Here is a 56023-nt window from a genome sequence, read left to right as displayed (position 1 = left end):
AACCATGGCCGAGCATGTCGATCGCGTGAACCCGGTAAGACTCGGCGTGCGGTGCAATATTGCGTGCAAATGCCTCGAGGTGTCCGCTGGTGCCGTGCAGGAAGATCACGGCCTCGTCACCGGATCCTGCCTGCAGAGAGCGCGTGGGCACACCGCCGGCGTCGACGGTCGTCAACTCGAAATCGAGCCCGGCAAGTTCGTTCCAGATTGTCATCAGAGAAACTTCCTTTACTGAAGGTGCAGATTATGTTGTTGCGCTGTCTGTTCCAGCTGGATCGAGAATCGTGACACCCATACCGGTGAGCCACTCGGGAATCGCTTCGTAGGCAAGGCGTTCACCCGGAACGTAGTCGAGCATCGCGGCCATCATGAGCCAGGTCCGCAACTCCTGCGCACCGTTGCCCGCCTCGTCTTCGATCTGCTGCGTCGTGAACTCGGCAAGCTCACTTGCCTTGCCGCTGGCAAACAGATCAAGAATTCGGTCATCGAACTCCGGAGTGATCGCGGCATCGGCTGCGCGGATGATCTGGCGTCGCCGGACGTCGTAGTCGGACCAGTTCTCCCGGCCGTCCAGCCAGGCTTGAACCATGAAATCCTCGTCCTCACCGTGCGGATCCCGCCAGTCCGGCCAGGGCAGACGATGAGACAATCCACCGGACGCGATCACCACGACCCGGGTATCCGCCGGATACGACGCAACGGCATCCCGCAGGGCCTTCGCCACTTCCTCACATCGCTTGAACGTCGGGAGGGGCGGCGCGAATACGTTGACCACCAACGGAACTATCGGAACATCGATTCCGTCGAGAAGGTACTGAATCGCGTGAGACTGACCATGATCGATCTGCAATCGCGCCGAGTAGGCAAGATCGAACCGGCCACCTTCGATCAGCTCGTTTGCAAGGTGCCTGGCGAACTCCACGTCGACCCGTTGCGGCCCCTTGGGTGTTCCTGACTCGCCACTGGAAATGCACTCTCCGACGCCGAGAGTGAACGCCGGAATCAGATCCAGCCAGAAACCGCGAAAGTGGTTGGAGCCGAGAATCAAGACAACATCGGGTTTCGACGCCGCGATCTTCTCCCGGCTCAGATACAGCGCGTCCCGGAAGCGTTCGGCCTCCGCCTTGTGCGTCGTCTCTTCCCAATGGGTGTTCATCAAGGTGCTGTGGGAGGCACCGATACCCAGAACTATCTTCGCCATCAGTCGATTCCTACTTCCTCGAGCGAGCGGGTGACGGTGTCGAGGGCCACTCGGATCAGATACTTCGTAAATCTCTCCGCCGCAGCCAGGTCCACAGTGTTCATCCCCATCGCGAAGTCCACCTCGAACGGTGCGTCGACCACCTTGGGCATACCCACCCGAATCGTCGGGATGCCGCGGCTGCGCAGGATGTTTGCGTCGGTGGCTCCACTCGCGTCGAAGAAGTCCTGATGCGGCTCTCCTTCGGCAGCTTCCCACGCGTGGACTGCGGCGCGGCGCAACCACATTCGAGGGTCGGAACCCTCACCGGGGATGGCAAGAACCTGTTCGACGTCGATCTGCAGATCCAGCGATTGTGCGATCTCCGCAACGACGGCTTTGAGTTCGCGCTTGGCCGCGGTGGGCGTCGTCCGCGGGCTGAGCCGTAGATCAACGGTAAGGCGCACCTGCTCGGGGGTGAACGACGCTGTTCGCTCCCACCCGCCGCGGATGTTGGCAACGATCCCCTGAGGCGCAACCAAACCGTCCTGATGCGCCGCCGAGTACTTCGGGAACCATTCCTCCAACTTGGCGACCACCTCGCCGGCTGCGGTAATCGCGTTGCGGTACGGCAACCGGTGGCGCGAGCCGACGTAGGTGTGCAGACCGTGCACCGTGATCTCGAACCAGGCCAGTCCCACTTCTTCCCAGGAAACCGTCCAGCCGGGCTTGGCGATCAACGCGCAGTCCGCCCACACTCCCTGTTCCAGGAGGAACGAGCAGCCGACGCCCTGGCCGGTGTTGCGTCGGGGGTTTCCGACACCGGGGCGGGCATTGGTCGGCATACCACCGGCGCCGAATCCGAGCACCAGGTCACCGCGGAGCGGAATACCGGCTGCGGCAATTGCTTCGGCCGCCGCGACAATGCAGACGGCGTGGCCTTTGGGGTTCGACGCACCCAATCCGATCACGTAGTTCTCGTCGAACTGGGCGTGCGGCGTCAGATCCGCTCGCAGCTCATTTCCCACCCACGGCAGGTCTTCCGCCGGATCGCCGGTCGTGACGGTGTCGATCGGCGCATACAGCAACAGGTCCGGTCCGGACCCGTCACCGCGGAGCCTTCCCCACGAGTTCGCCTGCCGATCATCGAGATCCATTGTGTGGGCCTCGATGCCCGACGCTGCCAGGACCGCCGTGATGTGGCGGGCCAGCGGTGCTTCGTCACCCGTCGGACTGGGAATGTTGACCACCGAAGTGGCGAGATCCCGCAATCGCGCACGATCGACATGGGCGTAGGCTCGCTCGACCCATTCCCGGCGCTCGTCGCCTAGGCCTGCGAGAGCATCGGCCCTCGCAGTGGTCATGGATTGACCTGATGTACCTGAGTATTGCTGCGCTCGCCGGCCAGCTGCCACAGCTTGGGAACTGCCACTGCAACAGCGGCACCGATAGCGACAGCCGTCAGAATCTTGAACATGTATCTCTCCTATTCGCTGGTGCCGGTGGGAATCTGAGCGTCGGCGACAGGGGCCGAGCGGGGCGTTGGCGTCCGGCGCTCTCGGGTGGGCCTGACCGGCGCCTTGGGGGTGTGCTTGGCCGCGTCGGCGATCTTCTCGGCGTACTCTTCCTCTGCCAGATTTCGCCACGTCGTCAGCGACACGTCCGGTCGGTACAGCTTCTCCGGCGGTGCGTCGGTGACCTCGACCATCCACGCATCCTGACCCGAGAACTGACCGTGGAACAGCCAGCGGATCGCGCCGAGGTACTTGGCGTAGAAGCCCAATTTTGCTGCGCCGGAGACGAAGTTGACCATGAGGCCGACGTACTTGTGGTTGTCTTCGTCCACCGGGACGTAGAACTCGTAGTGAATGAACTTGGGGTACGCGATGCGCAGGACACCCGGCATGGACAGTGAAGCAAAACCGGGGAAGTTCTGAGCTGCGATCACAGGATTGACGTCCAGACCGGCGCCGACGTTTCCGATCTGCGAAATCTGGGTCTCGTCCGGCTTCTTCTTCCACCACCGCTTGTTCGTCCAGGTTCCCACGCCCGGGAATTCCGCCTCCCAGTACACCTCTTCCTGCACGCGGTAGATCCAGCGTCCCTCCGGAACGATGCTCGTGATGTTCCACGTCGGCATCGGCTTGAACAGACGCCACAATGCGGTGCGGTGCAGGTACTTCGCATGTCCCTCGTCGAAACCGTTCTCACATGCGAAGCGCCAGTTGCCTTCTCGGGGCTGAATCCGACCACCGACGATACCCTTGTTCTCCACCAGCTCACGCGGCAACTGGTCGTCGATGGACGGCGCCGGCTCGTTGGCGATCGGGATGTACACCCACACCAGACCGAGTCGCTCCTCGATCGCATAGGTCTGGACGTTCAGCTTGCCGCAGATCTTGGAATCCGGACCGTCGGTGATGACCGCGGCCAGCTTGCCGTCAGTGAGCCGGTACGTCCAGCCGTGGTACGGGCAGCTGACAGTTCCCGGGAACTGCTGATCGCCCTCGGACAACGGAACGCCGCGGTGCGGGCACCGATCGTGCAGGGCATATGCCTTGCCTGCGTCGCGGATGATCGCCAGCTTTTCACCACAGATGGTGAAGCTCTTGGGGTCTTTGGTGATGTGGTTCGACCACGTGACCGGGTACCAGTAACCGCGGTATCCGCTGCCGGCTGCGTTGTAACCCGGCCATGCCGTCCAATCCTGCCGACCGGCCGCTCGTGGCCGCTCGGGCAGCGCGAACGTGGCTTCCGACGCCTCGACACCAGTCATGTGAAGTCCTCTCGACACTGAACGTTTGAATGAAACAGATCTTGGGTGAGATTGCGGTCTACGCCAATGGATTCGGTTCGCTCAGCAGACCCGGACCACCACAGCGGTTCCGACGGCACACAGCACGCCATTGTCCGAATGCTCCCGCAATGCCAAAGTTAGTTGGTCACTGTCGATTTGGGACACTTCACCCGACACCTCGAGTGTGGTTCCGACGGGCGCGGGCGCACGATTCTGCCAGGAGACGGACACAACTCCTTCGTATCCACCGGCAAAGTGTGACGCGGCACGAAAGAACAGCGTGCCCTGCAACTGGGCCATGACCACCGGTGCGGACAACCCCTCCGTCTGCGCATATGAGGCGTCGTAGTGAATACGGTGCGAATTGTGCGTCGACGCCCCGAATCGAAGGATCCGAACCGGATCGCAGACCAAGGTCACCGATTCGATCGGCGTGCCCACGACTACTGTTTCGGTCATCGGACGATGAACTTCTCGACGACCTCGGCGAATGCGCCGGACTGCGCACCCCGGTAAGTCTTGGTGACCGAGAGCAGCAGAAACTCGTCCGGAGCCCGGCCCTTGGTCGTCACGGTATCGAGTACTCGCCCTACGACGACAGCCTCACCCAGCGGGGCCGGTCGCAAGAAAGTCACACTCTGCCCGCCGGCCATCAAGCGCACGTCGATACCGTCTGTGCCCGGCACTTCGTCACGGAACATGCCGTCTGCTCGGTACTCTCGATCGGAGCCACCTTGCGGTCCTCGCAAAAGCGAAGGCAGATACATCGGATGGACGGCAAATGCCGGGTGCTCCGGGTCGAGAAACCGGGGGTCCGTCTCGGCGGTGGCAACCGCAAACGCAACCGACTCCGCCGGACGCACCGTTCCCAACTCTCGCGTTTCCCGCGTACCGATCATCGCCTCCGCGCGATCACGCGCGTGCTCGAGTTCTGTTCTCATGCCAGCACGCTAGGCATTCGGAAGTCTCACAGCCACGAACCGGGTTCGCCTGCCGGACCGCGATACTTCCCATACCGCTCACCTCGAGGTCAGGTATAGCCATGGCTGATCAACCGAAGAGCTTGTACGCCAAAGCAGATGGCGTCACATTCCATTACTACGACCTCGGCGAGGGCGACCCCACGATTTTCCTGCACGGAGGCGGCCCCGGCTGCACTGCGTGGTCCGACTTCGGGCCAGTGGCACCGCTCTTCGCCTCGGATCGACGAGCGATTCTCGTTGATCTGCTGCAATACGGTCGGTCCGACAAGTGCACCATCGCCGGCCCAATGTGGGACTTCCACGCCGCCAAGGTGGTTGCCCTGCTCGACGAACTCGGAATCGAACGCGCAGACTTCGTCTGCAACTCGTGGGGCGGCACCATAGCGCTCAATCTTGCGGCAAAGTACCCGGAACGCGTTCGCTCCCTGGTGATCACGGGCAGCATGCCCGTCTTCTACGGTCCACTCGCGCCGCTCCCCGAGGATGGCCGTCGTGGCCGCAACGCCCGCGACGTCTACTACGGCGGCACCGGCCCCACCCTCGAAAAACTCCGCACCTTGATCACCAGTCTCGAATGGTTCGACGGATCGAAGTTGCCCGCCGAAACCCTCCAGATGCGATACGAGCAAAGTCTCGACCCCGAAGAAATGGCCCTGGCTGCCTCGGCGGACTCACCTCGTGGCGATTGGCAGGATCTCACAGCTGAACTCGGCCAGATCCAGGCGCCGACGCTCTTCGCCTGGGGCATGCACGACGCATTCCTCACCCCGGACTACCCGCTCATGCTTGCGCGGATGATTCCCCATGGCCATCTCTACATCATGGACAAGGCGTCGCATCATCTTCAGGAAGAACGACCATACGACTACTACAGTGTAGTTTCGGGTTTCCTTGACCAACAGCACAACTGAACGAACGGTGATCGCCCCGACGGGCGGTGCACGGATCCGATTGGTACTGCTTCTCGGAATTCTCACCGCCCTCGGGCCGTTCACCGTCGACATGTATCTTCCTGCGCTGCCACAGATCACGCAGGAATTCGGCACGTCGGACACGATGGTTCAGCTGACCCTGACGGGCACACTGCTGGGTCTGGCTTTCGGCCAGTTGCTCATCGGCCCACTGTCCGACATCTACGGACGTCGACGTCCCCTGCTCGTGGGCACAGTAATTCACGTCGGCGCGTCGTTGGCCTGCTTCTTTGCTCCGTCCATCGAAGTCCTCACTGCGCTGCGAACCCTTCAAGGTTTCGGCGCCGCCGCGACAGGCGTGATCGCGATGGCAATCGTTCGTGATCTATTCACCGGACACGATGCGGCAGTTGTACTTTCGCGGCTGATGTTGGTCATGGGCGTAGCGCCCATCCTGGCCCCCTCCATCGGCGGGGCACTGATGTCCGTAACACAGTGGCGCGGAGTCTTTCTCGCTCTCTTCATCCTGGGCATCGCGATGATCGCACTCGCGGCAGTATCGCTGCCGGAAACACTTCCACCCGAGAATCGGTCGGGCAAGGGCATCGGCGCCATCGCGCGAAACTACATTGCGCTCGGCAAGGATGCCCACTTCATGGTGTTGGTGCTCGTGTGCGGTCTCGGCCGCGGCGTTTTGTGGTCGTACATCGCCGCGTCGTCCTACGTGATGCAGGAACAGTTCGGACTGAGCCCCACCGCATACGGATTTGCCTTTGCCGGCGGCGCCGTCGTTCTGATCGGTTCGTCCCAGCTCAACGTCGTGCTTCTCGGCCGGTGGTCGCCGAATTCCATCACGATCTGGGCAATGTGGGGCAGTAGTGCCGTCGGCGCTGCATTTGTTGTTGTTGCCGCCACCAACTCGTGGGGATTCGTCGGGTTTGCCGTCCCCATCCTGCTGATGCTCTGCGCAACGGGTTTTGTCATGCCCAACGCACCGGCGGTTGCACTGTCCCGTCACGGAGAAGCCGCAGGCTCAGCAGCCGCGCTGATCGGATTTGCGCAGTTCGGCGCTGCCGCTGTGGTTGCGCCCATCGTCGGCCTTCTCGGCAACACCAGTCTTGCCGTGGCCATCTCCATGACCGGGGCTTCGGTTCTCGGCGTGATCGCGCTGCTCTGCGTGCGTCGATAAAACGGTTATGCCGAGCGTTCGAGAACCGATACCTTCCGGCTGATCCCTTCGGCCGCCGCGCGCAACGGTTCGGCAAAACGCTCGGTGTCCATTCGATACCGCGGACTCGACACACCGATCGCGGCAACTGCTTCACCAAGTCCACCGAAGATCGGGGCAGCGATACTCGATGTTCCCAGGCGAACCTCCTCGGTCTCGACCGCCAACTGCTGCGAACGAACAGCGTCGAGTTGCCTACGTAACCCGTCTTCCGAGTTCACCGTCCGATCGGTGAACTCGACAAATCCGTTGCCTGTCACCGCTCGAAAAACGGAATCCGGTGAGTACGCGAGTATCGCTTTGCCGGTTGCCGTGGCATACATCGGCAGCCGGCCAGCCACCCGCGACGGCAGGTCCACCCCGTGATGACCGGAGATCTTGTCGATGTACAGAACATCGAGGCCGTCGCGAATCGCGAGGTGAACCGTCTCCCGGGTCGCCGCGTGAAGATCCTGCACATACGTCAAGGACACCTCGCGCAGAATACGTTGACGAGGAACCAACTGCCCCAGTTCGAAGAGCCGTAACCCCAACCTGTACTTGGTTCCGACCCGTTCCAGTAGACCAAGAGACACCAGTTCACCGGCTATTCGATGCACCGTCGCCTTCGCAACACCACTCCGATTCGCAAGTTCGGTCAGCGACAGCGCACCCGAATCCGCATCGAAGGAATCGAGTATCAGGCGCGCTTTCCCCAGCAACGAATGCATCGCCGAGCGCCTCCAGTACACAGAATGTGGTCCACCCAGCGGACCAAGTCTGCTCCAGTCTACTGAGGCATCAGATCTCCGCGCCCACGAATTGGCTGTTGTACAGACGGAAATACGCGCCGCGGGATTCGAGCAGAGCCTCATGGCTCCCCTGCTCCACGATCCGGCCTTCCTCCATCACCACGATCAGGTTCGCATCACGAATTGTCGAAAGACGGTGCGCGATGACAAAGCTGGTGCGGTCGTTGCGCAGAACCGCGGTGGCGCTCTGGACCAGCAGTTCGGTGCGTGTGTCCACCGAACTGGTCGCCTCGTCGAGGATCAGGATGGACGGCTGCGAGATGAAGGCGCGGGCGATAGTGATGAGCTGCTTCTCGCCCGCACTGACGTTGCTGCCTTCCTCGTCGATGACCGTGTCGTAACCCTCAGGCAGAGAGTGCACGAACTTGTCGACGTAGCTCATCTCGGCCGCACGACGAATCTCCTCGTCGGTGGCACCAGGCTTGCCGTAGGCGATGTTCTCGCGGATGGTTCCACCGAACAGCCATGCGTCCTGCAGAACCATGCCGATCCGTGAGCGCAGATCGTCTCGCGTCATGTCGGCGATGTCGATGCCGTCCAAAGTGATTCGGCCCGAATTGAGTTCGTAGAACCGCAGGATGAGGTTGACGAGGGTGGTCTTGCCTGCGCCGGTGGGTCCGACGATCGCAACCATCTGGCCCGGCTCGGCAGTCAGGGACAGGTCCTCGATCAGCGGCTGTTCCGGCTTGTAACTGAAGGTGACGTTCTCGAACTTGACGCGACCCTTGTCGACCGTGGGCGACTTCGCGCTCTTCGGGTCCTCCGACTGCTCGTCTTGGTCGAGCAGCGCGAAGACCCGCTCGGCCGAAGCGACGCCGGACTGCAGCAGATTGGTCATCGACGCTATCTGCGTGAGCGGCTGGGTGAACTGCCGCGAGTACTGGATGAACGCTTGCACATCGCCGAGCGTCATCGTTCCGGATGCGACGCGCATGCCACCCACCACTGCGATGGCGACGTAGTTGAGGTTGCCGAGGAACATCACGGCCGGCATGACCAGACCGGAGATGAACTGCGCCTTGAAACTCGACTCGTACAGATCCTCGTTCTGCTTGCGGAAGCGCTCCTCGACCTCCTGCTGGCGACCGAACACCTTGACCAACTCGTGGCCGCTGAATGCTTCCTCGACCTGCGCGTTGATTCCGCCGGTGCTCTTCCACTGCGCCACGAAGTGCTTCTGTGAACGCTTCGCGATAAACGCCGTCACCATGATCGACAGCGGAACAGTTGCCACCGCGATCAAGGCGAGCAGCGGTGAGATCCACAGCATCATCACCAGAATGCCCAGGACGGTCATCACCGACATGACCAACTGGCTGAGCGTCTGCTGCAAGCTCTGCGCGACGTTGTCGATGTCATTGGTCACGCGTGAGAGAACATCACCGCGTGCATGGGTATCGAAGTACCGCAAGGGAAGTCGGTGAATCTTCTGCTCGACGTCCTCACGCAGACGACGAACGGTTCGCTGGACCACGATGTTGAGCAGATACGCCTGCAGCCAACTGAACAGCGACGCGCAGACGAACAGCAGCAGCACGATCATCAAGACCTTGCCGACTGCGTCGAAATCGATTCCGGTACCAGGCACAACTGCCATGCCGGACACCATGTCGGCGAGCTGACCCTGCCCCGAAGCGCGCAATCCTTCGACAGCCTGTTCCTTTGTCGTCCCCGGCTGGAGTTGCTTGCTGACGATGCCGTCGAAGATCAGGTTGGTGGCGTTTCCCAGGATCTTCGGAGCGATCGAGGAAAGTACGACGCTTGCCGTCACCAAAGCGAAGATCAGGACGACGATCGGCTTTTCGGGGCTCAAGCGTCCAAGGAGACGTTTGAGCGAAGGGCCGAAGTTCATGGCCTTCTTTGTGGGATCACCGCCGCCGGGCGGGCCGATGGGAGGCGAGGAAGTCGGCCGATTGCTCATGATGCGTCCTGTACGGCTAGCTGAGAGGCGACAATTTCGCCGTAGGTGGGACAACTGACCACGAGTTCGTCGTGCGTGCCGATCCCCACGATGGCGCCGTCGTCGAGCACGATGATCTGATCGGCTTCCACGATGGTGGAAATGCGCTGCGCGACAACGACGATGCAGGCGTCTTGCGTGACCGGCCGGAGCGCCGCACGCAGCCTCGCATCAGTAGTGAGGTCGAGTGCCGAGAAGGAATCGTCGAACAGATAGATCTGCGGCTTACGCACCAACGCTCTCGCGATGGCGAGTCGCTGACGCTGACCGCCCGATACCGTCGTACCGCCTTGTGCCACCGGTGTGTCCAGGCCTTCGGGCATGGCGCGGACGAAGTCGGCAGCTTGGGCGATCTCGAGGCACTCCCACAGCCATTCGTCGGTAGCTTCGGGGTTTCCGTAGCGGAGATTGGTGGCGACAGTGCCGGAGAACAGATACGGCTTCTGCGGGACCAGACCGATCACCGAACAGAGCAGCTCCGTGTCGATGTCGCGGACGTCGACGCCGCCCACCGATACCGATCCGGAGGTGGAGTCGATCAACCGCGGAATCAGGTTGAGCAGAGTGGTCTTTCCCGATCCGGTGCCGCCGATGATCGCCGTCGTCTTGCCTGGTTCGGCGCGGAAGGTGATGTCGCGCAACACTGGCTCCTCGGCTCCGGGGAACTGGAACTGAGCTCCACGAAGTTCGACGACTCCCGGGTCCTTCAGTTCTCGGACAGGATTCTCGGGCGGGATCACCGACGAATCCGTGTCGAGTACTTCGGAGATACGTTCGGCGCACACCGACGCACGCGGCAGCATCACCGCCATGAAAGTGGCCATCATGACGGCCATCAGGATCTGCATGATGTAGCTGAGCATCGCGGTGAGCGAGCCGATCTGCATCGAGCCCTCGTTGATCTGATGGCCACCGAACCAGATGACCGCGACGCTGGTGACATTGCTGATCAGCATCACGAGCGGGAACATCAGTGCCATGAGGCGGCCGACGCCGAGTGCAGTCTCCGTCAGCTCACGGTTGGCATCGCCGAAACGCTCTACCTCGTACGGTTCCCGTACAAACGCTCGGACGACACGGATGCCCGTGATCTGTTCGCGAAGAACACGGTTGACGGCGTCGAGGCGGCCCTGCATGACCCTGAATCCGGGGACCATCCGGGCAATCAGGAAACCCATCGAGACTACGAGAAGCGGGACGCTGATCCCCAGGATCCAGGACAGATTCAGGTCCTGACGCAGAGCCATGATGATGCCGCCGACGCACATGATCGGCGCCATGACGAGGATGGTGCAACTCATCACGACCATCATCTGCACTTGCTGGACGTCGTTGGTGTTGCGGGTGATCAGCGAAGGCGCACCGAAGTGCCCGACCTCTCGGGCCGAAAACGTCCCGACCTGATGCAGCACCGAAGCCCGGAGATCGCGTCCGACGCCCATGGCGACTCGCGCACCGAAGAAGACGGCACCCACCGAGCACAGGATCTGCGTGAGCGTGACCATCAGCATCATCCCGCCGGTGGAGAGGATGTAGCCGGTGTCGCCTTTCGTCACGCCGTTGTCGATGATGTCGGCGTTGAGACTCGGAAGGTAAAGGGCCGCCATAGTCGAAATAAACTGCAGGACGACAACGCCCGTGAGTTCACCCCGGTACGGCGTCAGATAAGTGCGCAGCAGCCTGATCAGCATAGTGAGCGAAGGTTACCAATCCTGGCCGACATGTGCCGCTGGATATTTCGATACACAAAAACTGCTGTGCGCCTTTATTAACCGCGGGGGGTTAATAAAGGCGCACAGCAGAGATCAAGCAGATGCGGACTGAAGCTCCGCTTCCTTTTCTTCACGGAGGGCCTTGCTGAGCTTCTCACCCTCGATGTCGACGTTCGGCAGAATCTTGTCCAGCCACTTCGGCAGCCACCACGCCTTGTCGCCGAGCAGTGCCATGACGGACGGGATGATCACCATGCGCACGATGAAGGCGTCGAAGAACACCGCCGCGGCAAGCGCGAAGCCGATCGACTTGATGAACGAGTTCGGTTCCGCGATGAAGGCACCGAACACGGAGATCATGATGACCGCGGCCGCACTGACGACCCGGGCGCCATGGTTGAAGCCGATGGTCACGGCCTCCTTCGCGCTCGCGCCGTGGACGTACTCCTCACGCATACGCGTCACGAGGAACACCTGGTAGTCCATCGCGAGTCCGAACACCACACCGATCAGGAAGATCGGCATGAAACTCACGAGTGGTTGCGGGTTCGAGATGATGCCCAACCAACCGTGCTGGAAGATCGCCACCGTCGCACCGAATGTCGCGAGCACGCTGAGCAGGAAGCCGAGCGTCGCCGTCAGCGGAACCAGGATCGAACGGAACACCAAGAGCAACAAGATGAATGCAAGGCCGACGACGACGGCCAGGTAGGGCACCAATGCATCCTTCAGCGTGTCCGAGACGTCGCCTTCGAGTGCGGTCTGACCGGTGATGCCGTAGCTGACGCCGATCGAATCGTTGAGTCCGCCTTCGGCTCCACGAAGGCTGGACACCAGATCCATCGTGGCGGGGTCGGTCGGACCACTCTTCGGAGTGATCAGTACCTGCGCGGTGTCGCCGGCCTCGTTGACCCCGACGACCTGAGCGTTCTGGACGTCATCGAAGCCCGAGATGGTCGAGACGACCTCCGCAAAGGCCTCCCCGGCGGGAACGCTGGCCCCCTTCGCGTCGACAACGGCGATAAGCGGTCCGTTGCGACCGTCACCGAAGCCCTCGTCGATCAGGTCGTATGCCTGACGCGCACTGGTCGCCGGGTCACCGGTGGCCTCCGACGGCAGTGCCAGGCTCAATCCCGTTGCGGGCAGAGCCAATGCGCCCAGAAGCACTACTCCACCGATCAGCGGCACGAGCGGACGACGGACGACGGCACTGATGAAGCGCAGAGCCAACTTCGGCTTGCCCGAATCTTCGTCTTCGGACTCCTCAGCGCGCTTGCTGAGGAAGGGAATCTTGCCGGCAAAAGCCTTGCGTCCGAACATACCCAGGATCGCAGGCAGCAAGGTCAAGGCGATCAGAACCGCGATCAGCACGGTAAAGGCCGCTGCCGCACCCATATCGGAGAGGAACGGGATGCCGACGACGCGCAATGCAACCAGCGCGATGATGACCGTCAAACCAGCGAATACCACTGCGGAACCGGCGGTTCCGACGGCGCGACCTGCTGCTTCGGCACGGTTGTCGGTAAGGGTGAGCTCATGCCTGAACCTGGACATGATGAACAGCGAGTAGTCGATCGCCACGGCCAGACCGATCATGATCGCCAACGTCGGAGTCATCGAACTGAGATCCATGAATCCGGTGGCAACCGTGATTCCGAGGCTGCCGATAGCGATACCGATGATCGCGGTGAGGAGCGGAAGCCCCGCGGCCACAAGCGAACCGAACGTGATGGCCAGAACGACTGCGGCAACGGCGATACCGATCAGCTCGGTGACACCACCGGGCATCTCCGCTTCCTGAGCAGCAGAACCACTGACCTGGACGTTGAGTCCCTCGGCCCGACCGACATCGGCTGCGGAGTTGATCGAATCACGCAACGCCTGATCGAGATCGGCGAAGTCACCGCTGAACGGAACCTCGACGTACCCGACTGTGCCGTCGGCACTGAGCGGCGACAACGCACGCGCGTCGTCCACGGCCTGTGTCTCGGAAGATCCAGCCGCAGCAGCCTTTTCCTTGAACATCGCAACCATGGAGTCGTTGCCGGTAACCGGATTGACCAACGCCTTCGCGGCCTGTTCCGGAGTGGCAGTCGCCGGGTCCACCTTGGCAGAGTCGGCGACCTTGTCGATGCCACGAATACTCGCGAGCATGTCGTCCATGGCCTTGACGTTCGCCGGATCGGCCAGCGTCGTGCCTGCCGGAGCTTGCACTACGTATCGCGCGCTCAGCGAATCCATAGGATTGGGCGCGTCGGGAAAACGCTCCGCCATCAGGTCTTGCGCCTGCTGCGCCGGGGTTCCCGGAATGGAGAACGAATCCTTGGTGGGGCCGGACAGAGTCGCTGCCCCGACGCCCATCAGGACCAGGATTATCAGCCAAACGCTGAGGACCGCGCCTTTTCGCCGGTAGGCGAACTTGCCGATCCGATAAAGATAGGTGGCCACGACGGGCTCCTTGCTGTTTCGGTGCGTGTACGTGGACAGGTATTACGTGTGGGGCTCAGAGACGAGACATCTCAGGGACGCGACATCTCAGGGGCAGGCGGCGGCGCGGGCAACCCGGCACGAATCTGCCTAAAAGCGTCGTGAACCAACTCTTCCGGACTGGAAGCCTCCGACTTTCCGCCAGTCCAGACGTCGATCACCGATTTAGCGGCTCCGCCCACCGCTCCCAGGAGGAGCGTCGGGTACAGGTCCTTCTCGGCGTCGGTACCGGTGCGTTCCGCCAATGCCTGAACTACTGCACGGTTGATCCGCTGATGCATGTCTGCGGCATCCCGGTAGAGCGCGGGACTCGAATCCGACAGCAGCCAGATACTTGCCTTCTCACTCCCACTCGGACCTGAGTCGTTCACGATTTCGACCACAAGTTCTTCGAGGACGTCGAGAATAGGTTCGTCCGCGGGCCGCGACGCAAGCGCCTCGATCCACAGGTTCACCGATTCCTCGAAACTGGCGAGCACTGCCTCCTCCTTGCTGGAGAAGTAGTTGTGGAACGTCCTCGTCGACACTCCGGCCTCGGAGGCGATTGCGTCAGCGGTGACGCATTCGATCCCCAGCGCACGAGCGAGCCGTGCTGCCGCGCCGCTGAGTGCGGCACGGGTTGCTGCCTTCTTGCGGTCACGAAGGCCTTGTTCGATGATCACCCCAACACGGTACCGAACTTGCAGAGCTCTGCAACTTTGCAGAGGTCTGCAATATTGTGCGATCGAACACACGGCACGGAAACTCGAGGCGTACCTCACACTCACGCACGGCAAATGCCTGAACAGCGCGACGGAGAGAGTTGCGAGCAACTCCGCAGCCTGACGCCGCCTGCCAAGTTGACGCGTGAATCAACATGGCCTGACATACTTTGCGGTGAATTAACCGTAATTTGCTCGGCGAAGGAATCTGATGGACCCGCTCCTGCACACCTGGCCGGTTTCGTCCACGGTGATGCTGTGGGGATCGAAGTCCGGACGAGGCTCCGTACTACGTCTCGTCCGTCTCACCATCGGGTTCTGCTCACTCAATTTCTCGATCGTGGCGTTCCTGTTTCTCCTCAGCGGAGAGGGCCCGGACGGACCGTTTGCGCGCAGTTGGCTCGTCGGCATTGCGGCCGTCAACCTGATCCCTACGATTCTCTGGTTTGTCGGCCGAATCAGAGGTTCACGCATGCTCAAGCTCTACGGACTGTGGGCGGATCTCGGAACTGCCTCGGTTCTCATCACCTTCACCAGCCATAACGCCGCCCTCTTCGGCGCGGCACTCTTTGTCGCCACCGGCGCCTACTTCACCTATTTTCTCGATTACCGCTGGTTGGCCTTCCATCTCGCCTTTGCCACGACATTTGTCATCGCCCTGACGGTGCTCGGCCTGACGAACGGCGACTACTCGACAACCAGCGTGATCGCACGCACGGACGTCGTCCTGTGTGCCGTGATCTTCATTCCGGCCACAATTCAGTTCACTTGGCGGCAATTACTCGCGCGCGCAACGGGATCCAAAGTGGATGCGCTTACCGGCCTGTTGAACCGACGAGGACTGTGGGACATGTCGGAGCGCATCTGGTCGGTCGCGTCGGCAAATCGTGCCGACATTGCTGTTGCCGTCGTCGACATCGACAAGTTCAAGGCGGTGAACGACACGTTCGGCCACGAAGTCGGTGACGCCGTCATCATCCGGACCGGAACGCGCCTGCAGGCGCATGTGAACGGTTTCGGTTACGCCGCGCGCACCGGCGGCGAGGAGTTCACCGTTGTGATGATCGGTACTCCGTACGGACTTCGCAAACGAATCGCGACGCTCCCCAAAGCCGTGGTGAACGCCTCCGACGACCCCCTGGCCACGGTCAGCGTCGGCGCAGCGACGCTACCTTTCATCCCACATCAGGAAGAGTTCGACTACAACGAGTTCTCCCGAGCAATCGTTGCAGCCGATCATCTGATGTACGACGCAAAATCCGCGGGAGGCAACACCGCGAACACTGCTCCTATGGCAGTTCCGCGTCGACGAGCACACTGAAACCGGGCTGTATCAGCGCCGATTCCACGCCTCGGGATCTGCCGTCAGTTCGTGAATGAACTCGGGCAACTCTCCACCTGCAACATCGGTGAGTGTGACATTTTCGAGCACAGCACGGAGGTTGACTCGCACTGCAATCCACACCTCCTTGAGGGGCGTTGCCGGTCCCCCGTAGTCGACGTCTTCCGGTCGCTGACCCCGAATCGAAGCCAGCGGTCCTTCGACAGCTCGTATGACGTCGGCAATCGTGATCTCGTCCGCGGACCGAGCGAGCCAGTATCCCCCGTCCGGGCCTCGACGGCTGTTGACCAAGCCGCCCCGCCGCAGGTCCGAGAGCACCGCTTCCAGGAACTTGTGGGGTATTACCTGGGATTTGGCGAGAAACTCGGCCTTGGCCGGGTCAGGACCGACTGCCGCGAGCTCGACCAGAGTCCGCACGGCGTAGTCCACCTTCGCGGTGATATGCACCGGCAATTCCTACCATCGTTCTATGAATAGTCGCAACAAACCTGCGAGTTCTTCGCCGCAAAGGGTTCCATGACGTTACATTTTGATGCATGATGTAACGATCGGAGCTAAAGAACAGGACAAATCACGTGTGGGAAACCCTTCTCGAATCATGGAAGTCACTGCTCGAACCGCTCCATGATCCCGTTACGCTCGCAATCCCCGCGTTTGTCATCTTCCTCGCACTCGAATGGTTCGCGGCCCGTGCGCTCGAAGATCATCCCGACGACGCCGACGAACGCGCACGGCCGGCACAGGGCGGCTACCGAAGCGCCGACGCCAGAACCAGCGTTCTACTCGGACTCGTGTCGATCGCAACGAGCACCTTCTGGAAAGTGCTGGCGCTGATCGGCTATTCCGCAATCTGGGTGTATCTCGCTCCGTGGCACCTCTCGCCGACTGCCTGGTACACCTGGGTGATCCTGCTGCTCGGAATCGACGTCCTCTATTACGCGTATCACCGCATCGCACACCGAGTTCGAGTCATCTGGGCCACACACCAGGCTCACCATTCGAGCGAGTACTTCAATTTCAGCACCGCACTGCGGCAGAAGTGGAACAACAGCGGTGAGATCATCATGTGGTTGCCGTTGCCGTTCCTCGGGATCCCGCCGTGGATGGTGTTCGTCGGCTTCTCCGTCAGCCTCGTCTACCAGTTCTTCGTCCACACCGAACGTGTCGGAAAACTCTGGCGGCCCATCGAATTCATCTTCAACACGCCGTCACACCATCGCGTCCACCACGGCTCCGACGCCGAGTACCTCGACCGCAACTACGCCGGAATCCTCATCATCTGGGACCGGATGTTCGGAACCTTCGCAGCCGAAACCCACCGGCCCACCTACGGACTCACGACGCCGGTCGGAACGTACAACATCTGGAAGCTCCAAACGCGCGAATATGCTGCCATTGCTCGTGATTGGAAGGCGTCGACATCGTGGCGGCAGCGAGCCGGCTACGTGTTCGGCCCGCCCGGCTGGGCGCCGAAAGCCGAGGTCACTTCAGCAGAATCCAAAGCCCCGTCGCACTGAGCAGGAGCAGAGCGACCGCGAGAGTTGCTCCCATAACCAAAGCGGGCGTTGCCTTTTCGGCCGAAAACTGGGCCAACCGCCTGGGCCGCGACCGACGTTCGTAGACCGTCACCGCGACGACGAGCACGGCAGCGACGGACGGGCCGATCAGGGCCACCGACCCGAACGGCGGCAACCATCTCAGACAGGCGGCAGACAAGCCGAGGATCGACAGACTCGTACGCACGAACGAGAGCGATGTGCGCTCGGACTGCAAGCCCTTGTCCGGAGGCTTGACACCTTCCGACGGTTCCAGCGCGGTCAATCAGTTCACGACCTCGACCACCAGGACGGTTGCGCAGATCACCAGCACGATGCCGACGACCGGCGCCATGAGCGGCACCGGCAACGAGCGCTCAGTTCGCAGTGCACGCTCGGCGCTGATCCAGTGGACAAAGGAAGTGATGGCGATCAGAGCACCGCCGACGAGCAACAACGCGGCCAAGCCGGATCGAACCGTCGGATTGAGAATGTCGCCGCCGAACGCTTCGAGTCCGACGCCCGACGCGACGAAGGCCGTTGCAGTGCGGATCCAAGCCAGATATGTCCGCTCATTGGCGAGCGTGAACCGTGGATCGGGGTCTTCGCCCGTCCGGAACGGTCTCCACCGGGGCATCACCTGTTCATTCCGTCCGGGCAGAGATCGCACACTGCCTTCGGAGCGGACAAGAAGAAAGGAAGGTCATGTCCTTAATCTTCCCTGCCCGCCCCGAAGCAGTGCGAATCGGGTGGACGTAATTCAGCTCGCGGCGAGTGAGACCAGGAAGTCCACCGAGCCGCTGCCGTCGACGGTGACGAAACCGAGGGACGGAGGCTCGACTCCGAAATCGGTCCAGGTGACCGGAATCGAGCCCGATGCGATCAGCGAATCACCCGAATGCAGCACGGTCATGTCGACCGACACCGGCTTGGACTGACCCTTGAGCGTCAGCGTTCCTGACACCGTGACCGTCGCCGTTGTTCCGTCCGTCGGTACAGCAGACAAGTCCACCGGCGAGTCGATCGTGAACGTCGCCGTCGGATACGTGCTGGTATCCATCACATTGCCCGTGAACTGGCCGTCCCGCCGATCCGAGTCGGTCTTGATGCTTGCCACCTGCACCGTTACTTCGCCGGAAGTGAGCTTTTCACCCTCGACAACCGCGTTTCCGCTCACCTCGCCGGTGGTTCCGACGACGGTCACACTCGATCCGTTGAGAATCTCGTGCACGGTGTACCCAGCTGCCGTCTGGTTGTCCCCCTGCCCGGCGACGACGGTCCATTGCCCGTCGATCGATCCGGACGCCGCCTCCGCGCCCTCAGTGGACACCACGGCCGCCGGTGCATCGTCTTCAGCGATGAACTTCCCGTACGCCCACGGCCCCACGAGCAGGGCGAGTACGACCACAACTACTGCTCCGCCGATCCACCAGATCTTTTTCATGGGCTCGACGATAGTTGCAGCTTCAACAGTTGTCAGGACTTACGACCTGGGAGAACCCTGTGAAAGTGCTCCACGACCACCCAAGGCGAGCCACATCTACAGCCATTAGTAATCATTTGGTAAAGTCGACTGTGCATTCCGGCCCCCAGCCTGGAATGCCTGGGCCGTGCGCATCGAATCATGCATCGATCCCGATGCGCACGGTCTGCCCGAAACACGAATCACACCGATCGAGGGAGCTCGCGATGGCGGACCTGACGCTCCTGACCGACGACGAGTTACGCGAGCGTCGGATCGCCCTCAGTCGATCCCTCACTACCGCAGCAGATTTGATCCCCACCCCGCCACCCTCGTTCTTCGAGAAGCTGAAGCAGGACATCGATGCCGCCGCTGCAGAGTGGATCGCCCGCCGCTCCTGAACGTTCGAATTGCGCACACAGAACCGGTTTTCGATTTCCTCACCGGTTCACCCCGCAAGGGTGATGATGCAGCGGACGGTCACCGGCACCATGACTTCATGGACTCCCCGACCGACTCAATCGCACAAGGTTTCACGCCGGCACACGCTCAACTGGCGAGATCGGCCGGAGTTCCAGCAACGCTCGCCGCTGAGAGTTACGTGGAAGCCCTCGCCCGGATCGTCTATTACTGGGGCTATCCAGCTGTGGACACCTTCGGCCGTACAAACATGTGGGAGATCATGGATGGCAAGACCGGACTCCAACTCGGCCTTCTGCCAGGCGCCGCCAAAAATTACACAGGTGCCCTCACCGACTACATGAGCCCGGCGCAGCGGTGGGTCGTCTCACCCAACAACGACACGATCTACGGCGCAGGATTCGCCGATCTCACCGACGAAACCGCAGTGATACAGACCCCGACCGAGGTACCCGACGGCCATTACTGGACTATCCAGATCGTCGACGTGCTGACAAATGTGACTCACCAACTTGGTTCGGCGACAGGCACTCCCGGCGGAAAGTTCCTTCTGGTCGGACCTGATTGGGATGGCGAGTTGCCGGAAGACTTCCTCGATGTGCTTCGATCACCGACGAACGTGGCTGGTGTCTTCCCTCGCAGTTTCGCAGCACGTTCCGAGGCGTCCAAGCAGCAGGCGCGGTCGGTGCTCGACCAGATCGGCATGTACCCGTTCAGCGAGGATCGACCCGGCCCGCGGTCCTTCGGCTACGAGGCCCACGCCGCGAACTCGATCTACCCTCAGGGCGTCACCGCCGAAATGTTGGCGGCCGATCCCGACGCCAGTCGACCTCAATGGGTGAAGCCGGAATCTTTCTGGACCGATCTTGCAGCAATGCTCGATTTCAACCCGACCATGGGCGCAGCAGACACCCCGATGGCTGATCAAGCCAAGACGCTTGTCGCACTGCATCGTTCGGACAAGTCGTACCGAGCGCTGCTCGACCGCGCCGCGCTCCGCGCCGACGTCGCCCTCCATCAATCGGCGAGCTACGTCCAAACCGGGGTCGACGCAGGCAACGGATGGCAACGGCAACGCAACAGTGGCCTGTGGGGCACCGACTGGTTCGGACGGGCGCTCGCGGCCGTCATCTACATTTACGTCAACGACTTTCACGAGGCTGTCTACCTCATCCGGGGTACCGACCACGACGGAGCGTTGCTCCACGGCCGCGAGCGGTACACCATGACCTTCACAGAAGACGCACTCCCACCCGTCGACCGCAGTCGCGGCGGCTTCTGGTCTCTGACCATGTACGACAAGGACGCATTTATGCTCGCCGACGCACCCGGTAACCGCGTCAACCTCGGCACCGTCAATCTCGACGCGGGCGATCTCGTCTTTCGTGACGGGAAGCTCACCTTGCACCTGTCTCACGACGAGCCGACCGATCCGGATGCTCGTGCCAACTGGCTACCCGCTCCGCACGACGAATTTCGACTGATCATTCGCAGCTATGTCCCCGACAAATCAGTCCTCGATGAAACCTACCGATTCCCCGACGTCGTCCGAGCAACGGGACTATAGGCGCCACCAAGCACAAAAAAGCTCCCCACCTGCGTGAACAGGTGGGGAGCTTTGGCGGTGGCGGAGGGATTTGAACCCTCGGACGGGGGTTACCCGTCACACGCTTTCGAGGCGTGCTCCTTAGGCCGCTCGGACACGCCACCGCTGGTGACTTTACCGGATGGAGTGCCCGTGGCTGAAATCGCCAGGTGGAGCGGTATTACGTGAGCTTGTCCTTGATGCTGGAAGCGGCGTCCTTGACCTTCTCGCCTGCATCCTTGACGGCCGATTTCACCTGGTCGCCCTTGCCTTCGTTTTCGAGGTCCCGGTCACCGGTAGCGCTGCCAGCAGCTTCCTTGGCCTTGCCCCCGAGGTCTTCGGCCTTGTTCTGAGCCTTGTCTGCGATTCCCATGAGTACTCCTCTGTGAACGCGAACGAATCGCCTTCCGACGATCCGCCGATGCCCTGACGGCATCTGCCTCCACCATGCCCTCGATTGATGGATCCGGCTACCCGAGTGTGCGATCACTCTCGATGGGGAATACCGAATTCAGGCCCGCTGCTCGCGGAAGAAATCTTCCAAAAGCCCAGCGCATTCGTCCTCGAGGACCCCGCCGCGCACCTGCGGCCGATAGGTCAATCTTTTATCTCGAACTACGTCCCATAATGATCCGACGGCTCCGGTTTTCGGCTCCCACGCCCCGAAAACGACCCGAGAAACCCGGGCGAGGACCAGAGCGCCCGCACACATCGTGCATGGCTCGAGGGTCACGGCAAGCGTCGCACCTTCCAGGCGCCAGCCGTCACCGTAGGTTTTTGCGGCAGCACGCAACGCGAGGATTTCGGCGTGCGCGGTCGGATCGGACGACGCTTCCCTGGCATTGGAGGCCCGAGCAACTTCGACGCCGTCTGCGTCGAACACCACTGCCCCGACCGGGACGTCGGCGTCGGAGGCGGAACGTGCGGCCACGATGGCCGCACGGATCATGCGCTGGTCGTCAGCGAGAGTCATCTAGCGCGGGAGCTTGTCGAGCGCTGCGCCGAACTCGGATGCGAACCCGAGTCGCTGCGCGATCATCCCCAACTGCTCGTCCGGATAGAGATCGGTCTCGGCCGCGATGACGGCGAGCACGGGTTCCGGCAGGCCCAGATCGGCCAGCACGGACAGATCGCCCTCTTCCCAGGGTTCGACATCGTCGAGGTCGTCCGGGTCGATGTCGGGGATCTCGATGTGCAAGGCGTCGAGGACGTCGGCTGCGATGTCGTAGTCGATGGCGGCGGTCGCGTCGGAAATCAGCAACTGCGTGCCCGACGGCGCCGGACGCAACACGATGAAGAACTCGTCGTCGACGTCGAGAAGACCGAAGACGGCACCCGAACTTCGCAGCTCACGCAGCTGCGTTTCGGCGGCCGAGAGCGAGGTCAACGCGTCGGGCGTCAGTGCCTTGACCGTCCAACGCCCCTCTTCACGGACCACCGCGACACCGAAGCCTTCAAGCTCCTCCGACTGGTTCGAAGAGGCGCTCTTGTTACCCGCGCGCTGTGCACCCATGGCGCAACGGTAGCCCGCCTGGTGCCAGTGAGTGAAGTCCGAGCATCGATGTGCCAACCTGAACTCGTGTCTGCGATCGATTCCGCCCCACCAGTCTGCGTTCTCGGCCTCGGATTGATCGGCGGTTCGCTACTTCGCGCCGCCGTCCGATCCGGCCGCCGGGCGTGGGGTTACAACCGTTCCAGCGAGTCCGCCGACGCGGCCCGAGCCGACGGTTTCGACGCCGACACCGATCTGGTTTCAGTGCTGCAGAGAGCAAACGAAAGCGGCGCGATCATTGTGATCGCCGTGCCGATGCCTGCCGTCGACGCCACCTTGGCGGCCATCGCCGCGCACGCGCCCGACAATCCGATCACCGACGTCGTCAGCGTCAAGGGTGAAGTGAAGGCTGCGGTCGAACGAGCGGGCTTGAGCGCCAAGTTCGTGGGCGGTCATCCGATGGCGGGGACGTCAGCTTCGGGTTGGGCGGTCGGGGATGCCGATCTGTTCGTCGACGCGGTGTGGGTCGTTGCCACCGACGAGGGCGTCGACGCAGACGTGTGGTCGCAGGTCGCCGACCTTGCACTCGACTGCGGCTCGGTGGTAGTGCCGGCCGAATCCCTCGAGCACGATCGAGCAGTCGCGCGAATCTCGCATCTGCCTCACCTGCTCGCGGAAACGCTTGCGATCACCGGAGCTGCCGGCGGCGAACTGGCTCTCGGGCTGGCTGCCGGATCATTTCGCGACGGCACCCGCGTAGCCGGGAGCGCTCCTGGCCTGGTGCGGGCGATGTGCGAGGGCAACCGCGACGCCCTGCTGGTCGCGCTGGACGAGGCGCTCGACCTTTTGCAGGGTGCACGTACCGATCTGCTCGACAACGGCTCGACGGCACGATTGGTGGACGCAGGGTTCGCGGCGCGCGGCGCCTACGAGTCGCACGAGCGGTGGGACATCGAAGACGTTCAGGCCGGAGAACCCGACTGGATCAACCGGATGCGAGACGCCGGTCGACGCGGCGGCGTCATCCGGCGATCCGCAACCTAGAACTACGCAACCTAGAGATACGAAACCTAGATACGAGTTGCCAGACCCGGGTAGTCGAGGACAAAGCCTTCGGTATCGACGGACAACGTCGAGCTGGACACCGGGGACAGCACACTGATTCCGTCGGCGCCGGAGCTGTAGGTGATGGTCGCACCCTCGACGCGCAGGTCGAGAAGGTTTACGTAGACGACCGGCACCTCGGCGTCTTCGATGTCGTTCTGCAGACCGACGCGGCGGATGGGCAGCGTGTTGAAGAACGGGCTGAGGATCACGTCGACATCGAGTGCGCCATCGAACGCAGAGCGCTGGTGACTGGCGCCGTTCTCGACCATCCAGGTGCCTTCTTCGTCCCGGCTGATCGACATCTGACGCTCACCGGCGGCCAGGGCGGTCCGCACGGACAACCGGCGGGTGATGCCGGCCTCGTCGGTGACCAGGTCGTACGACGCGCTGAATGCCGGGTGCTCACTGCAGGCTCCACCGATGATCCGGCCGGAAGCCTTGATGCGATTTCCGTTCAGCTGCACACGAACAGACTCCATACGAGGAGCGTTGTGGGCCTGCCAGGTCAATACCGCGGGCCAGGACGCGTCACCGGAAGGTTGGATGCTCACCCGACCACGGTAATGGACGAACGGGCGCGGAGCACCGCTGGTTCGGGTTATTGCTTCGATCAGGGACCTTTTAGGGACTTCGATCGGCCCCGAAGATCTCGATGTAAGGCGTTTCACAACGGTTCTTCCGTAAGGAGCACGCCGCGGACCGAATAGTTGGCAAACGGTGTCGGAGTTCTCGAGTACCGTGCTTCTAGGTCGGTTCGTGAGGAAGGGTGCTGTGACGTCGTCGCGGAGCATGGTGGGTTTGTTTGCCGGTATCGGTGGTCTCGAGTTGGGGCTCTCGGAACATGGGTGGAACACCGAACTGCTGTGTGAAATCGATCCGGGCGCGCAGGCAGTTCTCCGTTCGCGTTTCGCCGACGTGCCGTTGCACGGTGACGTCACCAAACTTCGCGCGCTGCCCAGTGACATCGAATTGGTGGCCGCCGGTTTCCCCTGCCAGGACCTCTCTCAGGCCGGCAAAACGGCAGGCATCACCGGCGCACGCTCAGGCCTGGTGGACGAGGTGTTCCGTCTGGTCAAGCGTAAGAAGGGCCCGCGCTGGCTGTTGATCGAGAACGTTCCGTTCATGCTCCAGCTCGGCAAGGGCGCCGCCATGCGGCACATCACCGACGCCCTCGAAGACCTCGGATACACCTGGGCGTACCGGGTGGTCGACGCCCGCGCCTTCGGACTCCCCCAGCGTCGCCAGCGAGTCATCATGCTTGCCTCGCGCACAGATGATCCCCGCGAAATCCTGTTCGGCCAGGACGCCGGCGAGCGCCTGGGTGGCGATCCCGCGGACTACCCCTGCGGCTTCTACTGGACCGAAGGCACTCGCGGTCTCGGATGGGCCGTCAATGCCGTGCCGACGCTCAAGGGCGGCTCGTCCGTCGGCATCCCCAGTCAGCCGGCAGTCCGGTTGCCGTCAGGTGAGATCGTCACTCCCGGTCTAGTCGATGCCGAGCGACTGCAGGGTTTCGATCCCGACTGGACGCTGCCGTCCGTCGAGGTTCCCGGCCTACGCCACAGCCATCGCTGGAAGCTCGTCGGCAATGCCGTGAGCGTGCGGATGGCGTCGTGGGTCGGTGGCCGGTTGAGCGATCCCATCGAATACGACGCCGCGGGCGAGACGCCACTCGAACCGGGCGACGCCTGGCCGAGTGCGGCCTGGGGCCGTAACCGCCAGGCCTTCCGCGTCCATACCTCGACCTGGCCGGTCCAGTACGACTACGAGGATCTGAGCGGCTTCCTCGAAGACACGCGGTTGCTGTCGGCTCGGGCCACCGCCGGCTTCCTCAAGCGCGCGCGCATGGGCAATCTTCGGTTCATCCCCGGTTTCATCGAGGACGTCGAAAGCCATCTCGAGCGGATGGGCGGATATCCCGAGGCCGCAGCATGACGGACTCGCTGTTTCCCGAACCTGAAACGCTGTTTTCCGAGCCGGAACACGAACCACTGTGGAGTGCACTGCAACTCGCGGGCGACAAGCCCCCGGCCGACGCCGATCGCGGCGAGAAGAAGAACTACGCGCAGCGACTGTCCAATCAACTGGCACAGACGGTCGCCGACGCTCTGCGTCCGCTGTATCCCAACATCACCCCGACGGCGTCCGGTGAAGGCCAGGAGGCAACAGTCGATGTCGCCAAGGGCCGAAAGCGCTTGGACGTCAAGGCACTCGACCCCACTCTCGGCCTGATCCTCTGCGTCTCCATCAAGACGTACAACTTCCAGGACTACAGTCCCCGCAGCGGCAAGCTGGGACGGTGGACCAAGAACATCGTCCGCAACGACCACGAATTGCGTGGCGAGGCAATGGTTCTGCATCAGCGTCAGCCGTACAGCGTGTTGGTCGCCGTCATGTTCGAGCCGTACGCCACGTGCGACGACGGCGACCCGACCAAGACCAGCGACACCGGCAAATCCTCTTTTGCACACCACGTCACGACGCTCTCGAAGCGCTCGGGCCGAGGCAAGCGCGCGGTGGTCGGCGTTCCGGGAAAGGCCTGGGTGGATCTCGGCGCCGAGGACACCCGCTACGACCTCTTCGAGAAGGTCTACATCGGACTCTACGAACCCGATGGCGCAGTTCGGTTCTTCGACGTCGACGAGCCGCCGCCGCGCAACGGACGCCCCACCGAAGCTCAGACGCTCTCGTTCACCGACTTCGTGACCGTCGTGCACGGTGAAGTGGAGCGTCGCAACAGGTTTGCGCCCACTTGGTCCGATCCCGAAGACAGCGAAGATTCCGACGGCTGAGGGAACCACGGTGCCTGCGACGGATCCTGCCACCAGCGCTCGGATGAGCGCTCAGCGTCGGCGCGACACCAAACCCGAAATCGCACTTCGACGCGAGCTGCATCGACGCGGACTCCGGTACTTCGTGGATCGGGCGCCTGTCAAAGGTGTTCGCCGACGGGCCGATCTGGTATTCCCACGCCGCAAAGTCGCGGTGTTCGTGGACGGATGCTTCTGGCACAGCTGCCCGCAGCATGCGACGTTTCCCAAGAGCAACGCGCAGTGGTGGACGGACAAGTTGGCCGCCAACGTGGTTCGAGACCGCGACACCGATGCACGTCTGGCAGAGCAGGGTTGGACCGTCATCCGCGTCTGGGAGCACGAAGATCCGCTGGTAGCGGCCGAACGCGTCCAGAAAGCCCTGCTCGGTCCGTAAGCTCGATTTCGTGAAGGAACGCAACGTTGCGCGGTGGGGTTTGGTGGCTGCGCTGGCTCTGGGCGGAATCGTCTACTCGTCGTGGATTCTCGAATTCTTCCTGGACACCGGCCTCGACCCGGTGACATCGTTCCTCAGCGAACTCGATGCCGAGAACCAGAAATACCGCGATGTCTTCGGTAACGCCGATGTCCTGTCCGCAATCTTGATGTTGATCTCCGGAGCGCTGGGTCTGCTGATCACGCCCCGGCGAAGGCTCTACGTCACGGGCTGGATTGCGCTGGCGGTGTTCGGCATCGCGACCATCGCCGACGCGTCGTTCCCCCTCGAATGCTCGGGCGAGGGTTGCCCGTCGAGCGCACCCGACGGTCTACTTCCGCAGCTCCACCATGTTCACGCGTTGACGAGCAGCGTGGCGGTCTTCGCGATCTTCACCGCGATGATCGCATTCACCGTGGGAGCGTTCAGGTATCGCGAGCACCCTTCTTTGCGGACGACGGGTCTGACCATTCTGATCCTGACTTCCCTTGCGACGGTGTGGATGTTGACGACCAACAGCATCGAAGTCTCCGGCGGCGGTAATCTCGGACTGGGTATCGCTCAACGTGCGCAGGTGCTGGGAATGTCGTTGTGGTTGTGCACCCTGGCATTTGCGATGTCGAGGCCGCCATCCACCGGGCTCCCGGCGTCGCCGCGCTGACAGGTTTTCCGGCAAGCGATTCGGGCGATCCTGGAACTACAACTGAAAATGGCTGCCCCGAACTAGCGAAGGTGTGCCCATGTCTCTCGCGTCGTCGTTCTTCGCCCATCCGCACCAGGCGTTCACTGCTGGTTTCTATCGCAACGAGTCCTTCGACTTCGAGCTACGAGTCGTTCTCGGGCAAGCCACCTTCGGCGCGGCAGATACCGGCGAAGTGCTCTCGGCCATCGCTCACGTCGGCGAGAAGGACCTCGAAGGCTGGTACGAGGCCTGGTTCGACCTCGGCACACGGGTATTCGGGCAGGCCGATGAGGCAGCCGAGGCCGGGCATTCGCGAAGCGCGTCCAACGCGTACCTGCGGGCGGCGTCGTACTTCGGTGTGGCGATCAACGCCGTCGACGGTCTCAGCGACGATTCGGTTCTGGTCCCCACTTTCAAACGTCACCGACAGGCGTGGGACCGCTTCGTCGACACCACCGCCCAGCCCGTCGAACGCGTCCGGATCCCTTACGAGGACACCTACCTGCCCGGGTACTTCTTCCGGCCGCCCGGGGACGTGCGACGGCCGACTTTGATCATGGTGAACGGTAGCGACGGCCCGATCAGCGGGCTGTGGGGCAGCGGCGGTGCCGGGGCGCTCGAGCGGGGCTACAACGTGTTGATGTTCGACGGTCCCGGTCAGCAGTCGATGCTCTTCGAGCGCAACATCCCGTTCCGTCACGACTGGGAAGCCGTCATCACGCCCGTCGTCGACTATCTCGTGGACCGGCCGGACGTCGATGCGTCGAAGCTGGCGATGTACGGGATCAGTCAGGGCGGGTACTGGGTGCCGCAGTCGTTGGCGTTCGAGCATCGGATCGCGGCAGCGATCGCCGATCCGGGGGTCGTGGACGTGGCCGCGTCGTGGCTCGCCCACATCCCCAAGAACATGCAGAAGCTGCTCGACGAGGGGAAGTCGGAGGCCTTCGACCGCGACATGGCGATAGGGCTGGGAATGAAATTCTCCAAGGACAGCGCCCGAATCTGGCGTTTCCGAGCGCGTCCGTACCTCGCCGACGGCTACTACAACACTCTCGCCGAGGTTCGGAAGTACCACCTCGAACACGTCGCCGGCTCGATCTCCACTCCCCTGCTCATCACCGATCCGGAAGGCGAGCAATTCTGGCCCGGTCAATCCAAGCGGCTTGCCGCCCTCGCCGGCGGACCGACGACGGTGGTTCCCTTCACCGCTGCCGAGGGCGCGAACTTCCACTGCCAGCCCATGGCGAGGCGTCTGACGGATCAGCGGATGTTCGACTGGCTCGACGAGCAGTTGGATCTCTGAATCAGGCCCTCGAATCAACGATCGAATGATGGCGTATTTGCTGTGCGCTCGATGGAGTTCGGCATTCGTCGGGTATCGATCTGTGGAAGCGTGCGAGTGTGCCTACCTATCACGACTATGTGTGGATTCAGCAGTACCTCAACACGAGCCTGTCTCTCGGGTACTGCGCTGCACTCATCCCTCGGTCCACTCCCGCACAGGTGTTGAGTGCCCTCGGCGCCGACGAGAACACACAATCGGAGGCAATCGGGATCGCCGAACTCGGCGAGGTGATGTCCGATCTCACTGAACAGCCCGAGACAGCCGGGGCTGGGCAGGTAGTCGCAGTCGCGGCGGTGGGCGACGACAGCACACTGTTGATGCAGATCAACGGCGGTTCCTTCGCTATCTCGGAAGAATTGATGCGGCCCCTTCTATCCGATCGCGAGGTGGCTTCGCACTATCTCAGCGTCAATGCCGACAGCCAGTTCATCTGGTGGTCGAACGGCACACGCGTGGCTGAATTCGAACTCTTCGGATCCAGCCCGGTGGTCGGGGACGATCGGATGGTGGATTTGATTCTCGATGTCGGCGGAATCGGAATCGACGATGACGCCCAAGGCTATGCAGGTGAGCATGCGTTGGAGGGCGCCTTTGCTCTCGCCGAGCAGATCACCGGCGTCGCAGTCCCCGCCTCGCTATTCGTGGAAGGCCAATTTATGGTGGCCGTTGTCCCCAAGTCAGGACAGTCCCCCTCGGCAGATGTGCCATCTGAGGCTTCTCCGCGAAAGTCGCCCGCTGCGTGGAGCGAGGTAGCGCGACGTTACAAAGCGGCGGAACGGATTCCGCTACATGGGGTGATGTTCCGCGGGCGACCCCCCGGCGGTCGTCCCTCCGTGCGACTCGAATTCTGGTTCAAGCCGCGCACCTGCATCCGTCTCGAAGACGAGCAGGGAGTGCTGTTTCTGCAGAACCGACAGAAGCAGACGTGGTTCCGCACCGACGGGGTCCTCGAACGACGAAACGGCGGATACAGTCTCGACATCCATATCGAACAACTTCTCCAGATACACAGAACCTGGCCGTACACACCTTTCGCCGACCTACGCCCACCCGACACGACAGGGCGGGAAGTAGAGGTCGACGGGCGGAGAGCGTGGGAATTCGCGATGCCACCGGATTGGGCCGGCCGTGATGCCACGGTGGCGTTCGACGCGGAAACCGGGATCCCTTTGCGGTGGGCGGACCGAACGGGCAGCCATGAGATATCGGCGCTGGAAACCGGTATCGACGTCGACGACGGCTTTTTCTCCGGCCCCTGATAATCGAAGCAAGCGAGTCGTCTGACTGATCAGCGGATGTTCGACTGGCTCGACGAGCAGTTGGATCTCTGAATCAGGACACTTTCTCTTTCTTCGTCAACAGAGTGGCAATCATCGGCAACAGCAGAACCGTGATCGCCCCGGCCGCGACAAGAATCGACGCGTTGTCCGAGGACATCTGATGCGCGTCGACGGCCGCGCCCGTGACCGCCACGATCATGGGCAGGCCGGTAGCCCCGTACAACGCGACTTGCGCACTTTCGCGCGTGGTGAAGGGTGGTTCGACCTTCTCGAACTTGGTCACGAAGAACACCGGCACGCCGCGGACTACAACGATCAGGATCAAAAACGCAATCAGTATGCCGGGACTGGCGGCGACCGCCGAGACGTCGATCGCCATGCCTGAAGTGATGAAGAAAATCGGGATGAGGAACCCGAAGGCGATCCCGTCGAGCTTGATCTCGAGGCGCTCGTCGCCCTCTGGCATCAGTCGCCGCAGGATGAAGCCGGCGGCAAATGCACCGAGAATGACGTCGAGTGAGAACACAGCCGACAGCACTCCGAGGCTGACCAACAACAGAACGGTGAGGCGGACCGTCGTCTGCGCCGTCGTGTCCGCCCCTGCCCGCACCAGGCGATGTGTCCACGAGCCTTCGTGAATCAGCTTGCCGGGCAGCACCGCAACGATGACAGCGATCAAGGCGAAGACGGCAAGAACGATCAGCGACAGCACGGCACCACGGGCACTCAGCAGCACCGCCATCGCGACGACCGGCCCGAGCTCGCCGACGGCCCCGTGGTTGAGGACGGTCTTACCCAAGCGTGTGTCGAGGAGTTTGTTGTCCTTGAGGATCGGCAGCAGCGTGCCCAGAGCGGTCGACGTCATCGCGATGGCAACAGCGGCTTCGGCGGAGATCACGTTCCTCATGCCAAGCAGCGCGACCACCGTGAACGCCAGCGCGAGGCAGAACAGCCACGTGTAGAGCGCTCGACGTCCGCCGCGCCCACTGAGTTCCTGTCGGTCGATCTCGTAGCCGGCGAGCAGGAACAGCATGCCGAGGCCGAGTTCGCGCAGGATGCCGATCGCTTCGCTGTCAGCTGCGATGTTGAGGGCGAACGGCCCGACCACTGCGCCCGCGAGCAGTAGCAACACCACTTCGGGAACCAGTCGACGCGGGATCAGGCCCGCGACTATCGGCGCAATGGCCGCGATCAGCGCAATCCAGAACAGCGAGGAGGCAATTGAAGGCACGGATCATTGTCGGACAAAACCGACCACTCTGCACACATTGCGACCGGTCAGTCTGGTAGAAGTATCGAATGCTCACCTAGTAATGCGTGAGCAATCCCACGTGAAGGAACGGCCATGACACAACCCCCGCAGGACCCTAACCAGCCATATGGCCAGCCGCCTCAGCAGCCGTACGGGCAGCAACCCCAGCAGCCCTACGGACAGCAACCACCGGCTCAGCAACCTTATGGACAGCCTTATCCAGATCAGTCTGGCGCGCCGTTCCCGGGCCAGTACGCTCAGCCGGCCGGTGGATTTCAGCAACCGCCGCCTTCACCGGCGAAAAAGAAGAAGTGGCCATGGGTCATCGGAGGCATCGTGGCGTTCTTCGTGATTGTCGCGATCGCCACTGGCGGCGGGGACAAAGACAAGGAAGAATCCGCCGCGGCCCCCACAACCACGCAAGCCGCGGCCAACGGTGCCTCCGTGGCCGCAGTTGCCCCGGCCGAAGCTCCCAAGGAAACGAAGTCTTCGAATCCCGGAATCGGCGAGGAAGTGCGAGACGGAAAGTTCGGTTTCGTCGTGACGGGTATCGAGACCGGCCTCACGACGATCGGCGACAATCCCTACTTGCAAGAGCAAGCTGAGGGTCAGTTCGTACTCGTTCACGTCGAGATCACGAACACTTCCGACAAGCCCCAGGCTTACTTCGGATCCAATCAGACCTTGATCGACACCGAAGGTCGCGAGTTCACCAACAACACGATGGCAGCGATCAATATCGACGCCGAAACCGCGATCGGCGGCGACATAAACCCCGGCATCACACGGAAGACCACCATTGTCTTCGACATCCCGACCAGTGCCACCCCCAAGGAGATCGAGGTACACGACTCGATGTTCTCCGGTGGCGCCACAATTTCGCTTCAGTAAACCCGGAACAGTAAGAACGACGGTCTCCACCAGTTGACGATCAGCCGGTGGAGACCGTTCTCCTGCGAAAGGCCAACGGACTGAGGTCAGTACAGGTACTTGCGGTACGCCTCTTGTCTGGCGGGTTCGAGGTCCTCGACGCGCAGGCTGTGTTGCTCCGCCATCATGTCGCGCAGACTCGGCACCTCATCGGATGCAGGCCACGTCGACGGATCCCACAGCTTCGCCCGCAGAATTGCTCTCGCGCAATGCAGATACGCCTCGTCGATCTGCACGATCACCGCAAGCTGTGCAGGCTTGCCGTTCATCGCCATCGAATCCAACAGATCAGGATCGGTGGACAGAGTCGCCGTGCCGTTGACGCGCACGATCTCGTCGTGCCCGGGCGCGAGAAAGAGGATCCCCACGTGAGGATTCTCGATCATGTTCCGGTACGAGTCAGCGCGCCGGTTGCCCGGACGATCCGGGAGCACGAGCGTCTTCTCGTCGGGAAACAGAACCTGACTGACCAGGTCTCCACGCGGCGAGCAATCGCAATTTCCGGCCGCATCGGATGTCGCGAGCACAAAAAACCGTGCCTGCTCGATGAATTCACGGATCAACGGAGTCGTGTGAGCGGTCTGCTTCTCCATGATCGTCGGATGGGGCTGTCCGAGAATCGCATTGAGTTGTTCCACGGATTCGATCCGCCCGCCCGGGGCGTTCGACGCCGTCACGTCGACACGTCGTCGAGCACGTGGTGGCGCCCGAGCGGCAACACCAACGGCTTACCCGACATGGGGTCGGGGATGATTCGGCTCTCGAGACCGAACACGGTGCGGACGTTGTCGCTCGTGAGCACCTCGGCAGGATCACCCGCCGCGTAGACCCGGCGATCGGCCATGGCGACGAGGTAGTCGGCGTAGCGGGCGGCGAGATTGAGATCGTGCAGAACCATGACAATCGTTGTACCCCGAGTCCGGTTCAGGTCGGTGAGCAGGTCCAAGACCTCAACCTGGTGGCTCACGTCCAAGAAGGTGGTCGGCTCGTCGAGTAGAAGCAGATCGGTTTGTTGGGCGAGCGCCATCGCAATCCACACACGTTGGCGCTGACCACCGGAAAGCTCGTCCACCGATCGTTCGGCCAATCCGGTTGTGTCCGTAGCCGTAAGCGCCTCGGCGACAGCTGCGTCATCCTCGCGACTCCACCTCGACAGCACCCGCTGATGTGGATGACGACCACGGCCGACGAGATCGGCGACAACTATCCCTTCCGGTGCGATCGGTGACTGCGGCAGCAGACCGAGCGTGCGAGCGAGCTTCTTCGCGGGCAGGCGATGAACATCCTTGCCGTCCAACAGAACATGACCGCTTCGGGGACTGAGTAGCCGCGACATCGACCGCAGCAGTGTCGATTTGCCGCACGCGTTGGCGCCCACGATGGTCGTGATCTTTCCCGGCGGCACCGCGAGGTCGAGCGATTCGACGACGGTCCGTCCTCCGTAACCGAGTTCGAGGTTTTCGACAGTCAGAGTATGGAATTCGGTCACAGCGAACCTCCCGTTCGGTTGGAGCGAATGATGAGGTAGACGAGATACGGCGCTCCCAGCGCGCCGGTCACCACGCCAACGGGGTAACGGGTGCCGAAGGCGTACTGTCCGCAGAAATCGGCAACGAGCACCAGCAGCGCTCCGACCAGCGCCGACGGAATCAAAAGTGATGTTCCCGGACCGACGATGCGGGCGGCAATGGGGCCGGACAGAAATGCGACGAAGGCGATGGGCCCCGCAGCGGCAGTGGCAAAGGCGATGAGTCCGACGGCCGCAATGATCGTCAGAATGCGCGTTCGTTCCACTCTGACGCCGAGCGCTTGTGCTGCGTCGTCACCGAGCTGGATGGTCGAAAGGTTGCGCGATTGGCTCAGCAGCACCGGCCCGAGCACGACCAGCGCCAGGAGTACGGGAACCGTCGAACCCCAGTTGGCACCGTTGAGACTGCCGGTGAGCCAACGCATCGTCTCCTGCAGATCCCACGCGGCGGCGGTACTGAGCAGGTAGGCGGTGACGCTGTCGAGCATCGCGGCGATGCCGATACCGATCAGTATGAGCCGAGTGCCCGCCACACCGTCCCGGAAAGACAGAACGTAGATCAAGACTGCGACGCCCAGACCGACAGCGATAGCAAAAACCGATACCTGTGAACCGCCGAGTGAAAGCGAGATGATCGCGAAAGCCGCTGCAGCGCTTGCGCCGGAGCTGATTCCGATGATGTCGGGGCTCGCGAGCGGGTTGCGCAGCATCGTCTGGAACGTGATGCCGCCCAAGCCGAAACAGATTCCGGCGACCACAGCGAGGACAGCGCGAGGCAGCCGGAGGCGGCCGACGGTGAACGAGGCACCAGGCACGTTCTCCCCCAGCACGACCCGAAGCACATCTGACGGCGAGTAGAAGGTTTTTCCCACCATCAGAGTGACCGCGAAGGAGGCGACGACGAGGACCATCAGCACGGCAATCACGATGCGGCGGCGTCTACCTCGTCGGATACGGCTTGCTCCGACTGCGTCGACCTCGACTTCGGGAGTAACGAATGTAGTGGTCACAGCTCACGTATTTTCTGACGGCGGACTATGTAAATGAAGAAGGGCGCTCCGATGAGCGCGGTGATGATGCCGACGTCGATTTCGCTCGGCCGGGCGACAATTCGTCCGAGAATGTCGGCGGCGACCAGAAGGGCGGCACCTGTCAGCGCAGAAAACGGTAGTAGCCAACGGTTGTCAATCCCGATCAACAACCGGCACAGGTGCGGGACGACCAAACCGACGAAGCCGATCGGTCCCGCGATGGCAGTGGCCGCACCGCAGAGCAACACTGCACCGAGCGCTGCCACTGCACGAACCACCGCGACGCGTTCGCCGAGACCTGATGCAACCTCGTCGCCGAGCGCAAGAGAGTTGAGACTGCGCGCTGACAGCAGACAGATCACGCAGCCGACAATGAGGAAAGGCAGACCCTGCCGGATCACCTCGAAACTCGCGCCACCGACGCCGCCGATCTGCCACGAACGAATGTTGCCCGCAATATCGTTTCGCGGCAGCATGATCGCAGTGATGAACGAAGCAAACGCAGCCGATGTTGCGGCCCCGGCAAGAGCCAACTTGAGTGGCGTGGCTCCACCTCGCCCGAGTGACCCGACCACGTAGACGAACAATGCCGCCCCGGCTGCACCGAGTACGGCCACCCAGATCATGCTGGTCTGGGTCCACAATCCGAACCACGCCATTCCGATCACCACGGCGAGCGAAGCGCCCATGTTGACGCCCAGGATTCCGGGATCCGCCAAAGGGTTTCGGGTAATCCCCTGCATCACCGCGCCGGCAAGACCGAGCGCAGCACCCACGACGATCGCGAGCACCGTCCGCGGAATGCGCTTGGCAATCGCACCCTGACCGATATTGTCGGTGGAACCGCCAAGTGCGGCAACGATGTCGGACCAATCGACCTCACGAGAGCCGATGACGATCGAGGCGCACATGAGCACCGCGAGGACCACGAGAAGGGCGATCAGCCACAGCGAATTGCCGAACGTCGGGCGCCGCGTATCGCGAGCGCCCGACGTCGAATCCTGCGAGGTTACAGTCACTCCGACTTTCCAGCGGCCCCGGCGAGCAGATCGACGTAGTCGCCGAGTACCCACGAAATCGCGAGTGGAGTCGGGTTGGCCGCCGTTCCCATCGGCCCGGTTCCATTGAGGAACACGATCGCGTTGTTGGCGACGGCAGGCATCTGCGAGAGCAGCGGGTCAGCCTTGAGTGCGTCGACAAGTGCCTGGTCACCGTAGGTGACGATCAGTTCGACGTCGTCGAAGACGTCCACACGCTCCGCACTGACCTTCTTCGAGAACTCACCACCCGTCGAGGCGTCGGCAACGCTCTTCGGCGTCGAAAGTCCGAGGTCCTCGAAGAACGCGGCGCGCGTGTCGTTCGCCGTGTAGAAGCTGACCTGGCTCAGATCAGCGGTGTCGACGTGCGTCAGGAACATGGTTGCCTTGCCTGCAAGCTGCGGATGCGCGGCAACCTCGTCGGCGATCTCCTTCTCGATGGTGGAGATCAGTTCCTGCCCTTCGGATTCCATGCCGAGGCCCATGCTGTTGAACTTGATGACGTCACGCCACGACGTCGCCCACGGCCCCTCAGGATACGCCACAACCGGAGCGATCTCACTGAGAGTGTCGTAGTCCTCCTGCGTCAATCCGGAGTATGCGGCAAGAATGACGTCAGGGTTCGTATCGGAGACGGCTTCGAAGTCGATGCCGTCGGTCTCGTCGAAGAGCACCGGCGGCTTCGCGCCAAGGTCGTCGAGCTTTTCCTCGACCCACGGCAGCATTCCGTTGCCGTTGTCGTCACCGAAAGTCGCCGCTGCCATTCCGACGGGAACCACGCCGAGAGCAAGGGGCACTTCGTGATTGGCCCAGGCAACGGCGGCAACTCGCTCCGGCTTGGCGTCGATCGTCGTAGTTCCGAAAGCGTGCTCGATCGTGACAGGGAAGGAGCTGGATCCGCTTCCGGCGCTGCCGCCGTCGGCGGTCTCCGAGGAGTCGGAACTGCAAGCTGTCATGCCGAGGGCGACTGCGACCGCTGCTGCGGCCACCGCCAAGAAGCGTTTTGAACGCATGAAAACAGAACTCTCTCGAGAAGGGGTACGGCCCTCAACCCGGCTCAATCAGGCACTTAGGTGAGGTTTGCCTAAACCGTATACGGGAGGGCAATGTGGCGCAATCGCGTGTTTGGGACACCCCGTGTAGCGATCGAGACAAGGTGTGATGGCCGATCAGCTAGCCCGGAACATCCCTGGTGTAGCGCCGGTAGTGCGCCGGAATGCCGCCCCGAATGCGCTGGTCGAGTGGTAGCCCACACGCTCGGCAACCTCTTGTAGATCCAAGCCGTGGGCAAGAAGGGTCACCGCTCGTTGGGCGCGCACAGCCGAGACCCACTGCCCGAAACTCATCCCGGTCTCCGACCGAAATACCCGGGTGATGGTTCGCGGGCTGACACCGAGGAGCCTTGCCCAGTCGGACAGCGTTCGCATGTCACTCGGATCGTCACCGATCGCATCGACGATGGGTTGCAGAAGTGGCGAGTCCGGCACCAGCACCAGCAACTCGTTCGGCGACGGTGCCAGCACGTCGATCACCATCTGCTCCGTGAGCGAGCGTGAAGAGGTTCCGAGTGAATCGTCTGCCAGTCGCTCGAGGAGGTTCCGCAGCAGCGGAGTGACCTCGATCGCCACCGGCACGTCGGACAGAGAAGGAACTGACGCGATGTCGAGCTGAGCGGCCCGATACCAGGTGCCGGCCGGCGCGATCGCCGAGTGCAGGACGCCGGCGGGCATCCACAGACCGACGGTCGGCGTAATGGTCCACGTGCGCGATCCCACCGTGGCGCTCGACGCTCCCCGCTCGTTCCACAACAATTCGTGAGTCGGGTGCGAGTGCGCATCCCACCGGGTCTCGCGGGAGACAAGTTCGTCCATGCCCGCAATGACAAAGGGCACCTCGACCGCCCCCGCCGAGTAGACCGGGAGCGTCCGACTGTCGACGGTCTCCAACGGGTTCTCCTCGGTTCGCGTGGCTGCTCCGCAGAAAGCATAGGTCGCGGGGATCGGTTGTCGGTTCCCACGATCGCGAGGATCACCGCCCGAAATCGCCGAGGTGACCTCACACACATTCAAGAATTGCGTATGCACCACAACAAAAAGAAGGTCACAGACCTCAAGTCTGTGACCTTCTTTCTTGTGCGCCCGAAGGGATTCGAACCCCTAACCTCTTGATCCGTAGTCAAGTGCTCTATCCGTTGAGCTACGGGCGCATGTTCTGTTGTCTTGCTGGTCTTGCGTGTCTTACCGTCGTAATTTCTATCATTTCTAACCCGCCGGTCAAAATCACCGGCTTGGCGGAGGCGAGAGGATTTGAACCTCCGGTCCCTCGTAAAAGGGACAACTCATTAGCAGTGAGTCCCATTCGGCCGCTCTGGCACGCCTCCCTGGGGGTTCCGATCCTTTCGGACCGCCGGATCGAAAGATTACACACCCTTCGCCACCAAAGGCAAAACGTGTGGTCAGCGGACTGTTTTGTGGACTTACCGCAGGTGGCTGTCGAACCAGTCGAAGATCCGGGTCTGAGCTTCGATGATCGAGGCCGAATCAGGGTCGTCGAGGTCAGCGTCCTCGGACAGCTGTGGCGGCTCGTCCGCCCGGTGAGCCAGTCCGGCGTAGCTGACCACCAGTGTCGCGACGTCGGCCTTCGCGGTCGCTTCCCGGAGCAGAGTCACGTGTTCGCGAGGCGTGCTGGGATCGTCCTCGCCGTACAGCGCCAGCCACGGCGCCTGCAGGGAAGTGGCCGCGTCGACAAGCGCCTGAGCATCCACCGACAAGGCTTCGACGATTCCCCGGGCGGCGACGCTCACCGCGGCGCCGACCGGACGGCTGGTGGCCACGAGCATCGCGGCGGTACCGGCGTCGTCGAATCCGAGCACCCCGATGGTGTCTGCGAGAACTTCGCGTCCGACGAGCCAATCGAGGGTCGCGTCGAAGTCGGCGAAGAGGTTGTCACCGAACACCTCACCCTGCATGTGTTCGGGTTCGCGGTGAAACAGGTGAGGTGCGACGCTCACCCACCCTTCGCCGGCAAGCGCGCACATCAGATTCAGCAGAGCCGGGCTGAACTTCCGGGCTTCATGCAGGACGACGATCCCGCCCCGCGTCGGGCCGTCCGGCTCCACCACGGTCAGCGGAACAGCCGTGGCGACCTCCCCTTCGGCTCCGCGCAGATACGCGGTGGCTCGGAAGATTTCCGACATCTTCTAACTCTGACACGCAGACGGCCGCTACGCACCAAATCAGTGCGCGCATAATCGACTCGTGACCGCACACATTCGCCCTGACCTCGCCTCCATCCCCGCCTACGTTCCCGGACGCAATTTTCCGGGTGCGATCAAGCTGGCGAGCAACGAAACGACAGTAGGGCCGTTGCCCGGTGTGCGTGACGCCGTCGCCGACGCGGTCGCCAATGCCAACCGCTACCCGGACAATGCCGCGGTTGCACTCATCGAGACGCTGGCCAGCTTCTTGAAAGTCGAGCCGGCCAACGTCGCCGCTGGTTGCGGCTCCGTGACGCTGTGCCAGGAACTCGTGCAGATCACGTGCGATCAGGGTGACGAGGTCATCTACGCGTGGCGTTCGTTCGAGGCCTACCCCGTGGTCACTCAGGTCGGCCACGCCGTCTCGGTCAAGGTTCCGCTGACCGAGGACTTCGGCCACGACCTCGACGCGATGCTGGCCGCGATCACGGATCGCACGCGGTTGATCTTCGTATGCAACCCCAACAACCCGACCGGCAATGCACTGTCGAAGGCAGAGCTCGAGAGCTTCCTCGACGCGGTTCCGGCGCACGTCGTCGTCGCACTCGACGAGGCGTACTTCGAATACTCACGCTCGGACGCCGACGGCATCGAGCTGTTCCGCAGCCGCCCCAACGTGGTTGTTCTGCGCACCTTCTCGAAGGCGTACGGCCTCGCGGGAATCCGCGTGGGTTACGCGGTCGCGGATCCGGAGATCATCGTGGCCCTCGGCAAGGTGCACACCCCGTTCACCGTGAGCGCTGTCGCGCAGGCCGCCGCAATCGCTTCCCTGGCTGCAGCAGACGAACTGCTTGCCCGCACCGAAGGTGTCATCGCCGAGCGGACGCGAGTTCGAACCGCTCTGATCGAAGCCGGGTACACCGTCCCCGAGTCGTCGGCGAACTTCGTCTATCTCCCCCTCGGAGAACTCTCTCCCGCTTTTGCCGAGGCGAGTACCGAAGCGGGCATTCTGATCCGCCAGTACGGCGTCGAGGGCGTCCGGATGACCATCGGCGATCCACACGAGAACGACGCATTCCTCGCTTTCGCTGACACCGACGTCGCGAAGCAGGCCGCGGGCATCGGCGTCACCGCGTGACACTCGATACATAACTGTTACGCCGAGGACTGGAATTCGTTTCGGCAGACGGGCACACTCAGGGAGGTTCGAGGCCGGTCCGAGTGAGGGAGCACGACGCATGACGCGACGCATGACACGAACGTGTGCCGTGCTCGCAACGACCCTTCTCGCCACCACCGCGACCTCCCTGAGTGGCGTCGCCAACGCAGAGTCCCAGGACACGGTGTCGGTACGTCTGTTGGCGTTCAACGATCTGCACGGCAGTCTCCGCCCGCCGGAAGGTGTTCGCAGCGAGATCAGGCAGGCCGACGGCTCGCTCACTCCCGCAGGTGGCGCGGCGTATCTCGCGGCCTACGTGACGCAACTTCGCAGCCAGGCCACCAACTCGCTGCTGTATTCGGTCGGTGACAACTGGGGATCGTCGGCGCTCGAGTCGGCGATGTTCAACGACGAACCGACGGTCGAACTCCTGAACCGGATGAAGATCGACGCTTCCGCGATCGGCAACCACGAACTGGACAAAGGGCTCGCCGAGTTCCGTCGCATGCAGTCCGGCGGTTGCTCCGCCGTCGATGCATGCACGTTCAGTCCGTCCTTCGGCGGCGCCAACTTCCCTCTGATGGCCGCGAACATGACGTACACCAACGGCACCCCGGCCACGCTGCCCTTCACCGTGAACATGGTCGACGGCATTCCGCTCGGAGTCATCGCGATTTCCCCCGCCAACACGTCGCAGATCGTGACACCGGGTGGGATCGCCGATCTGCAGTTCGGCGACGAGGTCGAAGCGATCAACCGCACCGCCGACGTCCTCGACTTCTTCGGCGTCAAAGCCATCACCGTCCTCCTGCACCGTGGGGACGAACCGGCCGTCGAAGGTGGGCCCAACGACTGCAACGTCGAGTCCGGGCCGGCCCGCGACATCGCCCTTCGTGCGTCACCGAAGGTGGACGTCATCTTCACCGCCGACAGCCACCAGCAGTACAACTGCGAATTCCCTGATCCCGCAGGCAATCCCAGAGTCGTGATGCAGGGCGCTTCGCACGGCCGGATCGTGTCCGTCGCAGACGTCACCATCGATCGCAACACACGCGAGGTCGTTCGCGATCAGACGTCCGCGTTCAATCAGATAGTGACACACGATATTTCGCCGGATCCCGATATTCAGGCTCTCGCCGACCGGGCCTGGTCGGAGGCGTCGGACAGCGCTCAGCGGCCGGTGGGGACCATTACCGCCGATCTGACACGCGACCGCGTCCCCAGCGGCGAATCGACACTCGGCAACCTGGTCGCCGACGCTCAACTCGCCGCCGGATCGACACGAGGCGCCCAACTAGCGTTGACGAACCCCGGCGGCATGCGCGAGGACTTGGACTTCGGCACTTCCGGCCAGGTCACCTACCGCCAGGCCTACGGTGTTCAACCCTTCGGTAACAGCCTCGAGGTGCTCTCCGTCACAGGAGCGGTGTTGAAGGACGCTCTCGAACAGCAATTCCAGATCGACCTCGACGGCACCGCTACCGAGCGCATCCTCTCCCCGTCCGCGGGCTTCACCTACGCTCTGGACCGGCGAGCAGCGCCGGGCTCGCGAATCTCGGAAATGCGCTTGAACGGGCAGGACATCGCCCCCGACGGCGTCTACAGCGTCGTGGTGAACAAGTTCCTCGCCGAGGGCGGGGACGGTTTCACCGCACTGAAGAACTCCACCCAGATGACCGGTGCGGGCAACGACCTCGACGCCTTGACCGCCCTGTTCGCAGCCGGGTCACCGGTCTCGCCACCTGCCACCGACCGCATCCGCACCATCGGCTGACTAGGCATCCCCGCGCTCGATTGCCTAGTCTCGACGGGTGATCATCGCGACCCATAACGGCAAGTTCCATGCAGACGACGTCTTCGGCGTATCGCTGCTCAAGCAGCTGTACCCCGACGCCACCGTCGTTCGCAGCCGTGACGAGTCCGTCCTGGGCAGCGCGGACATCGTGCTCGACGTCGGCGGTCGCTACAACCCGGCCGAGGGGCGCTTCGACCATCACCAGCGTGATGCCGGCGAGCGCAGCAACGGCATCCTGTACTCCGCCTTCGGTCTGCTCTGGCAAGAATACGGCCTGCAGTTCTGTGAAGGCGACGCCTCCGTGTTCCGCCGTATCGACAGCCGACTGGTCGAGGGCATCGACGCCGTCGACAACGGCCAAGAGATCTACACCCTCAACGACTACGGCACCAAGCCTTTTGATCTGTCGTCCGTGCTGGACCTTTTCAATCCGATCTCGTCCACCGACGAGGAGTTCGACACCCAGTTCGAGCTGGCCGTCGTTCTCGCAACCCAGGTCTTGATTCGCCTGCGCGCCAAGTATGCCGGCGACGCGGCGGCCGAGCGCGAGTTCACCGAGACCTACGAAAAAGCAACGGATCCGCGCTTCGTCGTGCTGGAACGCTTCGTTCCCCACGGCCGCGCCGCGTCGGCCCAGCCAGAGCTGCTGTTCACCATCTTCCCGAACACCAACGGCGGCTGGTCGATTCAGACGGTCAAGCCTGCTGACTCCAAGTTCGGTTCACGAAAGCTGTTGCCGGAGCCGTGGCGCGGCCTGAACGGCTCGGATCTTGCCGCCCAGACGGGCGTCGACAGTTCGGTCTTCTGCCACAAGGCCGGGTTCATCGCGGCTGCGCAGACCCGTGACGGCGCCCTCCAATTGCTCGAACTGGCACTGGCCGAGTAGTTCTCAGCTCACATTCCCAGCGCCGTCTTCACCGTCGGCCAGGAATCGTGAAGCGCGTCTTGCCAGTACGGCCACGAATGGGTGCCGTCGTTCCGATACGCGAACACTGCGGGAATCGACAACTCCCCCAACCTCGCTTCGAACAGTTGTGTGCACGTATTAGCGAGCGCCTCGAGCGGTCCGCCTTCGATGGCAGTCTGCAGTCCACTCGGGGTGAAGACGTTGTCGTATTCTCCGGGCGCACCTGTACCGGAGGACACGTAGATCGTCTTCCCACGCAGCGTTTCCGCGTTGGTGGACGGGTCGTGCTTTTGCCAGTCGGGGTCCGACGCCGGGCCCCACATGTTGGTGGCGTCGCCCGCCTTGCTGGCCACGGTGAGCCGTACGGAGTCCTGCGAGGACGATTCGGAGTTGTCGAGACAGCCACTGTACGAGGCCAATCCGGTGTAGAGCTTCGGGTGATGTGTGATGAGGTTGGCCGCGCCGAGCGCACCCATGGACACCCCGCCGACCACGTTCGTCCCATTTCCGGAAAACGCAGAATCGATCAACGTCGGAAGTTCTTCTGCGAGAAACGATTCCCACTTGTTCACACCGAGGTTCGGATCGTCGTTCTTCCAGTTGGTGTAGAAACTGCCGGTGCCGCCCACGGGGAGAACGACGTTGACGTTCTTGTCAGCGAAAAACGTTTCGATGTCGGTCTTCTGGGTCCAGGTGCTCTCGGAGTATCCGGATTCCGAACCGGCACTGACTCCGTCGAGTAGGTAGAAGGACGGACGCGAACCGGCACTCGACGCTGGATGCAGAACCTGCACTTGCACCTCGCGCCGCATGGCCGGCGACTCGACGAACACGGCACTGCGTGTGGGCGACAACTGCTCTATGCGATTGATGTGAGCCCCGGTCTGACCGGCCGAATCTCCTGGTGGGTTTTCAGGTGCCGGTTCGGCATACGCCACTCCGCCCACGACAAGCGCGAGCACGACCAACACAATCCCGACAAACCCAAATCTCCGCATCCGTCAAGCGCCCCCTGAGCATCGCACGACTACCGCTGACCCTCGATTGGACAGGACGAACGTCCCGGGGTCAACCCACTGGTTGGGATTTATTACTCGCGGGTATCCAATGGAGTTGGACAGTTCTCCACCGATGCACACACAGGTGTGGATAACTTCATTCACATCCGCTTCCCAGTTGTGCATAACCTGTGGACAAAAGGATGAATTACAACATAGTTATTCCTTCTACCTGCAACGATTCGTTTCCCCACAGTGTGCATAACTTTGTCGAACAGGGCTCGCGAGACGCCGGTTTCCGGGCGTGTCCATGCAGTTCACACCGCCGCGCCACTCTTTGTTCACAGGCACGACACCACCGGCCGACAATGCTCCCCACCCCGACTTCATACTTGTTGCATGCTGACCGCTCTGCTCGCCGCCACAGCTGTGCTCGCCCTACTGACTCTGGTCCCCGGGCCCGACATGGCCGTCGTGACGCAGGCTGCTCTCGGCGCGGGCAGATCCGCCGGTTTCCGGGTAGCTGCCGGCATCGTCTCGGGCCTTCTGGTGTGGGGTCTGTTGACCGTCCTCGGGCTGTCGGCGATCCTCGCCGCGTCGGCCGAGGCGTACACGGTGGTCAAGCTCGCCGGCGCGGCTTACCTGATCTATCTCGGTGTGCGAGCACTGTGGGAGAGCCGGACGTCGCGGATGCAACACAATGCCGACGCTCCACGATCGCAGAAGGCCGGGACATGGAAGACGGGCTTCACCACCAACCTGCTCAACCCCAAGATCGCCGTCTTCTACACCGGACTGTTGCCGCAGTTGGTTCCGGCCGGGTGGCCGACGGGACCGTCGCTTGCATTGCTGGTGCTCATCCACGCAGCCATCACCATCGTGTGGCTCAGTGGCTACGTGGTCCTTCTCTCGCGAGCGCGTAGCACCTTCGAGAAGCCCCGAGTGCAACAGGCACTCGAGCGCATAACCGGAACAGTTCTTCTAGGATTCGGAGCGAAGATCGCGCTCGAAGCGCGCTGAGACGGCAATCGGAAAAGAGTAGACAGTGGGCGCGTGGGGATCGGGACCGTTCGAGAACGACGGTGCAGGGGATTTGATCGCGTCCATCGGACACGGTGACTTCACCTTCGAATCGGTGGAGTGGGCATTCGAGGACGACTACCTAGAGGTGGACGGCGGCCAAATCGCCGTCGCCTTGCTCGAATTGGTACTGATCGTGCGCGCCGATCGCAAGCGCGACCCCGCCACCCAAGACCTCGATCTCGATTCCTTCACCGCGGCCCTGACCAGCGAGCGGCTCACCTGGCTGATCGAAATGGTGGAGCGCACCATCGCATCGACCGATTCGGAACTGTTCGAACTGTGGGACGCGCAGGGACCGGAAGAGCTTGCGTCGTGGAGAGTTCCCGTCGTGGACGGTCTCGAGGATCTGCGCGTTCTGTCGGTCTGATTCCGTCGCCGCTCCATCACGTTTGCTTATCGGGCCACAACGGTTCGGTCTTGGTCAGATGCCCTGGTAGGACCCTATGGTCGAACGGATCACCGAGTGAGAACTGTGGCTCGTCGACGACGGGAATCCACGCTCACCCCGGACCCAGGAGCAGACCATCATGGCGACTTTCGTTCCGGCTGCGCGCGTCGACAGAATCAGGGAGTCGCCGAGTGTGGCTGCCGCACAACGAGTGCGCGAGCTGAAGGCCCAGGGCCGTGAAATACTCGACCTGACCGTCGGGGAGCCCGATTTCGACACACCCGACAACATCAAGTCTGCGGCGATCACTGCGATCAACACGGGTCAGACCAAGTACACCGCAGTCAACGGCATCCCGGCTCTACGCGAGGCAATCGCAGCACGCGCGGCTTCGCGAACCGGAATCCAGTACGCGGACAACCAGATCACCGTCGGCGGCGGCGCGAAACAGGTCATCTTCCTCGCTCTCATGGCGACGGTCGAAGCCGGCGTCGAGGTTATCGTTCCCGCCCCTTACTGGGTTTCGTACCCGGATATGGTCCTCGCTCACGACGGAACTCCGGTGATCGTTCAGTGCGAGGAGTCCGACAACTTTCTTCTCACAGCCGAAGCACTATCCGCTGCAATCACTTCGAACACCAAGTGGGTCATCCTCAATGCCCCGGGCAACCCCACCGGATCTGTGTACACCCGCGAGCAGCTGCAGGCCCTCGCCGAAGTGATCGAGGCCAATCCCCATGTCAGTGTGTTGGTCGACGAGATCTACGACGAGATCAACTTCGGCGACGCTCCGATCCCGAGTCTGCTGCAGGTCGCTCCGCACCTCCGTGATCAGGTACTGGTCACCAACGGAGTCTCCAAGTCTCATGCCATGACCGGGTGGCGACTCGGATACGGACTCGGAAATTCCGGATTGATCGGCGCCGTCAACAAACTGCAGGGTCAGAGTTCTTCCTGCCCGTCCTCGATCAGCCAGGCCGCAGCCGTGGAAGCCCTCACCGGCGACCAGAGTTTCCTCACCGAATCCGTACGAAGTTACCGACGACGACGCGACCTCTCGGCTCACCTCCTCAGTGTTGTCCCCGGGCTCGAGCCCGTCGTGCCGCAGGGTGCGTTCTACCTGTTCGTCAACTGTGCCGGCTTGATCGGCAAGCAGACCCCGGATGGCACCGTGATCGAGTCCGACCAGGATCTCGTCCTCTATCTCCTCGACGAGGCGTCGGTTGCCACCATTCAGGGTTCGGCTTACGGCGCATCGCCGTACTTCCGTATCTCCTTCGCCACCTCCGAGGCTGTCCTCGAAAAGGCCGCGGCACAGATCGCCGCGGCAGTCGAACGCCTTTCCTGATCTTTCATACTTTCTGGAGTACAAGATGATTCACGTCAAGACGAAAATTGATCGCGCGGACAAGGACCTGATTGCCGAACTGGGGACGTTCTCCGCGGCCACGATTCACGAGGCACAGGGACGTAAGGGCTCGCTGCATCCGGCGATCAAGCCGATCGACCGCGACATGAAGTTCTGCGGCTCCGCTTTCACAGTCAAGTGCCATCCCCGCGACAACCTCATGCTGCAGGTTGCGATCAGCTACGCACAGCCGGGTGACGTCCTGATCGTCTCTTCAGGTGATCAAGCCGCCGGCCAGTTCGGCGATGTTCTGGCCAATGCCTGTGTTGCGCGCGGCATTACCGCACTGGTCACCGACGGCGGAGTGCGCGATACCCGGGAGATCCGCGAACTCGGATTCCCCGTCTTCTCCAAGCACGTGTACATCGAGGGAACCGTCAAGGAATCTCTCGGCCCGATCAACCATCCCCTGGTCTTCGGAGAACAGATCATTTATCCCGGTGACGTCGTCAAGGGTGACTGCGACGGCGTTGTCGTGGTCCGCCGCGAGGAGGTTGCCGAGGCAATCGAACTCTCGCGTGCCCGTGACGAAGCCGAAGCCGGGTACATCGAGCGTTACAAGCGGGGCGAGACCCCACTCGAGGTGAGCAATCTGACTGCCCTGCTGGAAGCCAAGGGCCTGGTGGTCGAATAACCTGCTGTGCGCCTTTATTAACCGCCCGCGGTTAATAAAGGCGCACAGGGTCGAAGGACTCAGAACCGCAACAGCACCTTCCCCGACACCGAAGCATCCTTGGCGACTGCGAAGGCTTCCAGAGCTTCCTCGACCGGATATTCGTGTGTGAGAACAGCATCGACAGCAAGCGAACCGTCGGCGAGGGCGAGCAGCACCTCGTCGATTTCGTCGTTGAAGCGGAATGAGCCCACCAACTCCAACTCTCGCGTGATCGCCAGCGAAATGTGTACCGGTTGAGGTCCGGACGGAAGAAGCCCGAGCATGACCACCCGTCCACCGCGCGTCGCCCCGCGAATAGCGGATTCGAGCCCGCGATGATTGCCGGTGCACTCGACGACCACGTCGGCATCGGATGCGGCGACTGCCTCGGCGTCGGTGGCCTCGAGAACCCGATCCGCACCGAGCGTCGACGCGATCTGCAGCGGAACGTCGTGCACGTCGACCGCGGTGATCGACTGCGCGCCTGCTCGTCTGAGCACAGCCACGACCAGTGCGCCGATGGGTCCGCAGCCGACGACCAGCGCCTTCTTCCCGCGTACGTCTCCCGCTCGCGAAACAGCGTGCCAGGCAACGCTTGCCGGTTCGGCTACCGACGCAGTCCGCAGGTCCAACCCCTCGGGCAGTTCCCGGAGCATGCGTGTCGGGAGCACTGCGTATTTCACGAAGGCGCCCTCGGTGTGTGGGTACTGCGCTGCACTTCCCAGGTATGTGCAGCAGGGCGAGAGGTTGGGCCGATCGCTCGGGAACCGAGGCGCGGTCCCACCGGGCGTTGCGGGGTGTACGGCCACGGAAGTTCCAACTGCCGGCCCCGTTCCGTCCGCCGCGGCCGTCACGACCGTGCCGACCACCTCGTGACCGAGCAGCATCGGTGCCTTCAGAATCGACTCCCCCGCCGCGCCGTGCGTCCAGTAGTGCAGATCTGATCCACACACACCGCCGTAAGCGATCTCGATCACTGCCTGCTCGGCGGTCGGCGCAGTCAACGCAACATGCTCGACCCGCAGGTCACCTGCCGCATGGGCCACCACTCCGAGCGTCGTTTCCGGTAGTACAAAACTCATGATGCGCTCTCTCAGTCGTTGCGACGGATGAAGTCGAGGCCACCGGGCACCTGGAAGGTGGGGAGCACCTCGATGAGACCAAGATTGACGTGGCCAGGGGCGTCGATCGCGAACTCGATGGTATCCGCGATGTCCTTGGTAGTGATGGATTCGTAGCCTTCGTAGAAGGTCTCCCACGCTTCCTTCATGGCTTCGGGCGTGCCGCCGAGGTTGCGACCGAAGATCTCGGTCTCGACCCGGCCAGGGCAGATCTCGGTCACTCGAATCCGCTTGCCGATGCAGTCGTTTCGCAGCTGGCGCGAAATCTGGTGCACCGCAGCCTTGGTCGCGTGGTAGGCAGTGTGGCCGTAGAAGTTGTACAGGCCGGCGATGGAGCTGATGTTGACGACATGACCTAGATCGCGCTCCACCATTCCCGGCAGCAGAATGCGGCACAGGTGCAGCACCGCACGAAGATTCACGTCCACCATCGCGTCGACCGATGCTTCTTCGGCGTCGAGAATGTTTCCGGTTGCGGACACCCCCGCGTTGTTGACGAGGATGTCGATCTCCAGTCCGCCGACAGCTTCGGCGAGCGCGGCGGTGTCGGTGATGTCCACGGGCAGAGGGATCATTCCGGTGCGATCGGCAACCTCACCGAGCTTGTCGGCATTGCGGGCGACGCCGTAGACCGTCAGTCCGCGCTTGGTGAACATCTCGGTGACGGCGGCACCCATTCCGGTGTTGGCGCCGGTGACGAGAGCTGTGCGGTAATCGGAGAAAGGCATTGTGTGCTCCTACAGGAAGAAATTGGTATGACCCGGCGGCCGCCGCGGACTGCAGGCGGCCACCGGGCCGGATCAGGAGTGACTCACGCGAGAAGTCACAGAGTGTCGCGTAGCGGAACGTGGGCGCGATCGGTGATGGTGCTGACCGCGATCAGCGTGCCGACTGCGGTGATGACCGCGTAGAAGGCGGGAACGTAGATACCGAATTCGGGGATCAACCAGGTCATCAACAACGGTGCGGTACCACCGAAGAGTGCGGACGAGATGTTGTAACCCAAACCGTAGGCGGAGTAGCGAACCCGCGTGGGGAACAGTTCGACGATCAGGATGTGGATGACGGCTGTGTGCCCGGCGAAGATCACTGCCATGAGGCAAGCACCGAGAACGGCGAGGCCGACGTTGCCGGTCACGATCATGGCATAGCAGGGGATCGCTCCGATCGCCATTGCCGCAGCTGCACCGGCGATGACCTTCTTGCGACCGATCCGGTCGGAGAGAGCACCCATGAACGGAATCGCGAAGCAGATCGCGACCAGGCTGGATGCGGTGACGAGAAGCGCTGTCCCGGTCGAGAATCCGATCTGATCGCCTTTGAGGAAAGTGGGCATGTACGAGAACAGAACGTAGTAGCCGGAACCATTCATCAAGGGGATGAACAGGGCGAGGATCATGGCGCGACGGTGCTCGGGAGTGGAGAATGCTTCCTTGAGCGGATTGCGCGACAAACCGCCGGATTCCTTGAGCCGCTCGAAGTTCGGGGTATCGGAGATCGCGCGGCGGATGTACCAGCCGATGATTCCCATCGGAATGGCCATGAGGAACGGGATGCGCCACGCCCACGATGCGAGTCCGCCGCCGTTGATCGCGTCGGCGTTGAGCCACGGCGACATGGCAAACGCGATCATCGTTCCGGTCAGCAGTGCGAGGAACGACGCGATCTGCGCGTAGCTCGTGATCAAGCCGCGCTTGCCTTCCGGGGCGTGTTCGGCGAGGAACGTCATGGCGCCGGCAGCTTCACCACCGACGGAGAATCCCTGCACGATCCGCAGAAAGATCAGCAGTGCCGGTGCCGCGATACCGATGGCCGCGTAGGTGGGCAGCAAGCCGATACCGGCGGTCGCCACGCTGATCAGCATGATGACGAACACCAACATCTTCTGTCGACCGATCCGGTCGCCGAGGATGCCGCAGACCACCGCGCCGAGGGGTCGAACGAAGAACGAGACCGCGTAGCCGGCGAACACCAGCATCAGCGCGTCGCTCGACTTCGATACGTCGAAGAACACGATGGCCAGTGCCGTCGCCATGAACGCGAAGACACCGTTGTCGTAGAGCTCGACGAAGATGCCGACGCAGCCCGCTGCGACGACTTTCCGGACCTTGCGCGGGTCGGCTACCTGGCCGTCTACCGCTTCGATGGTGTTGGTCATGCTGTCTCCAAAATAGACGCGCGGCGCGGAGCGCTCGCGGGGCGTGTGGTGCCGACGTGGCTCGGTACTCGGGCTTCCGAGGTGTGAAGAGGTATCCGGAGGGTGGTGAATACGTTCTCCACACGCCGCCTCAGCAAGGCGATGCGGTGCTGCTGTTCGCGGTGCTCTGCAACCGCCGTTGCGACGCTGCAGTTCCGGAATCGGACGCGGTGCCCGGGTCGGGCCTGTCCCAGCTGTGAGAGTGAAACGGTGGTGACGACTGCCAGCACCGGATAACCGGCGGTGACGCCTCTACCTCGATGCAGGACCAGAAGTTCGTTGCCAGCGGGTACTTCGACGGCACCGATGGGGACGCCGCGCGAGAGGACCTCGCCGGTGCCGGTGCGCTGTGGGAGCGGCTGCTCATCGGTAGATGCCAGCCGAAGCCCGATGTGATTGCTCTGATCGCCCACCACGAATTCGGTGCCGAACAGCGCGGCTGCACTCTCCCCGAAGTCGTCGATGTCGGGGCCGTCGGTCACGTCGAGCGTCCACACGTTGCCGAAGGACGGTCGGTCGGGCAACAACCGGAACAGCGGTAGCCGGAAGACCGGGTGGTCGATCGGCGGGCAGTCGGTGTCGACGACCAGCGTCTCCCCCGCGGTCAAGTGACGGCCGAATCCGAGGACCTGGTCGGGAGCGCAGCTGCCCAGGAGGTAGTCGGCCGTCAGCTCTCCGTGGACGGCGACGTAGACGCGCAATCCGTCGTGGATTCCGGTGACGGCAAGCCGCTGACCGGCTCGCCAGACGATCGGTTCCCACTGCGGTTGCCGATGTCCGTCCACCGTCACCGTTGCGGGTGCACCCGTGACGGCGATCAGCAGATCCGTGGACGCCGACGCTGAAAAGTCGAGGGCCGTCAACTCCAGTAGCGGGGCCTCGCGCCTACTACCCACCAACGCGTTGGCGATCTCCGCGCTGATCTGGTCGGCTGCGCCGCCCGTCGCCTGACCGAACTGTGACGCCGATCCACGCCCCAAATCCTGGACGGAGCTGATTCCGGGAGTCAGGACGGTGACGGTCTCAGCCATGGGGATCACCCCCTACGGGCAGGAGCGAGCGTCCGTCGAAGTCGTCCCAGCGATCGGCGTCGATCGCACGGAAGACGAACAGATCGCCCGGGCGGTAGGCAGAAATCTGCTCCGACGCCGGATCGACCAAGATGAGCGGGGTCCGGCCGATCACTGCCCAACCGCCGGGCGCAGGCCTGGCCGAAACGACTGCCTGACGTCCGGCCACCGCAACGGAACCGGCCGCGACGTGCGGTCGCGGGCTCGATCGGCGCGGGATGGGAAGGCCGAACGCCGGGCCGTCGAGCATCGGGGCGCCGCCGGGTGAGCCGTAGCAACGCATGACCAACGGGGCTGCGGAGTGAAGGCGCACCACTTCGGCTTCGGTGACGCCGAGAAACCGCGCTGTATCACCCAGGTCCGGGCCGTGTTCGCCCCCGTAGACGACGGGGATCTCGAACGTCCTAGGTTCACCTTCCAGCGGTCGGGGGATAGTCGTTGCTTCGCGAACCAGGCCGCGGACGGCGTCGTGGTCGGTGAGGAGGTTGTCGAACTCGACCAGCAGGGCGTCGTATGTCGGGATGACGCTGACGATGCCGTCGGCACCGAGATCGAAACGTGCAGCGATCGATCGAACGGTGTTCCAGTTCTGCTCGGCGGTCCCGCCGCTGACACTGACGCGAACGGCGGCGTCACCGCAGTCGGCGACGTAGGTCTTCACGCGGAACACCCGACATCACGGGCCCGCCGTGACGCCACGACCCGGGTCAGCGGCGCAATGGTGACACCGGCGGCCTCGAGCGCGGCGCGAATCGCCTTCGCGTTCGCGACGGCACCGGGGTTGTCACCGTGCACGAGGACCGTATCGGCGACAACCGGGATCAACGTGCCGTCCACAGCTTCGACGACTTCCTCGACCACCATCCGAACGGTCCGCTCGACCAGAACGTCGACGTCGTGAATCACCGCTCCCGGCTCGCTGCGGGGCACGAGAGTTCCGTCGGAGTTGTATGCGCGATCCGCGATTCCGACGATGCCGACGCTCAATCCGCGGGCAGTCGCCTCGTCGGCCAACGCCCCGTCCTGGGCGAGCACGATCAACGACGGATCGAAGGCCGCGACCGCATCGACGACGGCGCGCGCGTAATCCTGGCGTACGGCAACAAGATTCCCGAGCTTGCCGTGGGGAGCGATGTGCGACAACGACGTTCCGCTCGCGACCGCAAAGGCGTGAAGGGCGCCGAGTTGGAACAGCACGTCGGTTCGGACCTCGTTCTCACTGAGATCCATCGCGCGACGTCCGAATCCGGCGAGGTCCGGAAAACTCGGATGCGCGCCGATGCCGATACCGCGCGATACGCACCCCCGCACGGTCGCATCAATGGTTCGTGGATCGCCTGCATGGAATCCGCAAGCGATGTTGGCCGAAGTCAGCGTGTCGAGCAGAGCATCGTCGGCGCCCATGGTCCACGTGCCGAAACCTTCGCCGAGATCGGCGACAAGATCGATGCTGGTTGCCATTTCGGTCCTTCCGGTTCGTTTACTTGTTCGTACGGGCGCCGTTGCCCGTGGTTGGTCCGACTGTCGAAGTTCTGTGTGTCGACTTCGGTGTTTCTGGGACGCTACTCAGGAACGCCAAAGGGTTGTTAATACCGTTTCGCGTTGGGGTGATCGGAATTCGATATGTCCGTTGAGCTGGTAGTTTGCACAGCATGGACACGAGAAGGCTCTACTCGTTCGTACGAATTGTCGATGCCGGCAGCATCACCCGAGCCGCCGACATCCTGCACATCGCACAACCCGCCCTGAGCCAACAGATGACGTCGCTGGAAACGCAGTTCGGTCAGCAACTTCTGATCCGCAGCAAACAGGGTGTCGAGCCGACCGATGCGGGGCACGCACTCTATCGGCATGCTCAGGTGATTCTGCGTCAGGTGGAGAGTGCCCAGGCCGAGGTGTCCGTGGTCGGACGGGCGCTGGCGGGTGGCGTCTCGGTCGGCCTCGCCCCGTACAGCACCGCGACGGCAATCGCCTTGCCGCTCTTGGCCCGTGTGCGCGAGCAGCACCCGAATATCTTGTTGCACATCAACGAGAACTTCGGTGGCGTGCTCAGCGAAGCGATGATGACCGGTCGCATGGATCTGGCGTTGTTGTACGACGCCGGCCCGATCAAGGGTGTGACGTTCGAACGCTTGCTCACCGAGGAGCTGGTGGTGGTTGCCCCGTTCGGTACCGGACTGGTTGGCGAATCGGGATCCGACATCTCCCTGCCCGAGATCGCCGAACTGCCACTATTGCTTCCGGGTCGGATGCACACCATCCGCAAGGTGGTGGAGCAGGCTTTCGACCGTGCAGAGCAGCAACCGAACGTCGTGGCCGAAGTGGAATCGGTGATGACGCTGTCCGAGGCCGTACGCACCGGATTGGGCGCGACGGTTCTGCCGTGGTCGGTGGCCCGCAGGGTCATGGACGTCGAAGCGCTCGAGCTACGACGCATCGAGCCGGGCATCGAAGTGCATGTCTCCCTTGGCACCCCGGCCAATCAGCCCCTCTCCAAACCGGCCGAGGCGGTGCGCGATGTTCTGCGCACCGTCGTTGCCGATTACGTGAAGGGAACCAACGCGAGCGGTCAGTAGCCCGCCGACGGATCGATCACGGCGGCGAGGTCCTCACCTGCGGCGAATCGGGCGACGTTGGCTGCAACGTGATCTGCCAGGACGCGGGTGAGCGTCGTAGCCGGGTTGGCGACGTGTGGAGTGATGATCGCGTTGGGCAGCTTCCACAACCGATGCCCGTCCGGCAACGGCTCGGGATCGGTGACGTCCAGTGCCGCCCCGCCGATCGAACCGGCTTCCAGTGCGTCGACCAATGCGTCCGTGTCGACGAGGGTGCCACGCGCGATGTTCACGATCCAGCTCGACTCCGACATCTGGTCCAGTTCGGCCTTGCCGACCAGATGCCGCGTCGCGGATGTCGACGGTGCTGCGATCACGAAGTGATCTGCCTTGGACCAGATTTCGCCGGTGCGGTCGGCCGAGAGCGTTTCGGAAGCACCCTCGACAGGGGTCCCGGAGCGGGTGATCGCGATGACCTTGACTTTGGACGCGGCGAGGTACGGGATCAACGCACGGCCGATTCCGCCGCAACCGATGATCGCCACTGTCGAGCCCTGCAAAGTGCCCACCCGCGGGTCGAACTCTTCCTTGCGCCACGACTGCGCCGCCAATTGTTCGGGGAGAGAACGAACTCCGGCGAGGAGAAGCATCATCGTATGTTCGGCAACATTGCCCGCGTACGCTCCGGCAGCAGACGTCCAGACCCGCTTGTCGTCGATCACCCCGGCGTCGAACCAGGGCTCGATGCCGGCGAACGGCAACTGCACCCAGCGAACCGAATCGGGTAGCGACGACGGGAACGTCTCCGGCCCGTGTACCCACACGACGCCCTCGGCGTCTGCCAGTGGAACGAGAACTCCACCGGCTCGGCGTATTCCGTCGGCGACGTGAGGATCCTCGACGGGACCGAGGTGGATGCGAGGGGCGCTGGCGTCTGTCATGTGGGTGCTTTCTGTTCGAGTAGCGGACGATCTAACAGCGGACAATCAGACGACGGCCGTCATTCCGCCGTCGACGTAGAGGATCTGACCGTTGACGAAATCCGAAGCCGGGGAGGCCAAGAACAGTAGCGACCCGATCAGCTCCTCGGTACGGCCCCAACGACCGGCGGGTGTCCGCTTGGCGAGCCACGCGGTGAACTCCGGATCGTTGACCAGCGCAGAGGTCAGTTCGGTGTCGAAGTATCCCGGTGCGATCGCGTTGATCTGCAAACCGAAGGGTGCCCAGTCGGCGCACATTCCGCGGGTGAGCATCTTGAGCCCGCCCTTGCTGGCCGCGTACGGTGCGATTCCCGCTCGGCCGAGTTCGCTCTGCACCGAGCAGATGTTGACGATCTTCCCGTGTCCGCGCTCGACCATGCCGCGGGCGAATTCACGTCCGACGTAGAACGCACTGGTCAGGTTGGTGTCCATGACACGCCGGAAGTCGTCGTCGCCGAACTCGAGAAGCGGGGCGCGGTGCTGCACG

58 protein-coding genes and 3 tRNA genes (2 of these 61 running past the window's edge) are annotated in these 56023 nt (G+C 62.6%); 22 read left to right on the top strand and 39 right to left on the bottom strand.

Going from position 1 to position 56023, the window contains the following annotated elements; genetic code table 11:
* The 6 genes from AC1Q6C_RS11800 to AC1Q6C_RS11775 all read right to left on the bottom strand — a co-directional run.
* A protein-coding gene (locus tag AC1Q6C_RS11800; protein ID WP_492666628.1) for an alpha/beta fold hydrolase crosses the window boundary here: on the bottom strand, window positions 1–214 show its start. Its footprint begins 659 nt before the window's first position; only the first 214 of its 873 coding nucleotides appear in the window; its start codon is at window positions 212–214; its stop codon lies beyond the left edge, outside the window.
* 30 nt (window positions 215–244) lie between these two features.
* Window positions 245–1201, bottom strand: coding sequence for a DODA-type extradiol aromatic ring-opening family dioxygenase (locus AC1Q6C_RS11795; protein ID WP_007731630.1), 957 nt, complete (start codon window positions 1199–1201; stop codon window positions 245–247).
* Window positions 1201–2544 (bottom strand): M20 family metallopeptidase, encoded by a 1344-nt coding sequence (locus tag AC1Q6C_RS11790; protein WP_007731632.1) that lies wholly within the window; start codon window positions 2542–2544, stop codon window positions 1201–1203. Before AC1Q6C_RS11790 ends, AC1Q6C_RS11795 begins: the two co-directional genes overlap by 1 nt.
* 122 nt (window positions 2545–2666) lie before the next feature.
* A complete protein-coding gene (locus tag AC1Q6C_RS11785) occupies window positions 2667–3956 on the bottom strand; it encodes an aromatic ring-hydroxylating oxygenase subunit alpha (RefSeq protein WP_007731634.1) in 1290 nt (429 codons plus the stop codon).
* 81 nt (window positions 3957–4037) lie between these two features.
* On the bottom strand, window positions 4038–4436 hold the full coding sequence (locus AC1Q6C_RS11780; protein ID WP_021332874.1) for a hotdog family protein: 399 nt from the start codon (window positions 4434–4436) through the stop codon (window positions 4038–4040).
* Window positions 4433–4918: an FAS1-like dehydratase domain-containing protein gene (locus tag AC1Q6C_RS11775; RefSeq protein ID WP_007731639.1), complete on the bottom strand. Its 486-nt coding sequence runs from the start codon at window positions 4916–4918 to the stop codon at window positions 4433–4435. Before AC1Q6C_RS11775 ends, AC1Q6C_RS11780 begins: the two co-directional genes overlap by 4 nt.
* Window positions 4919–5019: 101 nt before the next feature.
* On the opposite strand from AC1Q6C_RS11775, the gene AC1Q6C_RS11770 reads away from it, so the two are divergent.
* Together AC1Q6C_RS11770 and AC1Q6C_RS11765 are read left to right on the top strand one after the other, a co-directional pair.
* Window positions 5020–5871: an alpha/beta fold hydrolase gene (locus AC1Q6C_RS11770; protein ID WP_007731641.1), complete on the top strand. Its 852-nt coding sequence runs from the start codon at window positions 5020–5022 to the stop codon at window positions 5869–5871.
* A 7-nt stretch (window positions 5872–5878) separates the two neighbouring features.
* Window positions 5879–7060 (top strand): multidrug effflux MFS transporter, encoded by a 1182-nt coding sequence (locus tag AC1Q6C_RS11765; protein WP_054780783.1) that lies wholly within the window; start codon window positions 5879–5881, stop codon window positions 7058–7060.
* Between the two features lie 5 nt (window positions 7061–7065).
* On the opposite strand, the gene AC1Q6C_RS11760 is transcribed toward AC1Q6C_RS11765, so the two are convergent.
* The 5 genes from AC1Q6C_RS11760 to AC1Q6C_RS11740 form a co-directional block, all read right to left on the bottom strand.
* Window positions 7066–7809, bottom strand: a complete 744-nt coding sequence (locus AC1Q6C_RS11760) for an IclR family transcriptional regulator (RefSeq protein WP_007731643.1) — start codon at window positions 7807–7809, stop codon at window positions 7066–7068.
* A gap of 70 nt (window positions 7810–7879) precedes the next feature.
* Entirely contained in the window at window positions 7880–9811 is a 1932-nt protein-coding gene (locus AC1Q6C_RS11755; RefSeq protein WP_328512027.1) for an ABC transporter ATP-binding protein, read from the bottom strand.
* Entirely contained in the window at window positions 9808–11541 is a 1734-nt protein-coding gene (locus tag AC1Q6C_RS11750) for an ABC transporter ATP-binding protein (protein ID WP_003943950.1), read from the bottom strand. The genes AC1Q6C_RS11755 and AC1Q6C_RS11750 overlap by 4 nt, the downstream gene beginning before the upstream one ends.
* A 114-nt stretch (window positions 11542–11655) precedes the next feature.
* Window positions 11656–14010 (bottom strand): MMPL family transporter, encoded by a 2355-nt coding sequence (locus AC1Q6C_RS11745; protein WP_212633837.1) that lies wholly within the window; start codon window positions 14008–14010, stop codon window positions 11656–11658.
* Window positions 14011–14081: 71 nt separating this feature from the next.
* Window positions 14082–14711 (bottom strand): TetR/AcrR family transcriptional regulator, encoded by a 630-nt coding sequence (locus tag AC1Q6C_RS11740; RefSeq protein ID WP_007731646.1) that lies wholly within the window; start codon window positions 14709–14711, stop codon window positions 14082–14084.
* A 250-nt stretch (window positions 14712–14961) separates the two neighbouring features.
* Here AC1Q6C_RS11740 and AC1Q6C_RS11735 point away from each other — a divergent pair, with 250 nt between their 5' ends.
* Window positions 14962–16071 (top strand): GGDEF domain-containing protein, encoded by a 1110-nt coding sequence (locus AC1Q6C_RS11735; protein WP_020968182.1) that lies wholly within the window; start codon window positions 14962–14964, stop codon window positions 16069–16071.
* 12 nt (window positions 16072–16083) lie between these two features.
* On the opposite strand, the gene AC1Q6C_RS11730 is transcribed toward AC1Q6C_RS11735, so the two are convergent.
* Complete coding sequence (locus AC1Q6C_RS11730; RefSeq protein WP_003943908.1) at window positions 16084–16539, bottom strand: RrF2 family transcriptional regulator; 456 nt, start codon at window positions 16537–16539, stop codon at window positions 16084–16086.
* Window positions 16540–16667: 128 nt separating this feature from the next.
* Here AC1Q6C_RS11730 and AC1Q6C_RS11725 point away from each other — a divergent pair, with 128 nt between their 5' ends.
* Window positions 16668–17609, top strand: coding sequence for a sterol desaturase family protein (locus tag AC1Q6C_RS11725; RefSeq protein WP_492666627.1), 942 nt, complete (start codon window positions 16668–16670; stop codon window positions 17607–17609).
* Here AC1Q6C_RS11725 and AC1Q6C_RS11720 read toward each other — a convergent pair.
* The 3 genes from AC1Q6C_RS11720 to AC1Q6C_RS11710 all read right to left on the bottom strand — a co-directional run bounded on the left by AC1Q6C_RS11720 (window position 17575) and on the right by AC1Q6C_RS11710 (window position 19071).
* Entirely contained in the window at window positions 17575–17913 is a 339-nt protein-coding gene (locus AC1Q6C_RS11720; protein ID WP_042921127.1) for a DUF202 domain-containing protein, read from the bottom strand. The genes AC1Q6C_RS11725 and AC1Q6C_RS11720 overlap by 35 nt on opposite strands.
* On the bottom strand, window positions 17914–18264 hold the full coding sequence (locus tag AC1Q6C_RS11715; protein WP_003943804.1) for a YidH family protein: 351 nt from the start codon (window positions 18262–18264) through the stop codon (window positions 17914–17916).
* A gap of 123 nt (window positions 18265–18387) precedes the next feature.
* On the bottom strand, window positions 18388–19071 hold the full coding sequence (locus tag AC1Q6C_RS11710; RefSeq protein WP_003943876.1) for a YceI family protein: 684 nt from the start codon (window positions 19069–19071) through the stop codon (window positions 18388–18390).
* Window positions 19072–19316: 245 nt separating this feature from the next.
* Here AC1Q6C_RS11710 and AC1Q6C_RS11705 point away from each other — a divergent pair, with 245 nt between their 5' ends.
* A complete protein-coding gene (locus AC1Q6C_RS11705) occupies window positions 19317–19490 on the top strand; it encodes a hypothetical protein (protein ID WP_003943953.1) in 174 nt (57 codons plus the stop codon).
* Between the two features lie 98 nt (window positions 19491–19588).
* Window positions 19589–21076 (top strand): DUF1254 domain-containing protein, encoded by a 1488-nt coding sequence (locus AC1Q6C_RS11700; protein WP_242430844.1) that lies wholly within the window; start codon window positions 19589–19591, stop codon window positions 21074–21076.
* Between the two features lie 52 nt (window positions 21077–21128).
* Here AC1Q6C_RS11700 and AC1Q6C_RS11695 read toward each other — a convergent pair.
* The 4 genes from AC1Q6C_RS11695 to AC1Q6C_RS11680 all read right to left on the bottom strand — a co-directional run bounded on the left by AC1Q6C_RS11695 (window position 21129) and on the right by AC1Q6C_RS11680 (window position 22607).
* Window positions 21129–21219 (bottom strand) — tRNA-Ser (locus AC1Q6C_RS11695).
* Window positions 21220–21275: 56 nt separating this feature from the next.
* Entirely contained in the window at window positions 21276–21467 is a 192-nt protein-coding gene (locus tag AC1Q6C_RS11690; RefSeq protein ID WP_003943869.1) for a CsbD family protein, read from the bottom strand.
* A 138-nt stretch (window positions 21468–21605) separates the two neighbouring features.
* Window positions 21606–22067 (bottom strand): nucleoside deaminase, encoded by a 462-nt coding sequence (locus AC1Q6C_RS11685; RefSeq protein WP_003943976.1) that lies wholly within the window; start codon window positions 22065–22067, stop codon window positions 21606–21608.
* Window positions 22068–22607, bottom strand: a complete 540-nt coding sequence (locus tag AC1Q6C_RS11680) for a tRNA adenosine deaminase-associated protein (RefSeq protein WP_003943823.1) — start codon at window positions 22605–22607, stop codon at window positions 22068–22070.
* Between the two features lie 48 nt (window positions 22608–22655).
* Here AC1Q6C_RS11680 and AC1Q6C_RS11675 point away from each other — a divergent pair, with 48 nt between their 5' ends.
* Entirely contained in the window at window positions 22656–23630 is a 975-nt protein-coding gene (locus AC1Q6C_RS11675) for a prephenate dehydrogenase (protein WP_165638770.1), read from the top strand.
* 26 nt (window positions 23631–23656) lie between these two features.
* Here AC1Q6C_RS11675 and AC1Q6C_RS11670 read toward each other — a convergent pair whose 3' ends face one another.
* Window positions 23657–24244 carry a putative glycolipid-binding domain-containing protein gene (locus AC1Q6C_RS11670; RefSeq protein WP_073512852.1) on the bottom strand — a complete coding sequence of 196 codons (588 nt, stop codon included), beginning with the start codon at window positions 24242–24244 and terminating at the stop codon, window positions 23657–23659.
* Between the two features lie 238 nt (window positions 24245–24482).
* Between AC1Q6C_RS11670 and AC1Q6C_RS11665 the strand changes: the two genes are divergently transcribed.
* The 6 genes from AC1Q6C_RS11665 to AC1Q6C_RS11640 all read left to right on the top strand — a co-directional run bounded on the left by AC1Q6C_RS11665 (window position 24483) and on the right by AC1Q6C_RS11640 (window position 30225).
* Complete coding sequence (locus AC1Q6C_RS11665) at window positions 24483–25628, top strand: DNA cytosine methyltransferase (RefSeq protein ID WP_030535749.1); 1146 nt, start codon at window positions 24483–24485, stop codon at window positions 25626–25628.
* Complete coding sequence (locus AC1Q6C_RS11660; RefSeq protein ID WP_003943911.1) at window positions 25625–26485, top strand: hypothetical protein; 861 nt, start codon at window positions 25625–25627, stop codon at window positions 26483–26485. Before AC1Q6C_RS11665 ends, AC1Q6C_RS11660 begins: the two co-directional genes overlap by 4 nt.
* 10 nt (window positions 26486–26495) lie before the next feature.
* Window positions 26496–26900, top strand: a complete 405-nt coding sequence (locus AC1Q6C_RS11655) for a very short patch repair endonuclease (RefSeq protein WP_058227067.1) — start codon at window positions 26496–26498, stop codon at window positions 26898–26900.
* Window positions 26901–26910: 10 nt separating this feature from the next.
* Window positions 26911–27600 (top strand): DUF998 domain-containing protein, encoded by a 690-nt coding sequence (locus AC1Q6C_RS11650; protein WP_007731663.1) that lies wholly within the window; start codon window positions 26911–26913, stop codon window positions 27598–27600.
* Between the two features lie 79 nt (window positions 27601–27679).
* Complete coding sequence (locus AC1Q6C_RS11645; protein ID WP_058227066.1) at window positions 27680–28924, top strand: alpha/beta hydrolase family protein; 1245 nt, start codon at window positions 27680–27682, stop codon at window positions 28922–28924.
* A gap of 98 nt (window positions 28925–29022) precedes the next feature.
* Window positions 29023–30225 carry a DUF6461 domain-containing protein gene (locus tag AC1Q6C_RS11640; RefSeq protein WP_030535753.1) on the top strand — a complete coding sequence of 401 codons (1203 nt, stop codon included), beginning with the start codon at window positions 29023–29025 and terminating at the stop codon, window positions 30223–30225.
* 73 nt (window positions 30226–30298) lie between these two features.
* On the opposite strand, the gene AC1Q6C_RS11635 is transcribed toward AC1Q6C_RS11640, so the two are convergent.
* Window positions 30299–31477, bottom strand: a complete 1179-nt coding sequence (locus AC1Q6C_RS11635; protein ID WP_218681263.1) for a cation:proton antiporter — start codon at window positions 31475–31477, stop codon at window positions 30299–30301.
* A 114-nt stretch (window positions 31478–31591) separates the two neighbouring features.
* On the opposite strand from AC1Q6C_RS11635, the gene AC1Q6C_RS11630 reads away from it, so the two are divergent.
* Complete coding sequence (locus tag AC1Q6C_RS11630; RefSeq protein WP_063892121.1) at window positions 31592–32389, top strand: DUF4352 domain-containing protein; 798 nt, start codon at window positions 31592–31594, stop codon at window positions 32387–32389.
* Window positions 32390–32475: 86 nt separating this feature from the next.
* On the opposite strand, the gene AC1Q6C_RS11625 is transcribed toward AC1Q6C_RS11630, so the two are convergent.
* The 9 genes from AC1Q6C_RS11625 to AC1Q6C_RS11585 form a co-directional block, all read right to left on the bottom strand.
* Window positions 32476–33105, bottom strand: a complete 630-nt coding sequence (locus tag AC1Q6C_RS11625) for a pyridoxamine 5'-phosphate oxidase family protein (RefSeq protein ID WP_007731668.1) — start codon at window positions 33103–33105, stop codon at window positions 32476–32478.
* A complete protein-coding gene (locus AC1Q6C_RS11620) occupies window positions 33102–33917 on the bottom strand; it encodes an ABC transporter ATP-binding protein (protein ID WP_230359425.1) in 816 nt (271 codons plus the stop codon). The genes AC1Q6C_RS11625 and AC1Q6C_RS11620 overlap by 4 nt, the downstream gene beginning before the upstream one ends.
* Window positions 33914–34966: a FecCD family ABC transporter permease gene (locus AC1Q6C_RS11615; protein ID WP_151097620.1), complete on the bottom strand. Its 1053-nt coding sequence runs from the start codon at window positions 34964–34966 to the stop codon at window positions 33914–33916. Before AC1Q6C_RS11615 ends, AC1Q6C_RS11620 begins: the two co-directional genes overlap by 4 nt.
* On the bottom strand, window positions 34963–36006 hold the full coding sequence (locus AC1Q6C_RS11610) for a FecCD family ABC transporter permease (protein WP_218748735.1): 1044 nt from the start codon (window positions 36004–36006) through the stop codon (window positions 34963–34965). Before AC1Q6C_RS11610 ends, AC1Q6C_RS11615 begins: the two co-directional genes overlap by 4 nt.
* Window positions 36003–37037: an iron-siderophore ABC transporter substrate-binding protein gene (locus AC1Q6C_RS11605; protein ID WP_218748734.1), complete on the bottom strand. Its 1035-nt coding sequence runs from the start codon at window positions 37035–37037 to the stop codon at window positions 36003–36005. The genes AC1Q6C_RS11610 and AC1Q6C_RS11605 overlap by 4 nt, the downstream gene beginning before the upstream one ends.
* Before the next feature lie 156 nt (window positions 37038–37193).
* Window positions 37194–38111, bottom strand: coding sequence for a helix-turn-helix domain-containing protein (locus tag AC1Q6C_RS11600; protein WP_080712703.1), 918 nt, complete (start codon window positions 38109–38111; stop codon window positions 37194–37196).
* Window positions 38112–38157: 46 nt separating this feature from the next.
* Window positions 38158–38230, bottom strand: a tRNA-Arg gene (locus AC1Q6C_RS11595).
* An 82-nt stretch (window positions 38231–38312) separates the two neighbouring features.
* Window positions 38313–38404: transfer RNA gene (locus AC1Q6C_RS11590), tRNA-Ser, on the bottom strand.
* Between the two features lie 96 nt (window positions 38405–38500).
* Window positions 38501–39220: a dienelactone hydrolase family protein gene (locus AC1Q6C_RS11585; RefSeq protein ID WP_003943860.1), complete on the bottom strand. Its 720-nt coding sequence runs from the start codon at window positions 39218–39220 to the stop codon at window positions 38501–38503.
* 61 nt (window positions 39221–39281) lie between these two features.
* Here AC1Q6C_RS11585 and hisC point away from each other — a divergent pair, with 61 nt between their 5' ends.
* The 3 genes from hisC to AC1Q6C_RS11570 all read left to right on the top strand — a co-directional run bounded on the left by hisC (window position 39282) and on the right by AC1Q6C_RS11570 (window position 43060).
* A complete protein-coding gene (gene hisC / locus AC1Q6C_RS11580; protein WP_193595715.1) occupies window positions 39282–40358 on the top strand; it encodes a histidinol-phosphate transaminase in 1077 nt (358 codons plus the stop codon).
* A gap of 100 nt (window positions 40359–40458) precedes the next feature.
* A complete protein-coding gene (locus AC1Q6C_RS11575) occupies window positions 40459–42153 on the top strand; it encodes a bifunctional metallophosphatase/5'-nucleotidase (RefSeq protein ID WP_230359424.1) in 1695 nt (564 codons plus the stop codon).
* A gap of 37 nt (window positions 42154–42190) precedes the next feature.
* Window positions 42191–43060, top strand: a complete 870-nt coding sequence (locus tag AC1Q6C_RS11570) for an MYG1 family protein (RefSeq protein ID WP_047271521.1) — start codon at window positions 42191–42193, stop codon at window positions 43058–43060.
* Between the two features lie 8 nt (window positions 43061–43068).
* On the opposite strand, the gene AC1Q6C_RS11565 is transcribed toward AC1Q6C_RS11570, so the two are convergent.
* Window positions 43069–44079, bottom strand: a complete 1011-nt coding sequence (locus AC1Q6C_RS11565) for an alpha/beta hydrolase (RefSeq protein WP_054827387.1) — start codon at window positions 44077–44079, stop codon at window positions 43069–43071.
* Between the two features lie 399 nt (window positions 44080–44478).
* Between AC1Q6C_RS11565 and AC1Q6C_RS11560 the strand changes: the two genes are divergently transcribed.
* From AC1Q6C_RS11560 to AC1Q6C_RS11545, 4 genes are all read left to right on the top strand, one after another.
* A complete protein-coding gene (locus tag AC1Q6C_RS11560; RefSeq protein WP_193595717.1) occupies window positions 44479–45099 on the top strand; it encodes a LysE family translocator in 621 nt (206 codons plus the stop codon).
* Window positions 45100–45124: 25 nt separating this feature from the next.
* Window positions 45125–45529: a DUF4259 domain-containing protein gene (locus AC1Q6C_RS11555; protein ID WP_065455083.1), complete on the top strand. Its 405-nt coding sequence runs from the start codon at window positions 45125–45127 to the stop codon at window positions 45527–45529.
* A 160-nt stretch (window positions 45530–45689) separates the two neighbouring features.
* Window positions 45690–46898: an aspartate transaminase gene (locus AC1Q6C_RS11550; protein ID WP_007731694.1), complete on the top strand. Its 1209-nt coding sequence runs from the start codon at window positions 45690–45692 to the stop codon at window positions 46896–46898.
* A 25-nt stretch (window positions 46899–46923) separates the two neighbouring features.
* Complete coding sequence (locus AC1Q6C_RS11545) at window positions 46924–47592, top strand: 4-carboxy-4-hydroxy-2-oxoadipate aldolase/oxaloacetate decarboxylase (protein WP_054827386.1); 669 nt, start codon at window positions 46924–46926, stop codon at window positions 47590–47592.
* Window positions 47593–47651: 59 nt separating this feature from the next.
* Here the strand turns inward: AC1Q6C_RS11545 and AC1Q6C_RS11540 are convergent, their stop codons facing one another.
* The 6 genes from AC1Q6C_RS11540 to AC1Q6C_RS11515 form a co-directional block, all read right to left on the bottom strand.
* The gene (locus AC1Q6C_RS11540; RefSeq protein ID WP_030535776.1) at window positions 47652–48695 is read right to left on the bottom strand and encodes an L-idonate 5-dehydrogenase; all 1044 of its coding nucleotides are present in this window, start codon (window positions 48693–48695) and stop codon (window positions 47652–47654) included.
* 11 nt (window positions 48696–48706) lie between these two features.
* On the bottom strand, window positions 48707–49462 hold the full coding sequence (locus AC1Q6C_RS11535; RefSeq protein ID WP_007731698.1) for an SDR family oxidoreductase: 756 nt from the start codon (window positions 49460–49462) through the stop codon (window positions 48707–48709).
* A gap of 95 nt (window positions 49463–49557) precedes the next feature.
* A complete protein-coding gene (locus AC1Q6C_RS11530; RefSeq protein ID WP_042447696.1) occupies window positions 49558–50892 on the bottom strand; it encodes an MFS transporter in 1335 nt (444 codons plus the stop codon).
* Window positions 50889–51962: a 5-oxoprolinase subunit C family protein gene (locus AC1Q6C_RS11525; RefSeq protein ID WP_007731701.1), complete on the bottom strand. Its 1074-nt coding sequence runs from the start codon at window positions 51960–51962 to the stop codon at window positions 50889–50891. The genes AC1Q6C_RS11530 and AC1Q6C_RS11525 overlap by 4 nt, the downstream gene beginning before the upstream one ends.
* The gene (locus AC1Q6C_RS11520) at window positions 51955–52662 is read right to left on the bottom strand and encodes a 5-oxoprolinase subunit B family protein (protein WP_172403470.1); all 708 of its coding nucleotides are present in this window, start codon (window positions 52660–52662) and stop codon (window positions 51955–51957) included. Before AC1Q6C_RS11520 ends, AC1Q6C_RS11525 begins: the two co-directional genes overlap by 8 nt.
* Window positions 52659–53462: a LamB/YcsF family protein gene (locus AC1Q6C_RS11515; protein WP_492666626.1), complete on the bottom strand. Its 804-nt coding sequence runs from the start codon at window positions 53460–53462 to the stop codon at window positions 52659–52661. The genes AC1Q6C_RS11520 and AC1Q6C_RS11515 overlap by 4 nt, the downstream gene beginning before the upstream one ends.
* A gap of 191 nt (window positions 53463–53653) precedes the next feature.
* Here AC1Q6C_RS11515 and nac point away from each other — a divergent pair, with 191 nt between their 5' ends.
* Window positions 53654–54577: a nitrogen assimilation transcriptional regulator NAC gene (nac, locus tag AC1Q6C_RS11510; protein WP_007731706.1), complete on the top strand. Its 924-nt coding sequence runs from the start codon at window positions 53654–53656 to the stop codon at window positions 54575–54577.
* Here the strand turns inward: nac and AC1Q6C_RS11505 are convergent.
* A complete protein-coding gene (locus AC1Q6C_RS11505) occupies window positions 54571–55497 on the bottom strand; it encodes a D-isomer specific 2-hydroxyacid dehydrogenase family protein (RefSeq protein WP_007731707.1) in 927 nt (308 codons plus the stop codon). The genes nac and AC1Q6C_RS11505 overlap by 7 nt on opposite strands.
* A gap of 45 nt (window positions 55498–55542) precedes the next feature.
* A protein-coding gene (locus AC1Q6C_RS11500) for an SDR family oxidoreductase (protein ID WP_007731708.1) crosses the window boundary here: on the bottom strand, window positions 55543–56023 show its 3' portion. The gene runs 302 nt beyond the window's last position; the window shows 481 of its 783 coding nt (coding positions 303–783); its start codon lies off the right edge, out of view; the stop codon is at window positions 55543–55545.

Source organism: Rhodococcus sp. MT28 (genome assembly GCF_058792695.1).
This window is presented reverse-complemented; position numbering and strand designations above follow the sequence as displayed.

Excerpts from the sequence above, each read along its gene's own strand:
- AC1Q6C_RS11755 (WP_328512027.1), bottom strand. The coding sequence starts at position 9,811 with ATGAGCAATCGGCCGACTTCCTCGCCTCCCATCGGCCCGCCCGGCGGC.
- AC1Q6C_RS11705 (WP_003943953.1), top strand. The coding sequence starts at position 19,317 with ATGGCGGACCTGACGCTCCTGACCGACGACGAGTTACGCGAGCGTCGG.
- AC1Q6C_RS11700 (WP_242430844.1), top strand. The coding sequence starts at position 19,589 with ATGGACTCCCCGACCGACTCAATCGCACAAGGTTTCACGCCGGCACAC.
- AC1Q6C_RS11690 (WP_003943869.1), bottom strand. The coding sequence starts at position 21,467 with ATGGGAATCGCAGACAAGGCTCAGAACAAGGCCGAAGACCTCGGGGGC.
- AC1Q6C_RS11545 (WP_054827386.1), top strand. The coding sequence starts at position 46,924 with ATGATTCACGTCAAGACGAAAATTGATCGCGCGGACAAGGACCTGATT.
- AC1Q6C_RS11710 (WP_003943876.1), bottom strand. The coding sequence starts at position 19,071 with ATGAAAAAGATCTGGTGGATCGGCGGAGCAGTAGTTGTGGTCGTACTC.
- AC1Q6C_RS11515 (WP_492666626.1), bottom strand. The coding sequence starts at position 53,462 with ATGGCAACCAGCATCGATCTTGTCGCCGATCTCGGCGAAGGTTTCGGC.
- AC1Q6C_RS11525 (WP_007731701.1), bottom strand. The coding sequence starts at position 51,962 with ATGGCTGAGACCGTCACCGTCCTGACTCCCGGAATCAGCTCCGTCCAG.
- AC1Q6C_RS11780 (WP_021332874.1), bottom strand. The coding sequence starts at position 4,436 with ATGACCGAAACAGTAGTCGTGGGCACGCCGATCGAATCGGTGACCTTG.
- AC1Q6C_RS11605 (WP_218748734.1), bottom strand. The coding sequence starts at position 37,037 with ATGCGTTCAAAACGCTTCTTGGCGGTGGCCGCAGCAGCGGTCGCAGTC.
- AC1Q6C_RS11795 (WP_007731630.1), bottom strand. The coding sequence starts at position 1,201 with ATGGCGAAGATAGTTCTGGGTATCGGTGCCTCCCACAGCACCTTGATG.
- AC1Q6C_RS11660 (WP_003943911.1), top strand. The coding sequence starts at position 25,625 with ATGACGGACTCGCTGTTTCCCGAACCTGAAACGCTGTTTTCCGAGCCG.
- AC1Q6C_RS11530 (WP_042447696.1), bottom strand. The coding sequence starts at position 50,892 with ATGACCAACACCATCGAAGCGGTAGACGGCCAGGTAGCCGACCCGCGC.
- AC1Q6C_RS11790 (WP_007731632.1), bottom strand. The coding sequence starts at position 2,544 with ATGACCACTGCGAGGGCCGATGCTCTCGCAGGCCTAGGCGACGAGCGC.
- AC1Q6C_RS11770 (WP_007731641.1), top strand. The coding sequence starts at position 5,020 with ATGGCTGATCAACCGAAGAGCTTGTACGCCAAAGCAGATGGCGTCACA.
- AC1Q6C_RS11550 (WP_007731694.1), top strand. The coding sequence starts at position 45,690 with ATGGCGACTTTCGTTCCGGCTGCGCGCGTCGACAGAATCAGGGAGTCG.
- AC1Q6C_RS11505 (WP_007731707.1), bottom strand. The coding sequence starts at position 55,497 with ATGACAGACGCCAGCGCCCCTCGCATCCACCTCGGTCCCGTCGAGGAT.
- AC1Q6C_RS11750 (WP_003943950.1), bottom strand. The coding sequence starts at position 11,541 with ATGCTGATCAGGCTGCTGCGCACTTATCTGACGCCGTACCGGGGTGAA.
- AC1Q6C_RS11565 (WP_054827387.1), bottom strand. The coding sequence starts at position 44,079 with ATGCGGAGATTTGGGTTTGTCGGGATTGTGTTGGTCGTGCTCGCGCTT.
- nac (WP_007731706.1), top strand. The coding sequence starts at position 53,654 with ATGGACACGAGAAGGCTCTACTCGTTCGTACGAATTGTCGATGCCGGC.
- AC1Q6C_RS11680 (WP_003943823.1), bottom strand. The coding sequence starts at position 22,607 with ATGGGTGCACAGCGCGCGGGTAACAAGAGCGCCTCTTCGAACCAGTCG.
- AC1Q6C_RS11685 (WP_003943976.1), bottom strand. The coding sequence starts at position 22,067 with ATGACTCTCGCTGACGACCAGCGCATGATCCGTGCGGCCATCGTGGCC.
- AC1Q6C_RS11585 (WP_003943860.1), bottom strand. The coding sequence starts at position 39,220 with ATGTCGGAAATCTTCCGAGCCACCGCGTATCTGCGCGGAGCCGAAGGG.
- AC1Q6C_RS11785 (WP_007731634.1), bottom strand. The coding sequence starts at position 3,956 with ATGACTGGTGTCGAGGCGTCGGAAGCCACGTTCGCGCTGCCCGAGCGG.
- AC1Q6C_RS11665 (WP_030535749.1), top strand. The coding sequence starts at position 24,483 with ATGGTGGGTTTGTTTGCCGGTATCGGTGGTCTCGAGTTGGGGCTCTCG.
- AC1Q6C_RS11560 (WP_193595717.1), top strand. The coding sequence starts at position 44,479 with ATGCTGACCGCTCTGCTCGCCGCCACAGCTGTGCTCGCCCTACTGACT.
- AC1Q6C_RS11735 (WP_020968182.1), top strand. The coding sequence starts at position 14,962 with ATGGACCCGCTCCTGCACACCTGGCCGGTTTCGTCCACGGTGATGCTG.
- AC1Q6C_RS11535 (WP_007731698.1), bottom strand. The coding sequence starts at position 49,462 with ATGCCTTTCTCCGATTACCGCACAGCTCTCGTCACCGGCGCCAACACC.
- AC1Q6C_RS11715 (WP_003943804.1), bottom strand. The coding sequence starts at position 18,264 with ATGCCCCGGTGGAGACCGTTCCGGACGGGCGAAGACCCCGATCCACGG.
- AC1Q6C_RS11540 (WP_030535776.1), bottom strand. The coding sequence starts at position 48,695 with ATGAGTTTTGTACTACCGGAAACGACGCTCGGAGTGGTGGCCCATGCG.
- AC1Q6C_RS11645 (WP_058227066.1), top strand. The coding sequence starts at position 27,680 with ATGTCTCTCGCGTCGTCGTTCTTCGCCCATCCGCACCAGGCGTTCACT.
- AC1Q6C_RS11675 (WP_165638770.1), top strand. The coding sequence starts at position 22,656 with ATGTGCCAACCTGAACTCGTGTCTGCGATCGATTCCGCCCCACCAGTC.
- AC1Q6C_RS11760 (WP_007731643.1), bottom strand. The coding sequence starts at position 7,809 with ATGCATTCGTTGCTGGGGAAAGCGCGCCTGATACTCGATTCCTTCGAT.
- AC1Q6C_RS11575 (WP_230359424.1), top strand. The coding sequence starts at position 40,459 with ATGACGCGACGCATGACACGAACGTGTGCCGTGCTCGCAACGACCCTT.
- AC1Q6C_RS11630 (WP_063892121.1), top strand. The coding sequence starts at position 31,592 with ATGACACAACCCCCGCAGGACCCTAACCAGCCATATGGCCAGCCGCCT.
- AC1Q6C_RS11775 (WP_007731639.1), bottom strand. The coding sequence starts at position 4,918 with ATGAGAACAGAACTCGAGCACGCGCGTGATCGCGCGGAGGCGATGATC.